The 42,895-nt window shown below is 70.5% G+C and carries 38 protein-coding genes and 2 riboswitches; of the genes, 20 read left to right on the top strand and 18 right to left on the bottom strand.

Annotated elements, in window-relative coordinates:
- Positions 1–13 precede the first annotated feature (13 nt).
- Complete coding sequence (locus IBX62_03715) at positions 14–1,684, bottom strand: SpoIIE family protein phosphatase (protein ID MBE0476189.1); 1,671 nt, start codon at positions 1,682–1,684, stop codon at positions 14–16.
- A gap of 204 nt (positions 1,685–1,888) precedes the next feature.
- Between IBX62_03715 and IBX62_03720 the strand changes: the two genes are divergently transcribed.
- A complete protein-coding gene (locus IBX62_03720) occupies positions 1,889–2,992 on the top strand; it encodes a PAS domain-containing protein (protein MBE0476190.1) in 1,104 nt (367 codons plus the stop codon).
- A gap of 18 nt (positions 2,993–3,010) precedes the next feature.
- Here IBX62_03720 and IBX62_03725 read toward each other — a convergent pair whose 3' ends face one another.
- Positions 3,011–4,102, bottom strand: coding sequence for a glucokinase (locus IBX62_03725; protein ID MBE0476191.1), 1,092 nt, complete (start codon positions 4,100–4,102; stop codon positions 3,011–3,013).
- 95 nt (positions 4,103–4,197) lie between these two features.
- Here IBX62_03725 and IBX62_03730 point away from each other — a divergent pair, with 95 nt between their 5' ends.
- Positions 4,198–4,494: a DUF2769 domain-containing protein gene (locus tag IBX62_03730; protein ID MBE0476192.1), complete on the top strand. Its 297-nt coding sequence runs from the start codon at positions 4,198–4,200 to the stop codon at positions 4,492–4,494.
- A gap of 22 nt (positions 4,495–4,516) precedes the next feature.
- On the opposite strand, the gene IBX62_03735 is transcribed toward IBX62_03730, so the two are convergent.
- Together IBX62_03735 and IBX62_03740 are read right to left on the bottom strand one after the other, a co-directional pair.
- Complete coding sequence (locus tag IBX62_03735) at positions 4,517–5,785, bottom strand: ABC transporter permease (GenBank protein MBE0476193.1); 1,269 nt, start codon at positions 5,783–5,785, stop codon at positions 4,517–4,519.
- The gene (locus tag IBX62_03740) at positions 5,786–6,538 is read right to left on the bottom strand and encodes an ABC transporter ATP-binding protein (GenBank protein MBE0476194.1); all 753 of its coding nucleotides are present in this window, start codon (positions 6,536–6,538) and stop codon (positions 5,786–5,788) included.
- 208 nt (positions 6,539–6,746) lie between these two features.
- On the opposite strand from IBX62_03740, the gene IBX62_03745 reads away from it, so the two are divergent.
- Positions 6,747–7,070 (top strand): hypothetical protein, encoded by a 324-nt coding sequence (locus tag IBX62_03745; protein MBE0476195.1) that lies wholly within the window; start codon positions 6,747–6,749, stop codon positions 7,068–7,070.
- Positions 7,071–7,133: 63 nt separating this feature from the next.
- On the opposite strand, the gene IBX62_03750 is transcribed toward IBX62_03745, so the two are convergent.
- The 8 genes from IBX62_03750 to dnaK all read right to left on the bottom strand — a co-directional run bounded on the left by IBX62_03750 (position 7,134) and on the right by dnaK (position 15,788).
- On the bottom strand, positions 7,134–7,589 hold the full coding sequence (locus IBX62_03750; GenBank protein ID MBE0476196.1) for an Hsp20/alpha crystallin family protein: 456 nt from the start codon (positions 7,587–7,589) through the stop codon (positions 7,134–7,136).
- Positions 7,590–7,724: 135 nt separating this feature from the next.
- A complete protein-coding gene (clpB, locus tag IBX62_03755) occupies positions 7,725–10,337 on the bottom strand; it encodes an ATP-dependent chaperone ClpB (protein ID MBE0476197.1) in 2,613 nt (870 codons plus the stop codon).
- Positions 10,334–10,681, bottom strand: a complete 348-nt coding sequence (locus tag IBX62_03760) for a hypothetical protein (protein ID MBE0476198.1) — start codon at positions 10,679–10,681, stop codon at positions 10,334–10,336. The genes clpB and IBX62_03760 overlap by 4 nt, the downstream gene beginning before the upstream one ends.
- Before the next feature lie 5 nt (positions 10,682–10,686).
- Positions 10,687–11,661 carry a diacylglycerol kinase family lipid kinase gene (locus IBX62_03765; GenBank protein MBE0476199.1) on the bottom strand — a complete coding sequence of 325 codons (975 nt, stop codon included), beginning with the start codon at positions 11,659–11,661 and terminating at the stop codon, positions 10,687–10,689.
- Between the two features lie 11 nt (positions 11,662–11,672).
- Positions 11,673–12,047 carry a MerR family transcriptional regulator gene (locus IBX62_03770; protein MBE0476200.1) on the bottom strand — a complete coding sequence of 125 codons (375 nt, stop codon included), beginning with the start codon at positions 12,045–12,047 and terminating at the stop codon, positions 11,673–11,675.
- Between the two features lie 87 nt (positions 12,048–12,134).
- Positions 12,135–13,262, bottom strand: coding sequence for a molecular chaperone DnaJ (gene dnaJ / locus IBX62_03775; GenBank protein MBE0476201.1), 1,128 nt, complete (start codon positions 13,260–13,262; stop codon positions 12,135–12,137).
- Between the two features lie 3 nt (positions 13,263–13,265).
- On the bottom strand, positions 13,266–13,862 hold the full coding sequence (gene grpE, locus IBX62_03780; GenBank protein ID MBE0476202.1) for a nucleotide exchange factor GrpE: 597 nt from the start codon (positions 13,860–13,862) through the stop codon (positions 13,266–13,268).
- Between the two features lie 3 nt (positions 13,863–13,865).
- A complete protein-coding gene (gene dnaK, locus IBX62_03785; protein ID MBE0476203.1) occupies positions 13,866–15,788 on the bottom strand; it encodes a molecular chaperone DnaK in 1,923 nt (640 codons plus the stop codon).
- A gap of 358 nt (positions 15,789–16,146) precedes the next feature.
- Here dnaK and IBX62_03790 point away from each other — a divergent pair, with 358 nt between their 5' ends.
- Positions 16,147–16,335: a 4Fe-4S binding protein gene (locus IBX62_03790; protein ID MBE0476204.1), complete on the top strand. Its 189-nt coding sequence runs from the start codon at positions 16,147–16,149 to the stop codon at positions 16,333–16,335.
- 68 nt (positions 16,336–16,403) lie between these two features.
- Here the strand turns inward: IBX62_03790 and IBX62_03795 are convergent, their stop codons facing one another.
- Genes IBX62_03795 through IBX62_03805 form a run of 3 tightly spaced genes read right to left on the bottom strand, consistent with a single transcriptional unit; the run spans position 16,404 to position 18,594 of the window.
- Positions 16,404–16,949 carry a hypothetical protein gene (locus IBX62_03795; GenBank protein ID MBE0476205.1) on the bottom strand — a complete coding sequence of 182 codons (546 nt, stop codon included), beginning with the start codon at positions 16,947–16,949 and terminating at the stop codon, positions 16,404–16,406.
- A complete protein-coding gene (locus IBX62_03800) occupies positions 16,946–17,887 on the bottom strand; it encodes an NAD-dependent epimerase/dehydratase family protein (protein ID MBE0476206.1) in 942 nt (313 codons plus the stop codon). Before IBX62_03800 ends, IBX62_03795 begins: the two co-directional genes overlap by 4 nt.
- Positions 17,884–18,594 (bottom strand): class E sortase, encoded by a 711-nt coding sequence (locus IBX62_03805; protein MBE0476207.1) that lies wholly within the window; start codon positions 18,592–18,594, stop codon positions 17,884–17,886. The genes IBX62_03800 and IBX62_03805 overlap by 4 nt, the downstream gene beginning before the upstream one ends.
- 48 nt (positions 18,595–18,642) lie before the next feature.
- Positions 18,643–18,731: riboswitch (cyclic di-GMP riboswitch) on the top strand.
- 101 nt (positions 18,732–18,832) lie between these two features.
- Between IBX62_03805 and IBX62_03810 the strand changes: the two genes are divergently transcribed.
- Complete coding sequence (locus IBX62_03810; GenBank protein MBE0476208.1) at positions 18,833–19,399, top strand: hypothetical protein; 567 nt, start codon at positions 18,833–18,835, stop codon at positions 19,397–19,399.
- A gap of 202 nt (positions 19,400–19,601) precedes the next feature.
- Here IBX62_03810 and IBX62_03815 read toward each other — a convergent pair whose 3' ends face one another.
- The 3 genes from IBX62_03815 to lon all read right to left on the bottom strand — a co-directional run bounded on the left by IBX62_03815 (position 19,602) and on the right by lon (position 27,526).
- Positions 19,602–20,867, bottom strand: coding sequence for a DUF11 domain-containing protein (locus tag IBX62_03815; GenBank protein MBE0476209.1), 1,266 nt, complete (start codon positions 20,865–20,867; stop codon positions 19,602–19,604).
- A gap of 353 nt (positions 20,868–21,220) precedes the next feature.
- The gene (locus tag IBX62_03820; protein ID MBE0476210.1) at positions 21,221–24,784 is read right to left on the bottom strand and encodes a DUF11 domain-containing protein; all 3,564 of its coding nucleotides are present in this window, start codon (positions 24,782–24,784) and stop codon (positions 21,221–21,223) included.
- A 70-nt stretch (positions 24,785–24,854) separates the two neighbouring features.
- Positions 24,855–24,941: riboswitch (cyclic di-GMP riboswitch) on the bottom strand.
- A 155-nt stretch (positions 24,942–25,096) separates the two neighbouring features.
- Entirely contained in the window at positions 25,097–27,526 is a 2,430-nt protein-coding gene (gene lon / locus IBX62_03825; GenBank protein MBE0476211.1) for an endopeptidase La, read from the bottom strand.
- Between the two features lie 128 nt (positions 27,527–27,654).
- Between lon and IBX62_03830 the strand changes: the two genes are divergently transcribed.
- From IBX62_03830 to IBX62_03900, 15 genes are all read left to right on the top strand, one after another.
- Positions 27,655–29,715: a hypothetical protein gene (locus tag IBX62_03830; GenBank protein MBE0476212.1), complete on the top strand. Its 2,061-nt coding sequence runs from the start codon at positions 27,655–27,657 to the stop codon at positions 29,713–29,715.
- 44 nt (positions 29,716–29,759) lie between these two features.
- Positions 29,760–30,128, top strand: a complete 369-nt coding sequence (locus tag IBX62_03835; protein MBE0476213.1) for a hypothetical protein — start codon at positions 29,760–29,762, stop codon at positions 30,126–30,128.
- A gap of 49 nt (positions 30,129–30,177) precedes the next feature.
- Positions 30,178–31,284: a hypothetical protein gene (locus IBX62_03840; GenBank protein ID MBE0476214.1), complete on the top strand. Its 1,107-nt coding sequence runs from the start codon at positions 30,178–30,180 to the stop codon at positions 31,282–31,284.
- Between the two features lie 2 nt (positions 31,285–31,286).
- Positions 31,287–32,222 carry a thioredoxin-disulfide reductase gene (gene trxB, locus IBX62_03845; protein MBE0476215.1) on the top strand — a complete coding sequence of 312 codons (936 nt, stop codon included), beginning with the start codon at positions 31,287–31,289 and terminating at the stop codon, positions 32,220–32,222.
- Between the two features lie 50 nt (positions 32,223–32,272).
- Positions 32,273–32,590: a thioredoxin gene (gene trxA, locus IBX62_03850; GenBank protein ID MBE0476216.1), complete on the top strand. Its 318-nt coding sequence runs from the start codon at positions 32,273–32,275 to the stop codon at positions 32,588–32,590.
- 117 nt (positions 32,591–32,707) lie between these two features.
- Positions 32,708–32,947, top strand: coding sequence for a hypothetical protein (locus IBX62_03855; GenBank protein MBE0476217.1), 240 nt, complete (start codon positions 32,708–32,710; stop codon positions 32,945–32,947).
- A gap of 166 nt (positions 32,948–33,113) precedes the next feature.
- Positions 33,114–33,533 (top strand): nickel-responsive transcriptional regulator NikR, encoded by a 420-nt coding sequence (gene nikR, locus IBX62_03860; GenBank protein MBE0476218.1) that lies wholly within the window; start codon positions 33,114–33,116, stop codon positions 33,531–33,533.
- Positions 33,534–33,560: 27 nt separating this feature from the next.
- Positions 33,561–34,499 carry a PDGLE domain-containing protein gene (locus IBX62_03865; GenBank protein ID MBE0476219.1) on the top strand — a complete coding sequence of 313 codons (939 nt, stop codon included), beginning with the start codon at positions 33,561–33,563 and terminating at the stop codon, positions 34,497–34,499.
- Between the two features lie 6 nt (positions 34,500–34,505).
- Positions 34,506–35,390, top strand: a complete 885-nt coding sequence (gene cbiQ, locus IBX62_03870) for a cobalt ECF transporter T component CbiQ (protein MBE0476220.1) — start codon at positions 34,506–34,508, stop codon at positions 35,388–35,390.
- 13 nt (positions 35,391–35,403) lie between these two features.
- Positions 35,404–36,150 (top strand): ABC transporter ATP-binding protein, encoded by a 747-nt coding sequence (locus IBX62_03875; GenBank protein MBE0476221.1) that lies wholly within the window; start codon positions 35,404–35,406, stop codon positions 36,148–36,150.
- A 147-nt stretch (positions 36,151–36,297) separates the two neighbouring features.
- Positions 36,298–38,688, top strand: coding sequence for a carbamoyltransferase HypF (gene hypF, locus IBX62_03880; protein ID MBE0476222.1), 2,391 nt, complete (start codon positions 36,298–36,300; stop codon positions 38,686–38,688).
- A gap of 39 nt (positions 38,689–38,727) precedes the next feature.
- Positions 38,728–38,958 (top strand): HypC/HybG/HupF family hydrogenase formation chaperone, encoded by a 231-nt coding sequence (locus tag IBX62_03885; GenBank protein ID MBE0476223.1) that lies wholly within the window; start codon positions 38,728–38,730, stop codon positions 38,956–38,958.
- 4 nt (positions 38,959–38,962) lie between these two features.
- Complete coding sequence (gene hypD / locus IBX62_03890; protein ID MBE0476224.1) at positions 38,963–40,060, top strand: hydrogenase formation protein HypD; 1,098 nt, start codon at positions 38,963–38,965, stop codon at positions 40,058–40,060.
- 38 nt (positions 40,061–40,098) lie between these two features.
- Complete coding sequence (gene hypE, locus IBX62_03895) at positions 40,099–41,109, top strand: hydrogenase expression/formation protein HypE (protein MBE0476225.1); 1,011 nt, start codon at positions 40,099–40,101, stop codon at positions 41,107–41,109.
- A 72-nt stretch (positions 41,110–41,181) separates the two neighbouring features.
- Entirely contained in the window at positions 41,182–42,828 is a 1,647-nt protein-coding gene (locus IBX62_03900; GenBank protein MBE0476226.1) for a glucose-6-phosphate isomerase, read from the top strand.
- Positions 42,829–42,895 lie beyond the last annotated feature (67 nt).

Here is a 42,895-nt window from a genome sequence, read left to right on the forward strand (position 1 = left end):
CCCCGGGGCCGGTCTAGGAGGCGGCGGGGACGAGCGCGGCCCGGCGCGGGCGCGGCTCGGTACGACGCATCGCGAGGATCGCGACGTCGTCGGTCATACGTCCGTCGGCGTACGAGAACGCGTCCATGAACAGCGCCTGTGGGATCTCGTCGACCGGTGACTCGGCCACGTCCGCGACCGAGCGGAGCAGCCGCTTGGTGCCGAACGGCCGGCCGCGGCCATCCGCCGCGTCGGTCAGGCCCTCGGTGTACAGCACGAGCAGGTCGCCCACGGACAGGCCGACCCTGCTCTCGCCGTAGCTCGGCCGAGAACGCAGGCCCATCGCCGCCTGCGCTTCGCTCAGCAGGGATGGCGGCGCACCCTTCGGAGCGAGGACGGGAGCGGGCGGACCGGCCAGGCAGTACGACATCTCACCGCAGCGCACGTCCATCACCCCGAAGAAGGCGGTGGCGAACGATCCAGCTCCGGCCTCCTTGCGCACGATCTCGCTGGTGTGGGTCACGACCTCGGTGGGCGGCGCCGCCCTCAACGCCTCGGCCCGCATCGAGTTCTTCACCAGAGCGGTCATCGAGGCCGCGGGCAGCCCCCGTCCCGAGACCCCTCCGAGCATCACCGCGACCAGGCCGGCCTCGGGCTGGACGAGGTCGTAGAAGTCGGCGCCTATGGGGATCCCGTTCGCGGACGAGTGGTACAGGTGGGCGAACTCGAGCCCCTCCACGCGATGCGGCAGGGCGAGGAACGCGGATTGCAGCGTGCGGACGATCTCGCGCTCCGCGGCGTAGAGTCGCGCGTTCTCGAGCGCGAGGGCCAGCGAGACGGCGAGCTTGTCCGCCAATTCGCGATGCGCCTCGCCCAGCGGGGCGGGCTCGTTCCAGCAGAAGCCGACCACACCGCCGACGTCGCCCCTGGAGAGCAGCGGGACCAGCAGGAAGCCGCCGATGTCGTGCCTCTCCAGCAGCTCTCGGTGCTCCGTGCGGACGCTGCGGGTCCCGCCCTCCACGACGACCGCCCCCCGCTCGGCGGCGAGCCGTGGCAGGGACTCCTCGTCCTCGCGGAACCATCGGCCGACGCTCTCCTCGGGCCAGCCGTGCACGTTCCGGAAGACCCAGCCCTCCTTGGCACGGCGGGCGATCCAGCCCCAGTCCGCCCCCAGGGCCTCTGTGGCCTCCACCACGACGCGCTGCAGGATCTCCTCGGCGTCCAGAGAGGAGAGGATGGTGGTGTCGATGAGGTCCATCGCGTTGCGCATCTCCGTGCGCTCGTGCTCGGCCGCACGCTCGGCGCGCACCTTACCGGTGACGTCGATGCCGGTCAGCAGCACCTCGCAAGGCTGGCCGAACCTGCCGGGCACGGGCAGGAACGTGAGTTGCCAGTAGGAGACGTCGCCGGACGACGCGCGGTACTCGTACTCGGGCTCGGTCTTCGGCAGGCCGGTGTACGCCGCGTCCTGGAAGAGCATCGCGCTGCGCGTGTCGGACAGGAAGCCCGACACGGGCATGCCCAGCGCGTCGACCTCCGGCGGGCTCTCGCGGATCAGATCCAGGAAGGGGCGGTTCGCCCAGAGGAAACGCAGTTCCGCGCCCGACCAGAGCGCCGCGGGAAAGCCCGCGTCGCCGAGGATCGCAGGCAGATCGGCACCGCTGGGGGCGGCGATCCCCTCGCCTTTCTCAGTCACGTCGCTCACGCGGCCACCCTTGATAGGAAGGGCCCGTTCGGAAGAGGCTTTCGCTTCGTTATCGGCACGCATCCCGCCGACCTTGACGGACGGCGGCCCCGGCCCGCCTGGGCCCCCAGCGGCCTTCACACCGCTCTCGCCACCGCTCGTCCGGACGGAGGTACCGTCGGGACGCTTACGGAGATACTATATCTTCCTAGCGACGGGGGGGTCGTGCTCGAATCCATCTTCGTGCTGCCGCTCGCGGCAGGCATCATGTCCGCGGTGCTCGCGCTCACGGCGGTCGCGGTACTGCCCAGGGTGGGCCGCCGCGACCCTACCTTCGTCGCCCTCAACGTCTCGATCTCGGCGTGGTGCCTCTCCTACGCGGTGCATCTCCACACGAGGGGGCCCGCCGAGCCGGCCACCGGCGCGGCGGGGCCGTGGGCTTTCGCTCTCTTCGCTGTGCAGATCATCGGATTGTCGTTCACCCCGGTCTACTGGTTCCTGCACGCAGCGAGACGGGCGGAGCGCCGGCGATGGCTCAAGGGGTGGCGGGCCGTGCTGGTGCACGTTCCCGCGGTCTACACCATCGCGGTCGCGCTGACGAACCCGTGGCACGGTCTCTTCGCACGGCAGACGGTCCCCGGAGCTCCGACGGCCTACGGCTCGCTGGCGATCGTGCACCACCTCACCACGTTCCTCCTCGTGGCCCCCGGCATCTGGCTGCTCGTGTCGTCCTCGTCGCAGCGCGACGCCGCACCTCGGGATCGGCGGCGCGCCTCGTTGCTCGGTGCCGCCGCGCTGCTGCCTCTGGCCGGCGGCATCCTCTGGTCTCTGCGGCACCTCCTCGGACTCGACATCCCGGTGAACCCCGTGCCCGTCCTCTTCTCCCTCCTCACCATGCTCCTCCTCTACCAGGTGATAGCGCAGGGACTCGACGGGCTCGTCCCTCTCGCCGCCGCCGAAGCTTTCAGGAGCATGTCCGACGCCGCCGTGGTCACGGACGACCGGGGAGTGGTGATCGAGACGAACGGGGTCTGCCGACGGCTCCTCCCCGAGGCGGTACGCGGAGTGCCGCTGTGGGAAGCCGTTCCCGCCCTCGGGGCGCACGTGCGAACGTGCCTCTCGCTCAGCGAGACCACCGTGGCGTTCGAGCTCGAGCACGAGGGGGCGGTGTTCTACGGGCGCGCGAACCCCGTCAAGGGGCCCCGGGGCGACGTGCTGGGGTGCTCCGTGCTCCTCACCGACATCACCGACCTGCGTGCCGCGCAGCACGAGCTGGAACGCGCCGTGGGCGAGGAGCGCGCCCTCGACCCCTCCGCTCGGACCGCCTGAGGCCGACGGGGTCCGCACTCACGCCGGCGACACCCGCGCCATCTCCTCGGCGCGGCGCAAGCCTCCGGCGAGGTTCGTCTCGCGCAGCACCAGACGCACGGGCACCGCCTCGAGCATCCCGCCGTGGACCGGATTGGCGAGGAAGGTCTGCAGCAGGCCGCTCCCCACGAGGAAGTCGCGGTTCCTCCTCGTCGTGTCGCCCCCCACGTACACGCCCGCGCAGGGCAGGAAGGTCAAGGCCAGCGACTGGCAGAACGCACCGAGGCAGCGGTAGTAGATGTCCATCGCCTCCGCGCACATCGTGTCCTCGCCGCTGACGGCGGCCTGCGCTATCGCCGAGACGTGCGCCGACTCCTCCTGACCCGCCTCGGGGACGGCCGAGACGATCGGCACGAGCCCGGACAGCGAGCACAACGCCGCGTAGGCGTCGAGGAGCCCTCGGCCCGAGACGACGTCCTCCCAGCTCACCCAGTCGCGTCGCGAGTCCTTGGCGATCCGCTCGGCCACGCGCCCGATCTCCTCGTCGATCGGTGGCAGCAGGGTGTGCTGCACCTCGCACGGCACGACGACGCGCGAGCAGGGGCCTTCGCCCCCGCCGTCGCCCGCCTCGACGATCCCCGCCGCGCCGAGCCCGGTGCCGGGCGCGACGAAGACGAAGTGCCCTCCGCGCCTCAGGACGGGGGGGTCGTGCAGGACCTCGGTCCCCTTCGGGCGCGGGCCCTCCGCTTCGATCATCGCCAGAAGCCCGAGCGCCCCGGCCTCCAGGTCGTTCATGAGTGCCGTGGCTGCGCGAGGGAGACCGAGGTCAGCCAGCTCCTCCAGCAGGATCGGGCGCGTCTCCATCCAGTTCGTCATCGTGACACGGGCGTGGTCCTGGACGGGACCCGCCGCCGCGAAGGCGGCGCCGACCACGCGTTCTCCCTCGCGCAGAGAGTCGAGGATGCGCCAGACGAAGTCGTACAGACGCTCACGCGAGGAGACCTGCTCGCTCACCCCGTCGCCGAGGAGGGTGTGCGGCCGGAGCCCTTCCCGCGTCAGGAAGGCGGCGCGTGCGCGCGTGTTCGTCGCTCCCACGTCGAACGCCACGACCAGACGGTCGCCCTCGACCACGCGCCCTCCTTTCCCGGCCTCTCTCAGCATGTACCCTTCGCGTGTCCGGGTATAGGCTACCTGGTCGAGGGTTCGCGAGTCGAAGGGGGGGCCGGATGCGCGCGGTCCGATTCACCGACGAGAACATCCGCGAGTGCCTGTGCGGGCAGTGTCCGGTCCAGGCCCGCAGCGAGTGCGCGGACCGGATGTACCGCGCCTCCGGGCGCGCGGAAGGCAAGGTGCCGTCGGACCCGAGGTCTCTGCCCGGACTGTACTGCTCGATCGGGCTCGCGGTCTGCGACGACCTCGACTTCCCTCGGGCGTGCGAGTGCCCGAGATGCCTCGTGTGGGGCCGGCACGGCCTGGCGGGGAACCACTACTGCGCTCTCGGAAAGCCCGGGCAGGCGGACTGACGCTCCCGGGCGCCCTTGCCGGCTAGCGCCGCCGGCCCAGTCGCAGTTTCATCGTGAGGATGCGGTCCGACGAGAAGATCGCCCCCGCGGCCATCGTGAACGCGCCGAACCACGCCGCCTGGTACGCGATCCCCGCGACGACCGGTCCGGTGCGGTCCAGGAACAGGTTCGGCGCGGCCATGAACGGATGGCTGAACGGGATGGCGTACAGGCCCCAGCGCAGCGCGGGGGAGGCCGAGCCGACGTCGATGAACAGCGTGAGGAAGTAGGGGACCATGATCAGGATCATCAGGGGCGCCAGCAGCGACTGGACCGCTTTGACGTTCTCCGCGAAGGCTCCGAGGATCACCGCTATGCCCAGCGCCGCCAGGATGCCGAAGAACAGCGACAGCCCGAGCAGCACGTAGTCTCCGCCGCCGAGTGTGAGACCCAGGTCGGCGAGCGCACCGGGTGACGCCTCGCCCAGGTCCATGCCGGTGATGCCCTGCATGTAGCTGCGCATGCCGAACAGGTAGACCACCGCGGAGAGCAGTGCGACGAGCCCCGCGGCGACCATCTTGGCCGTGACGATCGCGACACGGCTCACGGGCACGGACAGCAGCGTCTCCAACGTCTTGTTCTCCTTCTCGGTCGCGATCGTCGTCGCGATCATCTGCGCGGCGAAGATGATCACCATGAACAGCACGATCGGGATGAAGGTCGTCTGGCTGCCGATGAACCCCACGACCTCCTCGACGGAGGCCTCCGCCGTCCTGTCGCCGACGACGACGTGCTCGCCGAGGACGACCGGCCTGCGAACCGCCTCCGCGTTCGCGTCAGGTGCCGCCGCGGCCAGTAGCTGCCCCGACGCGAAGGCGTTCACCGCATCCAGCACCGCGGCGAGCTCGCGTCCGCCCATCGTGGCAGCCATCGAGAAGTCCCTCAGCACCGCATAGCTCTCGACCCGCTGCTGCTCGCCGGCCGCGAGCCCCGCGCCGAACCCCTCCGGGATGACGACGGCCAGCCTGGCGTCGCGCGGCAGCGCCTCCACCACCCGGTCCCCGGCGTCGGCGGGCAGGGCCCGCGGCGTGTACCCGGCAGCCTCGAGGGCGCCGACGACCGCCGCCGAAGCCGCGGAGCCGTCCAGGTCCATCACGCCGACCGAGCGCGCCCCCATCGCCTTCTCCGCCTCGCCGCCCACGATGTTGCCGATCAGCGAGAACATGGCGACGATGACGACGAAGGGCACGAGCACCTGGGGTGTCAGCAGCTCTCGCAGCTCCTTTCCGAGGAGCACCATGAACTTGCGCATCTACACGGCCCTCCTCGCGCTCCCGTCCGCTCGCTGCGTCACCTTCGCGAAGACCTCCTCCAGGTTCGCGGCCCCGTACCGGCTCCTCAGCTCCGCGGGCGCCCCGACCTCCAGCAGCGTTCCGGCGTCGATGAGCCCGACGCGATCCGACAGGTACTCGATCTCGAGCATGTTGTGGCTGGACAGCAGGACGGCCATGCCGTCGGCGGCGAACGCCTTCACCGTGTCGCGCACCTCCAGGGCGTTGATCACGTCGAGCCCCGACGTCGGCTCGTCGAGGATCGCCAGACGGGGTCGCGTCATCAGCGCCCGCGCGAGCACGACCTTCCGGGTCATGCCCTTGGAGTAGGATCCCAGCTTGTCCCGGAGGCGGTCTCCCAGACCGGCGATCCGCCTCGCGGTCCGAAGCGCGCTGTCCCGTTCGGCGCGGTCGGACAGGTACAGCTCGGCCATGAAGCGAAGGTAGCCCTCTCCGGTCAGGTTCTTGTACGCTCCGGCCTCCTCGGGCAGGTAGCTGATGATCCCGCGGACGCGCTCGGGCTCCCGTACCGCGTCCTGGCCGTCCACGACGACGCTGCCCGAGGACGGACGCAGGATGGTCGAGACCACCCGCAGCGCCGTGGTCTTGCCCGCGCCGTTGGGCCCGATGAGAGCGAAGACCTCGCCCTCGCTGACGGAGAACGAGACGTCTCGCACCGCACGCAACGCCCCGTACGACTTGGACAGCCCCTCGACGATGAGCACGTCCCCCATCCGATGGACTCCCTTCGCTTCCTGCCCGCGGCGGAAGAGCGGGCACGGTGCCGATGCTATCAGAGCCTCGCTCCCGCCGTCTGCTCGGAATGGATAGCAAGCGCGCAGAAGTGCATCTCCCCGCGCGGCGCGTTTCCGCTCCGGCGACTCGGGGTAGAGCGGGCCTTGGGACGAGCCTCGAGACACGAGTGAAGGCGAGGGACGGCGGATGCCTTCCGACGCGAGAGAAGAGCTGCTCCGGTACCTGGACCACAACGCGTTCGACCCCGTGGTCGACGCCGACCCGGACGACTTCCGGCCCGAGGAGCGCGAGATGCTCGAGGACGTGCGGCGCGCGGCGGATTCGACGAAGCGTCGCTACCACGAGGCGTTCCGGTCCGCCGAGGAGCTCCGCGACGGGTACCGGCGGGACGTGCGCGCGGACGCGCACAGGGCCATCCGCGGGGAGTTGCGGCAACTGGGCCTCCCCACTCTGCCCGACGTGCGCAAGGGCTTCGAGAAGCTCGCCGACCGCCTGGGCGTGGGAACGTGAGAGAAGGACCCGGGGCGAGCCGTCGCCCCGGGTCCTTCCGCGCAGCCGATACCGGCGCCGCGGCTACTTGCCCTTGCCGGCCCCGATCGGGATCTTCGTCGCCTTGGGTTTGGCCTCCTCCATCGCGCGAGGGACGCGCACCTCCAGGACGCCGTTGTCGTAACCGGCCTTGATGTCCTCGGGCTTGACGCTCTCCGGCAGCACCATGGAGCGCTCGAAGGAGCCGTAGGAGAACTCACGGATCACGTAGTCCTCGCCCTCCTTCTTCTCCTCGGCCTTGCGCTCGCCCTTGATCGTGAGGACGTTGTCCTCGACGGAGATGTCGACGTCTTCGGGCTTCATGCCGGGGAGCTCGGCCTTGATCACGAGATCGTCGCCTTCCCGCTTGGCCTCTATCCGCGGCACCCAATGCATCTGCCCGGCCTCGCCCCCGTCGCCTCTGCGCATGCCCATCCGCCCGAACAGGCGGTCCATCTCCCTCTGCATGCTGATCATCTCGCCGAACGGGTCCCAACGCATGATCGCCACGTCCTCTTCACCTCCGTACTCCTGGGGCGCCGTCATGGCTTCCGACGCCCACGCCTCTTCCCCTTCCACAGCTCCTGCGGTGATGATTCCCACCTCCGGAGCCGAGGAACGTCGCGTCGCCGTCGATCAGCCCGCCTCGCCTGCGCTCGCCGACGCCGTGTGCCGGAGGGCCAGCGTGTCACCGTCGAGGTCGACCGTGACCGAGTCGCCCTCCCGCACGATGCCGTCCACGATGGACCGCGCGACACGGTCGACGACCTCCTTGGCGATGACCCGCTTCAGCGGCCGGGCGCCGTAGACGGGGTCGTAGCCCAGCAGCGCGATATGCTCCTCGGCGCCCTTGGTGAGCACGAGGTCGATCTTGCGCTCGGCCAAGCGCCGGCGCACCTGCTCGAGCTGCAGCTCGACGATCTCGCCGATCTGCTCCAGCGAGAGCGACTCGAAGATGACGACGTCGTCGATGCGGTTGAGGAACTCCGGCCGGAACGTCGTGCGCAACGCCTCCTCGACCTGCAGCTTCACGTCGTCGATCCGGCCCCTCTCGGCGGCCTCCTGGATCCATGTGCTGCCGACGTTGCTCGTCATGATCAGGACCGTGTTGCGGAAGCTCACGGTACGGCCCTGGCCGTCGGTCAGCCGCCCGTCGTCGAGCACCTGCAGCAGGATGTTGAAGACGTCGGGGTGCGCCTTCTCGATCTCGTCGAGCAGGATCACGGAGTACGGCCGGCGCCGAACGGCCTCGGTGAGCTGCCCGCCCTCCTCGTAGCCTACGTAGCCGGGCGGCGCGCCGATGAGGCGCTGCACCGAGAACTTCTCCATGTACTCGCTCATGTCCACGCGCACCATGTGGCGCTCGTCGTCGAAGAGCACCTCGGCGAGCGCCTTGCCCAGCTCGGTCTTGCCCACCCCGGTCGGGCCGAGGAAGATGAACGACCCGATGGGCCGGTCCGGGTCGGCCAGGCCCGCGCGCGAACGCCGTATCGCCGCGGCCACCGCGCCTACCGCCTCGTCCTGCCCGATGACACGCTCGTGCAGCCGCTCCTCCAGGTGGGCGAGCTTGGCGAGCTCGCCCTCCATCAGGCGAGTGACGGGGATGCCCGTCCACGAGGCCACGACCTGCGCGATCTCTTCCTCGGTGACCTCCTCGCGCAGCATCGGCTCGCCGGCCTGGAGCTCGCGCAGCCGCACGTCCGCGGCCGTGAGCTCGCGCTCGAGCTCCGGTATCCGCCCGTAGCGGATCTCGGCGGCTCGGCCGAGGTCGCCCTCGCGCTCCGCTCGCTCGGCGTCGATGCGCGCCTCCTCGAGCTCGGCGTTGAACCGCTGCACGTCGGTGATGATGTCCTTCTCGTTGCTCCACTGCGCCTTCAGCGCGGCGAGCTTCTCGGCCAGCGTCGCCATCTCCGCGCGCAGGCGCCCGAGCCGCTCGACCGAGGCCGGGTCGCTCTCCTTGACGAGTGCCTGCTCCTCGATCTGCAGCTGCCGGATCTGCCGGTCGATGACGTCTATCTCCGTGGGCATCGAGTCGATCTCGATGCGCAGCCTGCTCGCGGCCTCGTCGATGAGGTCGATCGCCTTGTCGGGCAGGAAGCGGTCGGTGATGTAGCGGTCGGACAGCGTAGCGGCCGCCACGATCGCCGGGTCGGTGATACGGACGCCGTGGTGCACCTCGTAGCGCTCCTTCAGGCCCCGCAGGATCGCGATCGTGTCCTCCACGCCGGGCTCGCCGACGAACACCGGCTGGAACCGCCTCTCCAGCGCCGCGTCCTTCTCGACGTGCTCGCGGTACTCGTCCAGCGTGGTCGCGCCCACCGCCCGCAGCTCGCCGCGGGCGAGCGCGGGCTTGAGCATGTTGCCGGCGTCCATGGCGCCCTCGGCGGCCCCGGCGCCCACGATCGTGTGCATCTCGTCGATGAACATGATGAGGCGGCCCTCGGACTCCTCGACCTCGCGCAGCACCGCCTTCAGCCGCTCCTCGAACTCGCCGCGGTACTTGGCGCCGGCGACCATCGCCCCCAGGTCGAGCTGGACGACGTCCTTGTCGGCCAGAGACGTGGGCACGTCGCCCGCGATGATGCGTTGCGCCAGACCCTCCACGATGGCGGTCTTGCCGGTGCCGGGCTCGCCGATGAGCACGGGGTTGTTCTTGGTGCGCCGCGAGAGCACCTGCACGATGCGCCGGATCTCCTCGTCCCGGCCGATCACGGGATCGAGCTTGCCCTCGCGCGCCATCGCGGTGAGGTTGCGGCTGAACCGCTCGAGCGCCTGGAACCGCTCCTCGGCCTCGGGGTCGGTCACCTTCGCCCCGCGGCGCAGCTCGCGCACAGCCTCCGTCAGCCGCTCGCGCGTGACGCCCTGCCTCTGCAGGATCCTGCCCGCCTCGCCCTTGTCCTCCGCGAGTGCGAGCAGCAGGTGCTCGCTGGACACGTACGCGTCCTTCATCTCCTCGGCGCGCTTGGTCGCGGCATTCAGCGTAGTGTTGAGCCGGCCGCCCATCTGCATCGTCTGCGCCGCGACGCCGGTGACCTTCGGCGAGGTCGCGAGGTGATCGTCCAGCTCTCTGGACGCGACGTCCGGGTCGGCGCCGACCTTCTGGAGCAGCGGCCTCGTGACGCCCTCCGTCTCCAGCAGCGCCTTGAGCAGGTGCTCGGGCTCGAGCACCTGGTGGTCGGCCTCGCTCGCGTAGGCCTGCGCGGCCTGCACGGCCTCCTGGGCCTTGACGGTCAGCTTGTCGAGTCTCATCTCGGCTCCTCCTCGACGACGGTCCAGCCGCCGTCGCGCTCCTCGAGCACCAGCGCGCCCCGCCTCCGCCCGTCCTCGGCGACGAACTCGCCATCGGCGCGGACGCGCTCCTCGCCGATGCGGGTCATCAGGATGCGGCCGCCCTCCGCTCGGTAGCCCGCCGAGGCGACCGCGTCGCGCACCTCCGTGTACGTCTGCGGCGTCACTGACGGACCGTGCACCCCGGAAGGTTCGCCGTCCGCCGAGGACCGGTCGCAGCCCGCCGTCGCCGCCGAGAGCGCCAGGAGCACCGCGAACGCGGCTACCGCGAAGACACCGGGGGCCGGAGCGGCCTTGCGCACCATCGCCCTCACCTCCCGCCGGCCGCGAGGACGTGCTCCGCGCCGGATTCGACGCCCCCGCTCCTCGCCGGGACGAGCACCCGTACGGCCCCGGGGAGCACCCATGCCCGCAGCGGGGTGTCCCCGGCGCTCTCGCCGTCGAGCACGACCGCCTGCCGAGGCTCGGCCTCGACACGGACGTCCCGGCCCTTGAAGTGACCGACCAGGTCGTCCGCGGGCTTCCCCCGTGCGGCGCCGGATGCCAGCCGCAGAAGCGAGGGGGGGTCCGAACGGCGGATCACCACCGCGTCCAGCCATCCGTCGTCGACGGCGACCTCCGGGTGGAGCACCAGGTCCCCCATCCCGAGGCTCGCCGAGTTCGCCACGACGCAGGTCACGCCCTCGTCCTGGTACTCGACCCCGTCGACCGATATCCGGTAGCGCGACCGCGGCGACGGCTCCACCACCCCGCGCACGCCGGAGACGAGGTAGGCGAGGTAGCCCAGCTTGTCCTTGAGCTCTCTCGGCGCTCCCTCGACGGCGTCGGCCTCCCAGCCGATGCCCGCCCTCAGCACCAAGGTCCGCCCCCTGTCCGTGGCGGCGACGTCGATGCGCCGCTCCGACCTCGGCCCGAGGAGAACCGCGGCGGCGTCGGACAGCTTCAAGGGGATCCCGAGCTCGTGAGCCATCACGTTGCCCGTCCCCCCCGGCAGCAGCAGCATCGGCACGTCTGTGCCCGCCAGCGCCGAAGCGACCTCCGCGACGGTACCGTCCCCGCCGTACGCCGCCACCACCGGCGCGCCGTCCTCGGCCGCCTCCCGCGCGAGGCGCTCTCCGTCTCCGGGCCCCAGCGTCACCGAGACGTCCCACCGCAGGCCCGCGTCGGCCCACGTGTCGTTAAGCGTCGCCAGGACGATCTCGTCAGCACCCGCCGCGGGGTTCGCGACCACGTGCACCGTCCGGAGGTCCCCCGTCGCCGGCTTCCTCGTCTCGGCTGGCCCCATCGCCCGTCCCCCTAGCTCTCCTCGGAACGCCGCGTGGAGAGGCGCCCGCGCTTGACCAGCACGATCTCCGCCTTGTGGCGCCGGTGTGCCCGCGCGGCTTCCGACCGCGCGCGCCTCTCGGCCTCCTCCGCGCGCCGCCGCAGCCGCTCGATCTCTCCGCGGGCGGTCTCCACCTCGGCTTGCAGGCACAGGATGCGCTCGACACCCGCGAGATTGACGCCTTCGTCCTGAGTGAGCCGCTGGATGAGACGCAGCCTCTCGATGTCGGCCTGGGAGTACAAGCGGGTGTTGCCCTGCGAGCGCTGCGGCCGGATCAGCCTCTTGCGCTCGTAGATGCGCAACGTCTGCGGGTGCACTCCCGTCAGCTCCGCCGCCACGCTGATCATGTACAGCGGCCGGTCCCTGCCCGGCCCTCGCCTCGCGTCCACCGCAGTCTCCTCGTGTCGCCTTCCTCGCCGTCCCCGCCGGCGCCGCTACCCGATGTGCGCACGCAGCTGCTCCGCGTGCGAGGACTCGAACCGGCGCAGCAGCTCCTTCTCCTCGGCGTTGAGCTTGCGGGGCACCACCACCCTGGCACGGACCTTCATGTCGCCGCGGCCCGCGCCCTTCAGCTTCGGAGCGCCCTTGCCGGCCAGCCGGTAGACTTTGCCGTCCTGGGTGCCCTCCCTGACCTTCAGCTTGACGCGCTCGCCGGAGGGCGTCGGGATCGTCACCTCGGTCCCCAGGGCCGCCTCGGCGATGCTGAGCGGCAGCTCCATCACGACGTCGGCCCCCTCGCGCGCGAAGTACGGGTGCGGCTCGACGTGCGTGATCACGTACAGATCTCCCGGCGGGCCGCCGCCGACGCCGGGCTCGCCCTTCCCCTTGAAGCGCAGCTTCCCGCCGTCGGTGACGCCGGGCGGGATGTTCACGGTCACCGGGCGCGCGCGGACGACCTCCCCCTTGCCGCGGCACGTCGGGCACGGGTCCTCCACGATCCGGCCGCTGCCGCCGCAGCGCGGGCACGTCCGGGAGAAGCCGAACATGCCCTGCCCCTGGGTGACGTGTCCCGACCCGCCGCAGGTAGGGCACGTCCTCGGGCTGGTGCCGGGCTTCGCACCGCTGCCGCGGCACGTGGCGCACGTCTCGGAGCGCTGCACCTCCACCTTGGCCGACGTGCCCTCCAGCGCCTCCTCGAAGCCGAGGCGCACGTCGTAGGTGAGGTCGGCGCCGCGATGGGCCCTCCTCGCGCCGGCCGCCGTCGCGCCCCCGAACCCGCCCGCGCCCCCGAACAGGTCGCCGAAGATGTCGCCCAGATCCCCCATGTCCACCGTCTGGTACGAGAAGCCCCCGCCGAAAGGGCCGCCCGGTCCCCCTGCCGCCCCTCCGGCGCCCGGGGGGACGTTGCCGCCGAAGTACTGCCCGAACTGGTCGTACTGCGTACGCTTCTCGGGGTCCGAGAGGACCTCGTAGGCCTCGTTGACCTCCTTGAAGCGCTCCTCGGACCCTCCCGTGTCGGGATGGTGCCTGCGGGCCAACGTCCGGAAGGCCTTCTTGATCTCGTCCGCGGACGCGTCCTTCTTCACCCCGAGGATGCCGTAGTAGTCCTTGCGGGCCGCCATCGCCTAGGCCTCGCTTCCGGCGGGACCCCCCGTGGACACGACCACCATGGCGGGGCGGACGACCTTGCCGCCCATCTCGTAGCCCTTCTGGTAGACGTCGACGACCGTGTGATCCGGGACGTCCGCGTCCTCCTTGCGGCCGACCGCCTGGTGCCGCGCCGGGTCGAACGGCTGACCGAAGGGGTCCTGGACCGAGACGCCTTCCTTGGCGAGCACGTCGAGCATCTGCTGGTGCACCATCTCGACGCCGGCCAGGAGCTGCTCGACGTCGCCGCCGGCCGTCGTGTGGTCGATCGCGCGTTCGAGGTTGTCCAGCACGGGCAGCAGCTCCTCCACGATCCGCTGCCCGGCGCGCTTTGCCTGCTCCTCCGCGTCCCGGGCCACGCGCTTCCGGAAGTTCTCGAACTCGGCCTGGACGCGTTGGGCGACCTCGAGGTGCTTGGCGGCCTGCTCGCGCGCGAGCTCGAGCTCCGCAGCGAGGTCGCCCTCCAGCTGCGGGTCGTACAGCGCCCCGCCCGCCGCCGCCTCGTCGGGGTCGGGGGCGGAGGGGTCCCCTCCTGGCGTCGGGCCGGGAAGGACGGTGTCCTCATGCCGCGTCATGGGTCACTTCTCCTCGTCGACGACCTCGTACTCCGCCACCTCTTCCTCTTCGGCCGGCTCGCCACCCTCGGCGGCGCCGCCCTCGGCGGCCTCACCGCCCTCGCCTCCGGCCGCCTGCGCCTCGGCGTAGACGATCTCGGCCAGCTTGTAGGAGGCCTGCTGGAGCTCGGAGACGGCCGACTTGATGCCGTCGGTGTCGTCGGCCTCGATGGCCTCCTTCACCTTGGCGATCGCGTCCGTCACGCTCGCGCGGGTCTCCTCGGGGACCTTCTCGCCGAGGTCGGCGAGCGTCTTCTCGGTCGTGTAGACGAGGGTGTCCGCGGTGTTGCGAGCCTCTGCCGCCTCCTTCTTGCGCATGTCCTCGTCGGCGTGGCTCTCCGCGTCGCTCACCATCCGGTCGATCTCGTCCTCGGAGAGAGCGGTGGTGCCGGTGATGGTGATCTTCTGCTCCTGGCCCGTGCCGAGGTCCTTGGCCGACACGTTCACGATGCCGTTGGCGTCGATGTCGAAGGCCACCTCGATCTGCGGGACGCCGCGCGGTGCGGACGGGATGTTCATCAGGTGGAACTTGCCCAGCGTCTTGTTGTCCACGGCCATCTCGCGCTCGCCCTGGAGCACGTGGATCTCCACGGAGGTCTGGCCGTCGGCCGCGGTCGTGAAGGTCTCGCTCTTGCGCGTGGGGATGGTCGTGTTGCGCTCGATGAGCTTGGTCATGACCCCGCCGAGCGTCTCCACGCCCAGAGAGAGCGGCGTGACGTCGAGCAGCAGGATGTCCTTGACGTCTCCCGCGAGCACGCCGGCCTGGATGGCCGCCCCGACCGCGACGACCTCGTCGGGGTTGACGCCCTTGTGGGGCTCCTTGCCGGTGATGCCCTGGACGACCTCCTGCACGGCGGGCATCCGGGTCGAGCCGCCCACGAGGATCACGTGATCGATGTCGGCGGGCTTGATGCCTGCATCCTTGATCGCGGCCTCCACCGGCTTCTTCGTCCGGTCGAGCAGGTCGGCGGTGATCTTCTGGAACTCCGCGCGGTTCAGCTGGTAGTCGAGGTGCTTGGGGCCGGCCTGGTCGGCCGTGATGAACGGCAGGTTGATCTGGGTGTTCTGGGTCGTCGAGAGCTCCATCTTGGCCTTCTCGGCGGCCTCCTTCAGGCGCTGCAGCGCCATCTTGTCCGCGCGGAGGTCGATGCCGGTGTCGGCCTTGAACTTGTCGGCCAGCCAGTCGATGACACGCTGGTCCCAGTCGTCACCGCCGAGATGGTTGTCCCCCGAAGTCGACTTGACCTCGAACACGCCCTCGCCGATCTCGAGGACGGAGACGTCGAACGTGCCGCCGCCCAGGTCGAACACGAGGATCGTCTGGTCGTGCGCCCCCTTGTCCAGGCCGTAGGCCAGAGCCGCCGCGGTGGGCTCGTTGATGATGCGCTTCACCTCGAGCCCGGCGACCCTGCCGGCATCCTTGGTCGCCTGGCGCTGGGCGTCGTTGAAGTACGCCGGGACGGTGATGACCGCCTCGGAGACCTTCTCGCCGAGGTACGCCTCCGCGTCCGCCCGCAGCTTCTGCAGGATCATCGCCGAGATCTCCTCGGGCGTGTAGTTCTTGCCCTCGATCTCGACGACCGCCCGGCCGTCCTTGCCCTTCACCGCTTTGTAGGCGATCGTGCCGCGCTCCGACTCGGTCTCCTCGAACCTGCGCCCGATGAAGCGCTTGATCGACTTGACCGTGTTCTCGGGGTTCGTGATCGCCTGGTTCTTCGCCGCCTTGCCGACCACGCGCTCCCCGTCCTTGCGGAACGCCACCACGGAAGGGGTGGTACGGTCGCCTTCGGCGTTGATGATCACGGTGGGCTCGCCGCCTTCCAGCACCGCGACCGCCGAGTTCGTCGTACCCAGGTCGATTCCCAGGACCTTCGCCATCTCGTGCATCTCCTTCCGATGAGCTGGCCGCCTCCTCCAAGCGGCCGGGACCCGGGCACGGCCAGGCGTTGGAGATTCTGATATCTTAGTACCTCATTGTCAACTTTCATATCAACACGAGGTGCCGGGGACCTTCGTCCGAGAGTGGTCCGGATCCCTGCATGCTATCTTCCCCGACCCCGGCTGAAGGCCGCTGAAGCCCGCGGCGCGACCCTCTCGGCGCCTCCCGCGACCCCCGATCCCCTTCTCCCGGCCTCGTCCCGCCGTCCCTTTACAGGCGCGAGGCACGCCCGTAATCTACGTCCCGGCCGGCGCTCGCCGGCGGACCTGGGGGCACTTCGAAGCGGTCATCGGAGGAAGTGAGAGAATGCCTGGACCAATCATCAACGAGGACGACTGCTCGGCCTGCGGCATCTGCGTGGACGCCTGCCCGGAAGGTGTGCTGGAGCTGGACACGGACACCGCGTTGGTCGTCAACGACGACGACTGCAGCTCCTGCGGGACGTGCATGGAGGAGTGTCCGATGGGAGCCATAGGGGAGATCGAGGAGGAGTAACGTACCTCTGGCGCCGGCGTGCGGCGCCGCTCGGGGTGTCCGCCGTAGACCGCCACGATCGACGACCTTCAGGCGCGGCGCAGACCCGTGAGCTGCCTCCAGACCCTTGCCTTGCGCCGCTCTTCGTCGAGGGACGCCTCCAACCCGTCGACGGCCAGGAACGTCGTCCCGTGCCGCTCGAAGCGCTGCCCGAAGCGCGGCCGGGCCACACCCAACGCGCGCGCGACATCGCGGGCGGCCTGAGCGTCCGTCGCGATGACGAGCGAGGGGTCCACCACCGCGAGCTGGGCTCGGAGACGCGCGTCCACCGCCTCCTCGCTCATCCCCGCATCCGGCCTCGAACAGGTCAGGAAGACGTCCCGCGTCTCCCCCAGCGCGGCCAGCGCCCTGCGCAGCGCCTCGCCGTCACGGCCCGAGAAGGCCGCCCCGCCGCCCAGCTCGGCCTCGCCGGGGACGCCCTTGACCGCCGCGACCGGCGCGAGCGGGTCGCCCGACCAGGGCACCGCCGCCCCGGGAGCGAGGGCGTCGGCGCCGGCGAGCTCGGCGCGCGCCTTGGCCTCGTAGAGCTCGCGCAGGCGCCTCGCCCGCTCACGGGTGTCCGGCCCGCCGCTCACCGCTGAGCCGCGAACCACCGCACGGTCTGCCGCAGGCCCTGGTCGAGGGATACGCGTGCGCGCCACCGCAGCACCCCGGCGGCCTTGTCCTGGGCGAGGGAGCTGCGGGGCACGTCTCCGGCCGGCAGAGGGGCGTAGGTCACGGGACCCTCGTATCCGATGAGCGGGCGCATCAGTCCGACCAGCTCGAGGACGCTCGTCTCCTCGCCGGTGGAGATGTTGTAGGCCGGTCCGTCGACGCCGGCGCCGGCCAGGGTCGCTCGAGCCTCCAGCGCCTCTGTCACGGCCCCCGCGACGTCGCCCACGTAGACGAAGTCGCGGGTCTGCGTCCCGTCGCCGTTCACGACGACCGGCTCGCCGGCGGCCATCCTGCCGGCGAAGACCGCGACCACCCCGCCCTCGCCGCGCCAGTCCTGCCGCGGGCCGTACACGTTGGCGAAGCGCAGGCTCGCGAAGTCTACGCCCGTGCCGCGCAGCTCCTCGGCCAGCACCGACTCGGCCTCGAGCTTCGAGCGCCCGTAGGGATTCTGCGGCGACTTGGGCGCGTCCTCCGCCACAGGCAGCGAGGAGGGCTCGCCGTAGACCGCCGCCGAGGACGCCGAGAGCATCCGCCGTGCGCCCGCGCCGGCCGCCGCGCGTGCCAGCGCTCGCGTCCCCTCGACGTTCACCAGCCTGTCGCGCTCCGGGTCGCGCACAGACTCCGAGACGCTCACCTGGGCGGCGAGGTGCACGACAGCCTCAGGAGCGGTCAGGCGCGCGAGATCGCCGAGCTCCGGATCGAGCACGTCCATCCTATGGAAGTCCGCGGCCGGGTGGAGGTTGCCGGCCGATCCCGTGGACAGGTCGTCCACCACCGTCACCTCGTCCCCGCGCGCGACGAGCGCGTGCACGACGCTCGAGCCGATGAAGCCGGCACCTCCCGTCACGAGGACCCTCAAGACCCCTCCTCACCCACGAGCCGGCTCACCTCGACCAGCCTGGAGTGCACGATGAAGCGGCTCCGGGCGCTGAACGGGGGGTGACAGGCGGACAGGGTGAGCCTCGGCTCCTCGGTGTGAGCCATGACGCTGCCGCGGCTCGGAGGGACGACCTCGGTGCGCTCGACGCGGTAGCGGTATCGGCGGAACGGTGAGTAGAACTCGATGACGTCACCCTCCCGCACGTCGTCGATGCGCCGGAAAGGGGCGCCGTAGGTCGTGCGGTGGCCGGCGATGCCGGCGTTGCCCGTCGGGCCGGGAGGGTCCGTCCACTCGACCCATCCGGGACCGCGCCGCAGATCGGCCGGTTCCGATCCTTTGACCACCATCGCATCCAGGCCCATCGCCTCGCACACGATCCGGCCGAAGGCTCCCCCTGCCTGCAGCGAGTCCCAGTAGGCGCGGTCCTCCTCGGCCCACCCCTCGAAGTCAAGGAGCGGGCCGGCCTCGGCCACGGGTGCGCCGGCCCACTCGGCCTCAGCGCGCAGCCCCGCCTGCCCGCCTCCGCCGACGAGCGCGGTGAGCGCGTAGTAGGCCAGCAGGCCTGTCGACATGCCGAGCAGCACGTCGCCCAGGACCGCGGTGAAGGTGCCACGGCTTCGGGAGCGGGCGGGGATGTCGCTACCTCCGTTCTCGGATCCGGCTATCAGGATTCCAGACCGACCCACCGATACTCATAGTGTACGGAGTCTTCAGAATCGCACATCGGACGCGCTTCCCGAAAAGGGCAGCCCCGCCGAAAGGCGGTGGTCGCAAAGTCACGGGCCTACAGGGATCCGATCCCCACGGCAGCCGGACCGCCGGGTTCGAGCCCGCGCCGCTTCATCGGCTCGGCTCCACCCAGCACCAGGGGCAGGGAGGAGGCCGGGCCGGTGTGCGCCGGAGCGGACACGGGGGTGCGCGCCGATGTCGTACGGATCACGCCGGATCCGCAGGGCCGTGACGGGCGCTGTGGTGGCGGCCATGCTCGGCGGGCTGGGCATGCTGGCTTCCGCCGGCCTGCCCGAGGCCGAGGCGGCCGGCGCCCCCGCGCTGGAGCTCCCGGCCGCCGAAGAGCCCGGGCCGAGGATCGCCCTCGAGCCGGCCGACCGCGGGGCGCTGGACAAGGCGTCTCTCAGGAAGGCGGCTCCGCTCCCGGCCACGGTGCAGTCGGCGGTGACGATCGGCGGAGGCACCAGGGCCGCTTCCACCGCCGCGGCGAACAAGCCGTCCGCCGGCAGCAAGCTCGCCCAGGCGCGCGCCATCCTGGCCGGCCTGATCAGGAAGTACCCGATCCTCAAGGGCACCACGGTCACCATCGGCGAGACGCCGAACGGCTATCAGGCCGTGGCCTACTACCAGAGCGGGAGGATCGTGATCAACCCGAACCACAAGGCGAGCCTCGAGACGATCCTCAACCACGAGGTCTGGCACATCATCGACTGGAGGGACAACGGGCGGATCGACTGGGGAGAGAACGTCCCTCCCAAGTAGCGGCGGCGTGACGAGCCTCGCGGGGCTCCTCCGCCTTTCGAGCGCGACGCCAACCCCTCTCCGCGAACGCGAAGCCCCGGTCCCCCGCCGGGGCTTCGCGGCGTCCGCGCTCCGTACCGTCGGTCGCGGAACGGAGCGGGGCGGCCCGAGCGGGCCGCCCCTCCGGCGCATCTCGTTCCCTCGCTCGCCTGACAGGCTTCCGTCACGCCGCGTCGCGGTCGCGCGTCGTGCGAGCACGCTTCCGCAGTGCCGCGCCCGCGCCCGCGGAGGCCAGGACTGCCAGCCCGAGCAGCATGGCCTCGCCGCCGGTGAAGGGCAGGAACGGCTCGGCCGGCACGAACTCCTCCCGCACCGCGGGCGTCACGGGGACGACCACCCTCACGTCCACGAAGTCGCTCACGTCCTCCACGGTCACGATGTTGCGGATGATCGTGCCGCCGACCACGTCGTCCTTCACGCGAGCGCGATACATGAGCGTGACGCTCTCGCCCGCGGGCACGTCGATGGTCCAGACGATCGTCCCGTTCACGACCGCCCCGCCACCGGTGATGCTGCCGGCGACGATGTCGACGAACCTCTCGTCGTAGTCGTCGGTGACGAGCACGTCCTCGGCGTCTTCTTCACTCGGGCTGGTCACGACGATCGTGTAGTCGGCGGTCTCGCCGGGAGCGGCGATCTCCTTGTTCGCGCTCTTCTCGACCTCGAGTCCCGGCACGACCTCCGGCGGCGCGACGACGAGCACGCACGCGTCGTCGCTGAAGTGGATGCCCTCGCACGTCGCGGTCGCTACGTTGCAGACCTCGTAACCGGGGTCGACGTCCTCACCGACCTCGGCGGTGTACGTGAACGTCCGGCACTCCTCGGGGTCGAGGTCGAACGCCGGCCAGTGGATCTCGCCGTTCGCGTTGAAGCCGCCGTCGCTGATGTTCGAGACCGTCACGGCGTCCTCGTCGAAGTCATCGACCAACTCGACGTCCTCGCAGGTCGTGGTCGACTCGTTGCAGACCGTGATCGTGTAGTTTATCAGCCCGCCGGGCAGCACCGTCTCGACATCGGCCTCCTTGACGATCGACAGGTCGATCTCGACGACGGGCTCGTCAGGGCAGAAGCAGAAGATGATGTTGCTGAGGTCGTACCACTTCTCCGAGCCCGGGTTGAACGGCGCGTGCAGACCTTCGTCCTCGAACACGCCGGGGTCGTACGTGTAGACGTTCGTGTCCGGGCCGCCCTTGACGTAGACCTTGCACACCCGCCGCTCGGAGCTGAAGTCGAACTCCTGCCCCATCCCGTCGTCGTAGACGTCGACCGTCACTCCGTCGACCATGTACTGCCGCCCGGTCATGAAGTTGGCCTCGAGCTTGACCCAGTCATCGCAGTCCGGGTCGGTCACCTGGCCCTCCTCGAGTACCGGCTCGACGAGCGCCGCCGGCATCACCTCGTTGGCGGCCGGCGCCTCCTCGACCCGCACCCGCCTCGGCCTCGGGCGCCGTGGCTTCCGCCGCCGGTCCCTCCGACGGCACCGCTGCGCCGACGTCGTTGCCGTAGGCCGGCACGATCACGGCCATGAGGAACACGAAGGCGAGCATGGAGGCCATGGCCCGCCAGTGTGCCCTCCGCTTGTCCACCAGCTTCCTCACTCTCGACCACCCCTCTTCCTCCGGAGCAGCCACCAGACCTTGGCTGCCTTCTCCCGACAGGCACATCTCCCATGTTTCTCCGACCGGTAACTCTGGAAAATGCCTGCTGGGAAGAGGTGTCAAGGGGATTCCTGGAAGGGAGCCGTCGGATCTCGGCGCGCAGCGAGAGGGGGCCGGTGTGCCGCTACGCCGCGCGCCTCGCGCGCCGCCGCAGGACCACGCCGAGGGCCGCCGTGGAGGCCAAGGCGAGGCCGAGGAGCACCGCGTCGCCGCCGGTGAAGGGCAAGGGCGCCGGATCGGGGTTCGGCGTGAAGGGCAGGAACGCCACGACGACGCGCTCGGTCGCGCGGTCGTTGTCGGGGTTCTCGTCACCGTCCGCCTGCACCACGACCACGTTGTCGACGTTCGTCGTGCCCGAAGGCATGTCGTCGCGGATCCTGACCTCGTAGGTGATGCTGCCGGATGCGCCGACGTCGAGCGGTTCGTCGATCTCCCAGACGATCGTCCCGTCGACGACGTCGCCGCCCGCGGCGTCCGTGACGGTCACGTAGCGCTCGTCGAAGTCGTCGACGATGGTGAAGGCCATGATCCGGGACCCGCCCGTGTTGGTGTAGGTGAGCGTGTAGGTGACGACGGCACCGGCTTCAGCCGTGTCGCGATCCGCCTCCTTGTCGATCCCGATGTCCACGATGAACGGAGAGAACACGTCCACGAACAGCTCGTCCTCGTCGGAGACCTCGTTGTCCAACTCGTCGAGGCCCTCGACCACGACGACGTTGTCCGTCGGGACCTCGAGGACCGCGGACGTGCTGACTTCGACGGTCTGGCCGGGGGCGAGGTCGCCGATGTCATGGACGAAACCGAGGATCGCATCGACGAGCTGGACGTCGGTCAGGGGGTCGGCGCCGTTGGTCACGGTGAAGGTGTACACCACCGTTGACCCCGTCATCACACCGTCGACCGGCGCGTCGGAGGTCTTCTCCACCGTGATGGACGGCGAGATCGCCAGAACCTCGGCGCTGTCGGTGTCGGAGTAGAGCCCGCCGATGACGTCGGTCACCTGGGCCGTGACGGTGTCGACCGTGTCCGCCAGGGGGAAGGTAGAGTACGTGAAGACCGCCGGCAGGTCGGCCGGACCTAAGGCGAACGGGGCCCCGAAGGAGTGACCGTTGGAGTCCGACAGGACGACCATCAGCGCGCTGTCGCCTGTGTTCTCCACCACGACCATCCACTTGGCCTCGCTGCCCGCGTAGTACGTCTCGCTGCCGTCGCTGTAGGTCCCGTCAGCGTCGAAGTCGACGTACTTCTTGACCGTGAAGGACGGCGCGATCGCGATCGCTTCGGCCTCGTCGCTCGCGGGCGCGCACGGCTCCTCGAACTCGTCGTAGGCCTCGGCGACCGCGGTGTTGACCGTGTCGGCCTCCACCGTCGTCGTGTAGGTGACGCCGACGCTCTCGCCCACCGCGAGGTCCCGCGGACCGAGGCTCATGCCGTTGGAGTCGTCCACGGTGACGCCGAAGAGGTCGGAGTCGCCGGCGTTGCTCACGACGATCTTCCACACCGCAGCGGCGCCCGCGTAGTAGGTCTCGGAGTCGCCGAACGTCCCGTCGCCGTCGAAGTCCACGGTATGGTCGACCGAGACGGCCGGACGGATGACCACGACGTCCCAGTCGGCGGTATCGGACTTGGTGTCGCCGAACAGGTCCTGCCCGCTCGCCAGCACGGTGTTGCTGACGATCCCGTCCTGCTCGTCGGGCACCTCGTACTGCACGTAGTACGTCCGCGCGGCGCCGGGTGCGAGAACGGGGATGGTGTCTATGATCCCGCCGGGGAAGGTCGCGTCGAACAGCGGGTCGTAGACCACGACGTCGGTCAGAGGCGTCGCCCCCGTGTTCGTGACGACGATGGTGTAGGTGATCACATCCCCGACATGCGCCTTGTCCGGCCCGGTCTTGGTGACGTCGATGTCGGAGAGCACCTGGACGTTGCCGAAGTCGAGGTCACCGGCCTCGTCCCCGCCGGTGGGGATGACTATGTCGTCCTCGGGCGCCACGGTGTTGTACCAGCCGGCGGCCTGCGACACGTCCTCGGTCACCCGGTACGTCCCGGGGATCACGTCGACGAACTCGTAGTAGCCGCCGGGACCGGTGGTCGTGACGTCGTATACGACGGCACCGGACGGGGTGTCCCGCCACAGGGTGATCTCCCAGCCGCCGAGGCCGGGTTCGACCGCGTCGTCCCACTCCCCGTCCGCGTCCAGGTCCTCGAACTTGTGACCGCTGACGAGGGACCCGTACTCGCCGGGGTTCGTGAAGTCCTCGGTGAGGGTCTCGTCGATGGTCTCCTCGTACAGGAGCACGTCCTCTCCTGCGAAGGCGGCCCACCACTGCACGCCGGTGACGTTCGTGCCGTACGGGACCTGTACGCTCCCGGTGTACGGCCCGCTGCCGGACAGCGGGACCGGGCCCGTCCACGTGCCGCCGTCGCCGATCCGGTACTTCACGTACAGACCTACGTTGCTCACGAGGCTGTCCAGATCGAGCGAGAACGTCTTGGTCACGGCGTCGACATAGTTGCCCACCTCCGCGGATGCGGCCTGGCCATCGGACACTACGACCGTCAGCGGCAGCACGTACTCGGTGCTCCAGCCCGGCTGCGCGTCCTCATCCAGGTAGTACGTCCCGTCGGGGAGCGGGTCGATCACGAAGGTGCCGTCGGCCGCTGAGGTGGCGGTGACATCGATGGGGAAGTCCGGATCGGTCCCCGAGAGATGGAAGACCCATCCTCCCAGTCCCGGCTCCCCGGCGTCGTACGCACCGTCCCTGTCGAGGTCGTTGAACTTGAAGCCGTTCACCGAGCCGGCAGGCCGCGGCGGGACCGGGATAGGGACCGTCTTGTCCCCGAGACCCGACACGTCCACCCGGTGGTGCATGCTGGCCCCAGGGAAGTAGCCGGAACCGTAGCGCGGGGGGGTCTGCCCGAGCCAGTACGCCGTCAGGGACAGGTGCGTCCTGAAGTACACGACCGCGTACCGGTTCGCAGGGACGACGATCCCCGCGCCGTTCAACGTCGTGCGCAGGTACTGCGAGGAGCCGTACGCCCCGGAGGGGTACGGAACGTCCTGCTGGGCAGGAGTGACCGAGGTCAGCCCGGTCGGCCAAGAAGGATCATCGGTCCCCGGCGCCGAGGTCTGGTACTTGTACGACCAGTCCTTCGTCTTGTCTGCGCCGAGGGCGTTCTTCGTCGAGTTGTAGTGGTCGGCCGTGAACGCAAGACTCGTCAACGCGAACGGTGTGGCCGAGCCGGAGTTGTCTATGATCGCGCGGTAGGTGACCCAGTCGCCCTCCGCGTAGTCCTGCCCCAGATTCCCTGTCGTCCACTTCGCCTGATCGCTGCGGTATCCCTGGAAGGTGAGCTGCGGGCCGCTCGCTGCAGGAGTCACAGCGGAAGGCGCGACGCTTACGCTCGTCGACTCGTCGCCCGGCTCGGGTGCCACGTCTTCCTGCGGCCCCACGAGGGGGTCCGGGACGTGCGCTTCCGCCGCGGTCTGCTCCGCCGGCGGCTCCTGCTCCGGCGCCTCCGCCTCAGGCACCGACGGCGCCGGCGGCACCGTCGCCGTCGTCTCCTCCGAGCCGGCGCTCACGGGCGACGCGCCGCCGACTCCGGTGAGGGAAGCCGTGAAGGCGACTACGAAGCACGCCGTGAGCAGGCGCGACAAGAGGGTCTTCCTGGACAGTCTCCGCACCATCCCGCACCTCCCGGTCCTGGTGACCGTGCGGCAGATGGGCGGCCTCCCCGTACGCGAAGAGACCGGCCCTCCTGCACCGGGCCGGTCTCACCACTGACTCCCCGCGGGCCGACAGGTGACCGAATTGACCCTGCGGATCGACGTCTCCCGAGAAAAACGCGCTGGTCACGCTCTTAGGTTGGCGCGACGGGTCCGCCCCTGCCAACCCTTCGCGTATTGGGATTATCTCCCTGGAAGGAGTGGAAGACCACCCTCGATCGGGATTTCATACCATCGGCGGAGGGACTCATACGATGGTCCGGCGCGCAAGCGTCAGCCCTCCGACGTGCGCACCGCCTTGCGGGAAGTCCTGGCACGGGCCTTCCGGTGCTCCTCGGCGTGGCGCTTGGCGGAAGCCATCTTGGGCCTGCACTCACGGATGAGCGCCCGGTCGAGGACCTCGTCCATGGTGGCTACCGGCACTATCTGCAGTTCTTCCTTGACGTGCTGGGGCACCAGGTCGAGGTCGCGGACGTTCTCCTTCGGGATCAGCGCGAGCTTGATCCCCGCGCGGTGCGCGGCCAGGAGCTTCTCCTTCAGCCCGCCGACGGGCAGCACGTGCCCGCGGAGAGTGATCTCACCGGTCATGGCGATCTCGCGTCGTACCGGGCAGCCGACGAGCACGGACGCCAGCGCGGCGGCCATCGTTATCCCGGCCGACGGCCCGTCCTTGGGGATCGCGGCGGCCGGCACGTGGATGTGCAGGTCGAGCTTCTCGTGGAAGTCTTCCTCGATGTCCAGCTCCCCCGCCCGCGAACGGATGTAGGAGACGGCCGCCTGTGCGCTCTCGCGCATCACGTCGCCGAGCTGGCCGGTGAGCGTGAGGGTCCCCTTGCCGCGCATCTTCGTGGCCTCGATGACGATCACATCGCCCCCTACCTCGGTCCACACGAGGCCGGTGGCTACCCCCACCTCATCGCGCTCCTCGGCCAAGCCGAAGGAGAACTTGGGCGGGCCGAGGTACTTGTGGACGTTCTTGACCGTGACCGTCGTCTTGCCCTTCTTGCCCTCCACGACCTTGCGCGCCACCTGCCGGCAGACGGCGGCGATGTTGCGCTCGAGGTTGCGCACGCCCGCCTCGCGCGTGTAGCGGCGGATGATCTCGCGCAGCCCCGAGTCCTCGAAGACGATCTTGCCCGGCGTCAGTCCGTGCTCGGAGACCTGCTTGGGCACGAGGTACCGCACGGCGATCTGGAGCTTCTCCTCCTCGGTGTAACCCGGGAAGTGGATGACCTCCATCCGGTCGCGCAGGGCCGGGGGGACGGGATCGAGCAGGTTGGCGGTCGTGATGAAGATGACGTCGGAGAGGTCGAACGGCGCCTCCAGGTAGTGATCCTGGAAGGCGAAGTTCTGCTCGGGGTCGAGCACCTCCAGCAGCGCCGAGGTTGGATCTCCCCGGAAGTCCATGCCGACCTTGTCGATCTCGTCCAGCGCGAAGACCGGGTTCCGCGTCCCGACCTGGTTGATCGACTGGATGAACCGCCCCGGGAGCGCGCCGACGTACGTGCGCCGGTGACCGCGTATCTCGGCCTCGTCGCGGACTCCTCCGAGGCTCATCCGGATGAACTTCCTGCCCAGGGCATGCGCGATGGACCGGCCGATTGACGTCTTGCCGGTGCCCGGTGGGCCCACGAAGCAAAGGATCGGACCGCGCTGGCGCTCGGTGAGCTTGTGCACCGCGAGGTACTCCAGGACGCGCTCCTTGACCTTCTCCAAGCCGTAGTGCTCGCGGTCGAGGATCTGCGCCGCTTCCTCCAAGTCGAGCTTCTCCTCGTCCTCCTTGGCCCAGGGAAGCCCGGTCAGCCAGTCGAGGTACGTGCGGATCACGGACGTCTCCGCGGCGGCACTGGGCATCTTCTCGAGCCGGCCCAACTCCTTCTCGGCCTTGGCGGCGACCTCCTCGGGCATCCCGGATTGCCTGATCTTCTCGCGGTACTCGTCGATCTCGGCGGTGACCTCGTCGTACTGGCCGAGCTCCTGCTGGATCGCCTTGAGCTGCTCGCGCAGGAAGTACTCTCGCTGAGTCTTGGTCATCTGCTCCTTGACCCGGTTCTGGATCTTGGAGCCTATCTCGAGGATCTCCAGCTCCTTGCGCAGGAAGCGAGCGGTCTTCTCGAGCCGCTCATCGGGCTCCACGGCCTCGAGGATCTCCTGCTTCTCCTCCACGCGCAGATTGAGGTGGAAGGTGATGAAGTCCGCCAGGCGGCCCGGCTCCTCGATCGAGGTGGCGGCCATGAGGACCTCTTGCGGGATCGGCTTACCCAGGGTGGAGGCGCGCTCGAAGTCGGCCGTCAAAGCCCGCATGAGGGCGGCGGTCTCCACCTCGACCTTGGTGACCTCCTCGATCGCCTCGACGCGCACGAGGAAGTACGGGTCGTGCTGGACGAACTCGATGATGCGGAATCGCTGCTGCCCCTCGACGAGCGCCTTCGCGGTCCCGTCGGGCAGCTTCAACTCCTGGAGGATGTTGCCGACGCAGCCGATCTCATAGACGTCCTCCGCACCGGGCTCCTGGACCTCGGCCCGCTTCTGCGTCACCAGCGCCACCAGGTGGCTCTGGCGCATCGCCTCCTCGAGCGCGTTGATGGAGCGCTCACGGCCGACGAACAGGGGGACGACGAGGTTCGGGAAGAGGATGAGGTCGCGCAGCGGTATCAGGGGCAGGACGTCGGGGATGTCCAGGCGCTCCTTCTTCGCCGACATTCCGTCCCATCCTTTCGGTTCGGCATCCAGGCGGCGCGCCGACGAACCCGACCGGGCTGGCGCGTGAGATAATCTTGCCCGATACTTCGCCATTGTATCGGACGGGCCCTTTGTCCGAAGGGCCGTCGATGACGGACGTCACAGAGGTGCCCTCTATGCCATCCTCGCCGCTCAGCGGCCCTGTTCGCCAACGGAAGACCTCGGCCGCGGGGCTGGTCGGCGTACTCGCCGCGGCACTGTGCGCGGCGTGGCTCGTCCCGTCCGCGGCCGCGCCTGCCGCCGCCCAGCGCGATCCGGGCCCGGCGGCTGCCCCGGCAGAGGCCGAGGCGGCGGGGACCGTCCTGGAGCAGAGCGCCCAGTCCCTGCCGGCCGACGGCACGCTCGTCCTGTCGGTGAGGAGCAGGATCGAGACGCAGACGCCCTACTACGAGGCACGGTTCCAGGTGCTGCGCCCCGGCGGCGGCTTGATGCTGCAGAAGACCGAGGTCCGCAACGACCTCCAGCCCGGCGAGTCCGTCGTGCGATTCGAGCGCGAACTCGCCTCCTTGGGGCTGCGGCCGGCCGAGTACCCGGTCCGCGTGCGAGTGCGCTTCGGGGACTCCTCGGGCAGGACGACCCAACACGTGCTGGAGGATCGGGTCTTCGTGTACGACCCGGAGCGCCGGCCCCTGCCCGTCGCCGTCGTCGTCCGCCTCGCGGGGGCTCCCGCGCTCGACCCCGAAGGGCGCTTCGTCTCCGATCCGGCGCTCTACACTCGCGAGCGCGACGAGGCTCTCGACCTCGTGCGCGAAGCCCGCGGGACGGGGGCGCGCTTCAGCCTCGCCGTCCCGCCGCTCCTGCTGAACCAGTGGCGCAGGGCCGCCGACGGGTACCGCACCGTCGGCCCGGAGGGGGTCCGCGACGTCGCAGCCGGCGAGCCGGTGCCGCTCTCGTACGCGCAAGCCCTCGCGGCGCTGGCCGACCTCGCCTCCCTCGATCGCGTGGAGCTGCTCGACGTGCCCTACGCCGAGCCCGACCTCGCGGGCCTGGAGGCCGCCGGCGCGCAGAGCGACCTTCAACGGCACTTCGCCAGAGGGTCCTCGGAGTACCTCGCCTCGCTGGAGCAGACGCCATCGGCCGGCGTGGCCGTGCTCGGCGACCGGTTCACGCCCTGGTCGCTCCCCGCGCTCGCCGAGAGGGGCATCGCGTACGCGGTGGTCTCCCCCGGTTCGCTCGAGGACGGCGATCCCGACCGGCAGGGCGGAACGCGGGCGGTGAAGGATACCACGACCACCGCGCTGGTCCTCGACGAGGAGGCGAGCGGGTTCCTCGGGGAGGACCCGCGCGAGGCGCTCGGCGGGCTGTTCGAGCGCTACCTCGCCGAGGAGGGTCCGGGGTGCGTGATCGCCCTTCTCGAGATCGGCCCCGGCCGGGCGGTGACCGCGCGGGACGCCGTGGGGGCGCTGCGGACCCTGGCCGCGGCGGGATGGCTCGAGACCGTCACCGCTGCGGAGGCGGCGGCGCAGGTCGGGGGGCCGCCGGTGCGCCTCGCCGAGGCGCGCGAAGGGCACGACGGGCCCGCGGACTACTGGCCGGAGGTGGCCGAGGCGCGCCGCTGCTCCTCGGCGCTCTCGGCTGCCGCGGGAGAGGACGACCAGGACGCGGAAGCCGCCTGGTACATGACCCTGCTGGCGCAGAGCGCGGCCTGGGCGGGGCCCGACGGCAGTTGGAGCATGGCGGACCGCGGCAGGGCGTTCGCCGGAGCGGCCGAGCGCAGGGCCCGGTCATTGCTGGACTCGATCGGCCTGCAAGCCGAGGACGTGACGCTCTCGGGCCGCGCGGGGGACGTGCCCCTGAACGTCTCGAACCGCGCGCGCCGCCCCATGCGGGTCACGTTGCGCGTCCGCTCCCCGGAACTGGGCTTCCCGGAGGGGACCGAGCGCGTCGTCGAGCTTCAGCCGGCCGACAACTACCTCACGATGCCGGTGGAGATGCGATCTGCGCTCTCGGGGGCGCTACACGTCTCCGTCCATGCGGGCGACATGGTGATCGCCGAGAGCGACATCCGGGTGTACGCGTCGTATCTGGACCGCGTCGCGGTCGTCTCGGCGGTCGTGCTCGTACTGGTCGGGATGCTCGTATTCATAAAGAGGAGGGTCGATCGAGCCGATGCTGATATCATCGGAGACGGCAGGAAGCCGCAGCAGTAGTAGACGACGTCACAGCAGCGTACACAGCAGTAAGAGGTGGCAAGATGAAGAAGTTCCTCGTCGCCGCCCTGGTTTTGCTCATCGTCGCGACGCTCGTGAACGATGCAGGGCGCTATCTCAGGATGATGTTCCGACTCGATACCGCCACCCAGGAGATCGTGCGCATCGCGGCCGACGCGGCGCCTTCCGAGCGCGGCAAGAGCCAGCCGGGAGGGCGCGCGGCCGTCCGCGCCGCCCAGGAGCGGGGCCTCGTGGTGTACGGCTACCAGATCGAAGGCAACGAGGTCCAGGTGTGGACGCAGGCCATGGTCGACGGCACGTGGATCTATGGCCCGTTCCTTGCATGGCAGGCGGGAAAACCGCTGGATACGCCGCTCGAGATCACCGACCACAAGGTAGCGTTCGTGCGCTGATCGGCAGTGATCGGGCGGGGCGGCCCGGACAGGAGAGATCGCTGCAGACATGCGCACCGTAGTGTTCGACACCAACGTACTGCTCGCCGACCCGAACGCGCTCTTCGCGTTCCCCGACGCGGACGTGGTCATCCCCGAGACGGTCCTCGCCGAGCTCGACAAACTGAAGACCTCCCGCGTAGACCCCGAGCTGCGGTTCAGGGGGCGCGAGGTCAGCCGCCTGCTGTTCGAGCTCTCCGAAGACGGGAACCTGGTCGACGGCGTGGCCCTCCCCGACGGCGGACGCCTGCGCGTCGTCCCGCTCGACGGCGACGTCGAGTTGCACGAAGGACTCTCCGCGCGCAGCGCGGACGACCGGATCCTCGCAGTCGCGCTGCACCTGAGCGGGCCGGACCGCGAGAACGCCGTGCTGGTCACGAACGACTTGAACATGCTGCTCAAGGCTCAGACGTTCGGCGTGAAGGTGGAGCGCCACGCCGACGGAGCGGACAAGTCCTTCTCCAAGAGGTTCATAGTGCGCCCCTTCCAGCGGTACAAGGTGCCGATCGGGATCCTCGCCGCGGCGCTGGCTCTGTTCGCCGCCATCGTGTTCCTGACGATCTACGGACCAGGGTCCCAGCAGGTGAGCACGGTGCCGGCCGAGCTGCGCTCGATACTCACCGACCAGCAGGAGAAGGCGCTCGACGCGATGCTCTCGCTCGAGCGGAACCCCTCGGACGTCCAGCCGAGGCTCGTGCTCGCCGACTTCTACTTCGACTTGCGCGACCAGACGGGCAACCTGCAGTTCGGACAGTCGGCGGCACGGCACTACACGGCGTATCTGGAAGTGCGGCCGACCGACATAAACGCACGGGCGGACTACGCCGCGACGCTCTTCTACCTCGGGCAGACGGACCATGCCATCCAGGAGGTCGGACGGGTGCTGGAGGTCGAGCCCGACCACGTGCGCGCGAACTTCAACCTGGGTATCTTCTATTGGCGAGGGCGTCAGGACCTGCCGGCGGCGGCATCGCAGTTCCGCAAGGTCGCCGAACTCACCGAAGGCGGCGACGCCCACGCCCAGCTCATCCACAACGACGCGAGCGCGAAGCTCACGCAGATAGAGCAGGAGGCGAAGGCGTCGGGCACGCCGTTGCCGAAGGGGGGCACCTCCTAGCGATGGACACCATCGACGTCGCCATCGTCGGCGGCGGGCCCGCGGGCCTTGCCGCCGCGCTGTATGCGGCCCGCTCCCGCGCCCGCACGGTGGTGTTCGAAGCCGCGATGCCCGGCGGGCAGATCGTGACCACGGACTGGGTGGAGAACTATCCGGGCTTCCCCGAGGGCGTGTCCGGCGCGAAGCTCGCCGAGCTGATGCTCGCGCAGGCCGAGGAATTCGGCGCCGAGGTCCGCTCCTTCACACCCGTCGAGTCGATACGGCCCTCCGACCTGGACTTCATCGTGTCGGCCGACGGCGAGGAGTACCTGGCGCGAGCGGTGATCCTCGCCACGGGGGCCGTGCCCAAGAAGCTCGGCGTCCCGGGCGAGGCCGAGTACACCGGACGAGGAGTCTCCTGGTGCGCGACGTGCGACGGGGCGCTCTTCCGCGAGAAGGTCGTGGCGGTGGTGGGCGGCGGGGACGCCGCCGTGGAGGAGGCGATCTTCCTCACCAAGTTCGCGTCGCGCGTCCACCTCGTCCACCGGCGCGACGAGCTGCGGGCGACCAAGTGCATCCAGGAGCGCTGTCTCGCCAACGAGCGCGTCGAGATGCGGCTGAGCCGAGTGGTCACCGCCGTCGAGGGCGACGGGGGCAAGGTCACCGGCCTCCGACTCGCCTCCACCAAGGGCGAGCCCGAGGAACTCCTGCCGCTGGACGGGGTCTTCATCTTCGTCGGGGTGGACCCGGTCATCGGCCTCGTGGCCGAGCTGGTCGACCTCGCGGAGAACGGTTTCGTCAAGGCGGACCACGACGGACGCACGACCTGGCCGGGTATCTACGCCGCCGGGGACGTGACAGACTCCGAACTCAAGCAGGTGGTGACCGCGGCCGCCAAAGGTGCATCCGCGGCGTTCGAAGCGGTACGCTTCATCGACAGCAAGCTCTGCAGCATCTGAACGCACGGCGCGTAGGACCTACGGGGAGGAGTCGAGGGATGGGCGAGAACATGATGCACGTGACCGACGGGGACTTCGACAAGACGGTCCTTGCAAGCGACAAGCCCGTCGTGCTCGACTTCTGGGCGCCATGGTGCGGACCCTGCCGCATGATGGAGCCCGTGCTGCAGGAGCTGGCGTCCGAGCACGGCGACACGCTGCACGTCGGCAAGCTGAACGTGGACGAGAACCCTGAGACGGCCACCAAGTTCGACATCCTGTCGATCCCGACGCTGCTGGTGTTCGACAACGGCGAGGTCGTGAAGAAGCTCGTCGGCGCGATGCCGAAGAAGCGGCTGCTCGAGGAACTGGCCCCCTGGGTCGGGTAGCCGTCGCGCCGGCAGGAACGCCGGCGGCCCCGCCGGCCCCGCAGCGCGTCGACGAGCACTTGCGCGATCGCGTCGACCGGCCCCGCCCTCCGGGCACACAACGACGAGGAGGCCACCATGTGCGGCATCAACAAGGGACAGTTCCGGCTCGGGGTGGCGCAGGTCGACGACGCACTCGCGCTCGCGCAGCAGTGGCTCGAGCAGTTGCACCACCTCGCCGACACCGGCGGGTTGACCGAGCCGAGCCGCGAGCTCGCACAGGCTACCGTGATGCTCGGTGAGGCTCGGGCGAGGCTCGAGAAAGCCGCCGCCGACCAGCCCGGACGCGGCGACGGCGTCACGGTCGAAGCCGTCTAGCCCCTGGCCGCCGAACCTTCCGGGGCCTTCCGTGGGTCCCGACCCCTCACCGCTCCGATCCCCCGACCGCCTACGGGCGGCCCGCATCCTCGCGAGACATGGGTAGGATCGTGCCGTAGGTGTGCTACGCTTCTCGTGTTCGTGTTACCACTAGGACGGGGGTCCGATGAGCCGGCTCGTTCGCTTCGGTGTGGCGATGGACGAGGACCTGCTGCGGCGCTTCGACGAGCTCGTCGCCAGGCGGGGGTTCGCCTCCAACCGCTCGGAGGCGGTACGGGACCTCGTGCGCCACGCGCTGGTCGACGCGGAGTGGGAGGAGTCGGCGGAGGAGTGCGTCGGGACGCTGACCATGGTCTTCGACCACGGCCACTCCGACCTGTCCGACAAGCTCGACGCGGTGCAGCACGCCCATCACGACAAGGTCGTCTCGGCGATGCACGTGCATCTCGACTCACACGCCTGCCTCGAGGTGCTCGCGCTGCGCGGCTCCAGTGCGGACATCCGCGCGATAGCCGACGTGCTCCTGGGCACGAAGGGCGTCAAGCACGGCAAGCTCGTGACCACGACGACCGGCGCCCACCTGTGACGGCGAGCCGGGGAGGGGACAGCGGACATGCACATCCCTGACGGGGTGCTCGAGACCAAGACGTGGTTGGCCTCGTGGGCCGGGTCCGCGGGCATGCTGGCGTACGCCGCGCGACACGTGCGGCGGGGCGTGGAGGACGGCCGGCTCGTCCTGATGTCCGTGCTGGCCGCGCTCCTGTTCGCCCTGCAGATGCTCAACTTCCCCGTGGCGGGGGGGACCTCCGGCCACTTCGCCGGCGGCGCTGTCGCCGCGATCGTCCTCGGGCCTTGGCCGGCGGTCCTCGTGATGAGCACCGTGCTCGTCATCCAGGCGTTCGTGTTCGCCGACGGGGGCGTGGCCGCGCTCGGCGCGAACATCTGGAACCTGGGGGTGGTGGCTCCCTTCGTCGGCTGGTGGGTGTTCGCCGCTTTCGCGCGCCTCGGACGGGGGCGCGCCTCCCGCGTCACCGGGGCGTTCGTGGCGGCGTGGCTTGCCACCGTGGCCGCCGCTCTGGCCGCCGGCATCGAGATCTGGGCGTCCGGGCGGGCTCCGTTCGCGCTCGTGATGGGATCGATGGGCTTCTGGCATGCGCTCATCGGCATAGGCGAGGGCGCCGTCACGGCCGGCCTCGTCGGCTACCTGCTCGCGGTGCGGCCGGACCTGCTCGCCGCCGAGGCGGCTTCGTCCGAGCCCGTATCGCGCCGCGCGCTGGCAGGCTTCGCGGCAGCCGCCCTCGCCGCGGCCGGCGTGTCCTTCCTCGCCTCGTCGCGCCCCGACGGACTGGAGCACGTGGCCGAGCGGATCGGGTTCCTGCCCCCGAAGGGCGTTCCCACGTCGTTCGCGGGCAGCCCCATCCCCGACTACGTCGTCCCGGGAGTCGCCAACGAGACGCTCGCCGGCATCCTGGCCGGCGTCGTCGGACTCGTCGTCGCCGGCCTTGTCGGCCACGCGCTCGTCAAGGCCGCGCGCTTGCGGCGGGCGTCCTGAGGCGACATGGGCCGCCGCCTCCACCGGCATCGCAGCGCAGGGGAGACCGCGCCCCCCGGCGTCCACTCCCATGCACACGTCCACGGAGACGAGCGGCACGAGCACCCGCACCATCACGTGCTCGACGCCGGGGAGGAACACGCGCACGGCCACGCGTTCGAGCGGTACACGCTCCTGTGCTCGCCGGTGCACGCGCTGGACCCTCGCGCGAAGGTCCTGGCGGCCGTGACACTCTCGCTCGCGATCGTGCTCGCCCCGCCGCTCGACGCTCCGGCGCTGCTGGGAGTCGTGACGCTGCTGCTCGCGGTCGCCACGCTGGCACGGCTGCCGCTCGGCTGGCTCCTGCGCCGCTCGGCGCTCGTGATCCCGTTCGCCGGCACCATCGCGCTGTTCGCCCCGCTGGGCGGCGGCTCGCTCTCCGTGCGCGGCGCCGCGGAGGCGTACGCGAGCGGCGGATGGATCGAGGCGTACGCGGTCGTGACCAAGGCGTGGCTCACCACGCTGTCGATGCTGCTGGCCGCCTCGACGACCCCCACCCCGCTGCTGCTGAAGGGCCTGGAGGGCCTGCGCGTCCCGCGCGTGATGCTGCTGATGATGACGTTCACGTACCGCTACGTGACGACGCTGCGCGGCCAACTGTCCTCGGCCCGCGAGGCGCTGGAGAGCCGGGGGTTCGCGACGAGAGGCTGGCGCAAGGTGCGGCTGTACGGCAACCTCTCAGGGACCATGTTCATCCGCGGCTACGAGCGGGCCGAGCGGGTCTACGCGGCGATGCTGTCGCGGGGCTTCGACGGCAGCCTGCCCACCGCGCGACCGTTGCGCTTGCGGCCGGCCGACGCGGCCATGCTGGCGCTGGCGGCGCTGACGGCCGCCGCGCTGCTGCTCCGATGAGGTGTCCACGCCGATGAGGGAGCCCTACGCCGTCGAGTTGCGAGACCTCCGATACGCCTACCCGGACGGGACGGTGGCGCTCGACGGCGTCGACCTCGCCGTCGCCGCGGGAGAGCGCGTGGCACTCCTCGGGCCCAACGGGGCGGGGAAGTCCACGCTCATCCTGCACATCAACGGCGTCATACGGGGTGCCGGGGACGTCTTGGTCGGCGGGACGCGGCTCGCCGACGACACGGTGCGCGCCGTGCGCTCGCGCGTCGGCCTGGTCTTCCAGGACCCGGACGACCAGCTCTTCATGACCACGCTGTACGACGACGTCGCCTTCGGCCCGCTCAACATGGCGCTGCCCGCGGCGGAGGTGGACTCCCGCGTGCACGACGCGCTGCATGCCGTCGGTCTGGCCGGGGAGACCTCGCGGCCCGCGCACCACCTGAGCTTCGGGCAGCGGAAGCGCGCCGCCCTGGCCACGGTGCTGTCCATGCGTCCGGACGTGCTCGTGCTGGACGAGCCGACCTCCAACCTCGACCCGCGCTCCAGACGGGCCATGATCGACCTGCTCTCCTCGCTGCCGGCGACGCAGCTGGTGGCGACCCACGACATGGACCTCGCGTGGCGGCTCTGCGCGCGGGTCGTGCTGCTGGATGGCGGCGTCGTCGCCGCCGACGGCCCGTCGTCCGAGATCCTCGCCGACGAGCGGCTCATGGAGGCGCACGGGCTCGAGCTCCCGCCCGCGCTGGCGCGCCACACCGAGCGAGGGTAGTATCGGCGGCATGACGCGAGGTCACGGCGCCAAGGGCGGCAACGCCACCGCCACCTGCCAAGAGTGCGAGGTGCCCGGTGCGCGGGCACCTGCCGGCCGATCCCCGCTTCCGCGGGGTGCGGCTCCCCGTCCCGGGCTCGTGAAGGCATGAGGGCTCTCCTGCTGCACGTCACCGGCGTCGTGCAGGGCGTGGGGTTCCGCCCGTTCGTGTACCGCTTGGCGGTCGAGCGCGGACTGGCGGGCTGGGTGCGCAACACCTCGGAGGGGGTGTTCGCGCACGTAGAGGGCGACGAAGCGTCCGTGGCCGCCTTCCCCGACGCCGTGCGCGAGCTCGCGCCGCCGATGGCCGTCGTGCAGTCGGTGGCGAGCGAGGAGGTCTCGCCGGAGGGCTACGCGGCCTTCGCCATCGAGAGATCCGAGAGCGCGCCGGAGGCCGTCACGCTGGTGTCGCCGGACATCGCCACGTGTGATGCGTGCGAGGCGGAGCTCTTCGACCCCGAGGACCGCCGCTACCGCTACCCGTTCGTCAACTGCACCAATTGCGGCCCGCGCTTCACGATCATCGCCGACATCCCCTACGACAGGCCTGCCACGACGATGGCCGGCTTCGAGATGTGCCCCGCGTGCTCGACGGAGTACCACGAGCCCGCCGACCGGCGCTTCCACGCCCAGCCCGACGCGTGCCCGGCTTGCGGCCCCCGGCTGTACCTGCAGGCGTCCCCGGGTCTCGCGGACCCCTCCTCGGCCGGCTTGCCCGACCCCTTGCCCGAGGACTGGAGGCGGGACCCGGAGGAGCGGCCGCGCCGTCGCGATCCCGGCGAGGAGCGCGCGCGGACGGACGCGCTGCTCGCAGCCGCCGTCGGGCTGCTGGAGCGCGGCGGCGTGCTCGCGCTCAAGGGCCTCGGCGGCTTCCAGCTCGCCTGCGACGCGACCAGCGAGGAGGCCGTCGCGCGGCTGCGCGAGCGCAAGCGCAGGTGGGGCAAGCCCCTGGCGGTGATGGTGCCGGACCTGGAGACCGCGCGGCGGCACTGCGAGGTGTCGCCCGAGGAGGAGGAGCTGCTCGGCGGTACCGTGCGCCCGATCGTCCTGCTCCGGCGCCGCGCAGGCGCGCCGCCGCTCGCGCGGGGCGTCGCCGGGATCCTGCCCGAGATCGGCGTGATGCTCCCCTACACGCCCCTGCACCACCTCCTGCTCGCCGGCGCCGACCGGCCCCTCGTGATGACCTCGGGCAACCTCTCCGAGGAGCCTATCGCGATGGAGAACGGCGAGGCGATCACGCGGCTCGCCCCGATCGCCGACGCCTTCCTCCTGCACGACCGCGGCATCCACTCGCGCTACGACGACTCCGTGGTGCGCGTGGTGGCGGAGCGGCCGGCGATGCTGCGTCGCGCACGCGGCTACGCCCCGTTCCCGCTGCCGATGCCCGGCCCCGTCCCGGCCGACCTGCTCGCCGCCGGACCCGAGCAGAAGAACACCTTCTGTCTGGTGAAGTCGATGGGGGACGATCCCGCCCACGCGTTCGTGTCCCAGCATATCGGGGACCTGGAGAACGCCGAGACGCTGGAGCACTTCGAGCGCACTCTCGGACTCTACGAGCGCCTCTTCCGCGTCTCGCCCGCAGCCGTCGCGCACGACCTGCACCCCGAGTACCTCTCCACCAAGTTCGCGATGGCGCTGGGCCTGCCGAAGGTGGGCGTCCAGCATCACCACGCGCACGTGGTGAGCGTGACGGCGGAGCACGGCGTCTCCTCCCGGGTACCGGGGATCGCGTTCGACGGGACGGGCTACGGGTCCGACGGCGGCATCTGGGGCGGAGAGGTGCTGCTGGCGGACTGGGAGGACTTCGAGCGCTTCGCGCATCTGAGGGAGGTGCCGATGCCCGGGGGCGCGGCCGTCATCCGCCGGCCCGCGCGCATGGCGATCGGTCTGCTCGCAGGTCTCGACCCCGCCCTGCTCGAGCATCCCGGTGCATCGGCGCTGCGGTCACGCCTCGCCGAAGCCGAGGAGGCGACCCTGCTGCGCATGATCGAACGGGGTGTGAACTCCCCGCGCACCAGCTCGATGGGACGTCTCTTCGACGCCGTCGCCGCGCTGGCCGGCGTGCGCGACGACGCGCTCTACGAAGGACAGGCCGCGATCGAGCTGGAGGCGGTGATGGACCCGCGAGCGGAAGGCGCCTACGCGTTCGGCGTCTCGTCTCCGGGCGGACCGCTCCTGCTCGACCCCCTCCTCGTCATCGAAGAGGTGCTGAATGACCTGACGGACGGCACCCCCTCCGGCACGATCTCTGCTCGCTTCCACCGTGCCGTCCGAGACGCATGCGTCCACGTCGCCGTAGCCGCGGCTGAGGCGAGCGGAACGCATATCGTGGCCTTGGCGGGAGGGGTGTTCATGAACCGGTTCCTCGCCGAAACCGTCCCTTCGGCGCTCGCCGACGAGGGCCTGAAACCACTCACACACCGCGGGCTGCCGTTCAACGACGGCGCGGTCTCGTTCGGACAGGCGGTCGTTGCAAGCGCGAGACTGCATAAGCTATAAACGGCCCTGTAACTCGCGAACGACAAGGAGGCCCCTCCGATGTGCCTCGCCATCCCCGCCAAGGTGACCTCGACCGCCGAGAACAACACGGCCGCCGTCGACATCATGGGGGTGACCCGTCACGTGAGTCTCGATCTCGTCCCCGACGCTCAGGTCGGCGATTTCGTACTCGTCCACGCCGGTTTCGCTATCCAGGTGGTCGACGAGGAGTTCGCCGAGGAGACCCTCCAGCTCCTGCGCGACCTGGACATCCTCGAAGCCGAGGCGTGACGGCATGGACATCCTGAAGGGCTTCCGGGACCCCGCCGTCGCACGGGGTCTGGTCGAGGCCATCCGCTCCGTCGCCACCGCCCCGGCCAAGGTCATGGAGGTCTGCGGCACGCACACCGTCGCCATCGCCCGCAACGGTCTGCGCGAGGTGATGCCCGACACGGTCACGTTGCTGTCCGGTCCGGGCTGCCCGGTGTGCGTCACGGCGAACGGGGACATCGACACGGCGATCGAGATGGCGCGCCGGCCGGACGTGATCCTCGCGACCTTCGGCGACATGGTCAAGGTCCCCGGCTCCCGTTCCTCTCTGGCCCGTGAGAAGGCCGACGGGCGGGACATCCGCGTCGTGTACTCGACGCTCGACGCGCTCGACCTCGCGGAGAGGAACCCGGAGCGGCACATCGTCTTCCTCGGCGTCGGTTTCGAGACCACCGCCCCGACGATCGCCTCCGCGATCCAGGATGCCGAGCGCCGCGACCTCGGGAACTTCTCCGTCCTCTCGCTCCACAAGACCGTCCCGGCCGCACTGGGCGCCCTCGCGCAGGACCCGCAGGTACAGGTCAACGCGCTCATCCTGCCCGGCCACGTGTCGGCCATCATCGGGCTCGAGCCGTACCGCTTCCTCGCAGAGGAGCACGGCGTGCCCAGCGTGATCACCGGCTTCGAGCCCGTCGACGTGCTGCAGGGCATATGGATGCTCGCCAAGCAGCTCGCCGAGGGCCGGGCCGAGGTCGAGATCGCGTACACCCGCGCGACCGCGCCGGAGGGCAACCCGGCCGCCCTGGCGAAGATGGCAGAGGTCTTCGAGGCGGCGGACGCCGAATGGCGCGGCATCGGTGTCATCCCCGGTACCGGACTGGCCATCCGGGAGAGGTACGGGCGATTCGACGCCGCCGAGCGCGTCTCGGTGTCGCCGCCGCCGCCCCGGGAGATCCCCGGCTGCCAGTGCGGCGAGGTGCTCAAGGGCATCACGCTCCCCTTCGAGTGCCGGCTGTTCGCCAAGGGCTGCACGCCGGAGCACCCGGTCGGTCCGTGCATGGTCTCCTCGGAGGGATCCTGCGCGGCGTACTACCGCTACACCGACTACGGCAAGACCGCCTAGGAACCCGCCCGCGGTTCGAGAACGACGGGGAGGCACGCATGCGCGCGGACAGCATCCTGCTCGCCCACGGCAGCGGCGGCACGATGATGCGCGAGCTGATCGAGGAGGTCTTCCTGGTGGGACTGGCCGACGACGAGCTGGCGCGCCTGGACGACGCCGCCGTGCTCGAGCTGCCCGGCGGCGCGCTGGCCTTCTCGACGGATACGTACGTGGTCGACCCGCTCTTCTTCCCCGGCGGCGACATCGGCCGCCTGGCGGTGTGTGGCACCGTCAACGACGTCTGCACCTCCGGCGCCACCCCGCTGTACCTCTCCGTGGGCTTCGTGCTCGAGGAGGGCTTCGCGATCCCGGACCTGAAGCGCGTGGTCGTGTCGATGCGAGACGCCGCCATCGAAGCGGGCGTGCGCATAGTGACGGGCGACACCAAGGTCGTGGAGCGGGGCCACGGGGACGGGCTCTACGTCAACACCGCCGGCGTGGGCGTGCTTCCCGAAGGCGTGCGCCTCTCGGGCTCGCTGTGCCGCCCCGGCGACGAGGTCCTGCTCTCAGGCACGCTCGGGGACCACGGCATCGCCGTCATCTCGACCCGCGAGGGTCTCTCGTTCTCGACCGACGTCCGCAGCGACGCCGCTCCGCTGAACGGCCTCGTCGCCGCCGTTCGCGCCGCCGCCCCGGGGGTCCGCTGCTTCCGGGACCCCACCCGGGGGGGACTCGCCTCCACGCTCAACGAGCTGGCCTCGGCCTCCGGCGTGTCGATCACGGTGCGCGACGAGGACGTGCCCGTGCGCGAGCAGGTGCTCGGCGCCTGCGAGATGCTGGGCTACGACGTCTACCAGGTGGCCAACGAGGGCAAGATGGTCGCCGTCGTCCCTGCCGACCAGGCCGCGGGCGCCCTCGCCGCCATGCGCTCGGCCCCCTACGGCGAGGACGCCGCAGTCATCGGCGAGGTCGGCGAGAGCCCTGCGGGCAAGGTGTACGTGCAGACCGGCTTCGGCGCGAAGCGCATCATGGACATGCTCGTGGGGGAGCAACTCCCGCGCATCTGCTGACCCGCGTCACAGCCTCCTCGGCGCGTCTGGGGTACCATCGGTAGCGTGCGTGCCGGAGGAGATGGGAGCGAGATGGCCTCCATAGAGCGCCTCGTGGAAGCGGACGCCGTGCGCAGGCTCCGCGAGCGCGACCCCTCGCTGTTCACGACGGACATCGACCAGAAGGTCGCCGTCGCGCAACGGCTGGGCTGGACGGACCTCGCCGAGAAGGCCCCCTCGCGCCTGCCGCTGCTCACGAGCCTGGCCGGCCAGCTGGAAGCGGAGGGCGCGCGAGACGTCGTGCTGCTCGGCATGGGCGGCTCCTCGCTGGCGCCGCTCGTCTTCTCGCGGGTGCTGGGCTCGGCGCCGGGGCATCCCGCGCTGCACGTGCTCGACACCAGCTCGCCCACGCAACTCTCCGAACTGCTGGCCCGGCTGGACGCCGGCACGACCTTCTTCATCCTGGCGAGCAAGTCGGGCACGACGACCGAGCCCCTCTCGCTGTACGCGGTGTTCCGCCAGTGGGCCGACGCCGAGCTGGGCCGGCTGGCCGCAGGCAAGCGCTTCCTCGTGATCACCGACCCCGGTACCCCTCTCGAGAAGCGGCGCTCCCGTGAAGGGATGCGCGTGACGGTCACGGCGCCCAGTGCCGTCGGCGGCCGCTTCTCGGCGCTGTCGGTCTTCGGGCTGCTGCCCGCCGCGCTGATCGGGGTCGACCTGGAGACCGTCGTTCGACGCGCCCACGCGATGGAGCAGGCGTGCGCGCGACCGGCCGAGGACAACCCCGGGGCGGCCCTCGCCGCCTGGATGGTCGACGCGGCCGAGGCCGGACGCGACAAGCTGACCCTCGTCGCGCCACAGCGGCTCGCGCCGTTCGGGCTGTGGGCCGAGCAGCTCGTCGCCGAGTCCCTCGGCAAGCACGGCAAGGGCATCGTCCCCGTACCGGAGTCGCCCCGCACGCCCACCGGCTACGGCCAGGACCGCGCGGTCGTGGTGCTGCGCACCGCGGACGACACCGAGACGGACGCGTGGGCTCACGCCGTCGCCGCGGAGACACCGGTCCTGCAGCTGATCCTCGGCGACGTCCTCGACGTCGGAGCGGAGTTCGTCAGGTGGGAGAACGGCGTGGCGCTCGCAGGCTTCCTGCTCGGCGTGAACCCGTTCGACGAGCCGAACGTCGCGGAGGCGAAGAAGGCGACGGAGGCCGTCCTGGCCGACGGCACGGACGTGCCCCAGGCCCTCGCCGACCTCGGCGGGGTGTGGGTCACCTACGCGGGAGACCTCGACCCTCCGGCCGACGGCGCGCCGGGCGCGCTGGACGACGCCGTCCGGCCGCTGGCGGGCAGCCTCGCGCTGGGCGACTACTTCGCCATGCTCGCGTACCTGCCCGAGGACGAGCGGTACCTCGCGCCACTGCGCAACGCACTGGCCGCCGTCTCGGCGGCGACGGGGCACGCCACCGTGCTCGACCTCGGCCCTCGCTACCTGCATTCGAGCGGGCAGCTCCACAAGGGCGGCCCGGACACCGGCGTCTTCCTCTTGCTGACGGTGCGCGACCGGGACGACGTCTCGATCCCGGGGCAGCGCTACACCCTCGCCGCGCTCCACCGGGCGCAGGCCGAGGGCGACCTGGTGGCGCTCGCCGCTCACGGACGCCGTGTCCTCAGGCTCGACCTGCCCTTCCTCGACCAGGAGATCATCGCCGCCGTCGCGAACGCGCTCACCGGCGCGCTCGGGTAGGCTCGCGGGAAGGCGCTTCCCGAAGCCGCCCCTCTCGTGCCGATCGCCGGGCGGGACGAAGGCTCCG

This window comes from Coriobacteriia bacterium, assembly GCA_014859305.1.
Taxonomy (GTDB): domain Bacteria; phylum Actinomycetota; class Coriobacteriia; order Anaerosomatales; family Kmv31; genus Kmv31.

Coding starts and splice junctions, on each gene's coding strand:
- IBX62_03900 (MBE0476226.1), top strand. CDS start 41,182: ATGGCCTCCATAGAGCGCCTCGTGGAAGCGGACGCCGTGCGCAGGCTC.
- hypD (MBE0476224.1), top strand. CDS start 38,963: ATGGACATCCTGAAGGGCTTCCGGGACCCCGCCGTCGCACGGGGTCTG.
- IBX62_03765 (MBE0476199.1), bottom strand. CDS start 11,661: ATGGGGCCAGCCGAGACGAGGAAGCCGGCGACGGGGGACCTCCGGACG.
- IBX62_03830 (MBE0476212.1), top strand. CDS start 27,655: ATGACGGACGTCACAGAGGTGCCCTCTATGCCATCCTCGCCGCTCAGC.
- IBX62_03745 (MBE0476195.1), top strand. CDS start 6,747: ATGCCTTCCGACGCGAGAGAAGAGCTGCTCCGGTACCTGGACCACAAC.
- hypE (MBE0476225.1), top strand. CDS start 40,099: ATGCGCGCGGACAGCATCCTGCTCGCCCACGGCAGCGGCGGCACGATG.
- hypF (MBE0476222.1), top strand. CDS start 36,298: ATGAGGGCTCTCCTGCTGCACGTCACCGGCGTCGTGCAGGGCGTGGGG.
- lon (MBE0476211.1), bottom strand. CDS start 27,526: ATGTCGGCGAAGAAGGAGCGCCTGGACATCCCCGACGTCCTGCCCCTG.
- IBX62_03835 (MBE0476213.1), top strand. CDS start 29,760: ATGAAGAAGTTCCTCGTCGCCGCCCTGGTTTTGCTCATCGTCGCGACG.
- dnaJ (MBE0476201.1), bottom strand. CDS start 13,262: ATGGCGGCCCGCAAGGACTACTACGGCATCCTCGGGGTGAAGAAGGAC.
- nikR (MBE0476218.1), top strand. CDS start 33,114: ATGAGCCGGCTCGTTCGCTTCGGTGTGGCGATGGACGAGGACCTGCTG.
- dnaK (MBE0476203.1), bottom strand. CDS start 15,788: ATGCACGAGATGGCGAAGGTCCTGGGAATCGACCTGGGTACGACGAAC.
- IBX62_03820 (MBE0476210.1), bottom strand. CDS start 24,784: ATGGTGCGGAGACTGTCCAGGAAGACCCTCTTGTCGCGCCTGCTCACG.
- IBX62_03810 (MBE0476208.1), top strand. CDS start 18,833: ATGTCGTACGGATCACGCCGGATCCGCAGGGCCGTGACGGGCGCTGTG.
- IBX62_03760 (MBE0476198.1), bottom strand. CDS start 10,681: ATGGTGCGCAAGGCCGCTCCGGCCCCCGGTGTCTTCGCGGTAGCCGCG.
- IBX62_03855 (MBE0476217.1), top strand. CDS start 32,708: ATGTGCGGCATCAACAAGGGACAGTTCCGGCTCGGGGTGGCGCAGGTC.
- trxA (MBE0476216.1), top strand. CDS start 32,273: ATGATGCACGTGACCGACGGGGACTTCGACAAGACGGTCCTTGCAAGC.
- cbiQ (MBE0476220.1), top strand. CDS start 34,506: ATGGGCCGCCGCCTCCACCGGCATCGCAGCGCAGGGGAGACCGCGCCC.
- IBX62_03735 (MBE0476193.1), bottom strand. CDS start 5,785: ATGCGCAAGTTCATGGTGCTCCTCGGAAAGGAGCTGCGAGAGCTGCTG.
- trxB (MBE0476215.1), top strand. CDS start 31,287: ATGGACACCATCGACGTCGCCATCGTCGGCGGCGGGCCCGCGGGCCTT.
- IBX62_03740 (MBE0476194.1), bottom strand. CDS start 6,538: ATGGGGGACGTGCTCATCGTCGAGGGGCTGTCCAAGTCGTACGGGGCG.
- IBX62_03865 (MBE0476219.1), top strand. CDS start 33,561: ATGCACATCCCTGACGGGGTGCTCGAGACCAAGACGTGGTTGGCCTCG.
- IBX62_03750 (MBE0476196.1), bottom strand. CDS start 7,589: ATGCGTTGGGACCCGTTCGGCGAGATGATCAGCATGCAGAGGGAGATG.
- IBX62_03840 (MBE0476214.1), top strand. CDS start 30,178: ATGCGCACCGTAGTGTTCGACACCAACGTACTGCTCGCCGACCCGAAC.
- grpE (MBE0476202.1), bottom strand. CDS start 13,862: ATGACGCGGCATGAGGACACCGTCCTTCCCGGCCCGACGCCAGGAGGG.
- IBX62_03770 (MBE0476200.1), bottom strand. CDS start 12,047: ATGATCAGCGTGGCGGCGGAGCTGACGGGAGTGCACCCGCAGACGTTG.
- IBX62_03875 (MBE0476221.1), top strand. CDS start 35,404: ATGAGGGAGCCCTACGCCGTCGAGTTGCGAGACCTCCGATACGCCTAC.
- clpB (MBE0476197.1), bottom strand. CDS start 10,337: ATGAGACTCGACAAGCTGACCGTCAAGGCCCAGGAGGCCGTGCAGGCC.
- IBX62_03790 (MBE0476204.1), top strand. CDS start 16,147: ATGCCTGGACCAATCATCAACGAGGACGACTGCTCGGCCTGCGGCATC.
- IBX62_03730 (MBE0476192.1), top strand. CDS start 4,198: ATGCGCGCGGTCCGATTCACCGACGAGAACATCCGCGAGTGCCTGTGC.
- IBX62_03885 (MBE0476223.1), top strand. CDS start 38,728: ATGTGCCTCGCCATCCCCGCCAAGGTGACCTCGACCGCCGAGAACAAC.